We start from the raw sequence: 57,671 nt of genomic DNA, 5'->3' as shown, positions 1-57,671 counted from the left end.
AAAGTTACCGAGGACATCTCTCAATGAATCAGCCACCGCCGGCATCAGCTCGGCTTGTTCAGTCGTAAGGATCTGCTGCATCACGGGCTCGATTCGACCAAGAAGTCCCTCAGAAGGCAAGTGAAAATCCCACTGTTCGAGGATATGGTGGGCCAGTATCCCGACCAGCCGCCCGACCTCAGGGTCCGCTCCATCAGTTGAGGGGCGGAAAGGACCAGGCTGTCCCCCTTTTCCGATCGTGCTCGGAGTGAGATGCCGGGGCGTCTGGCAGGCGTGCTTCCAGCGATCTTCCCGGTCCCTCCATAATGCGGCGATGGCATCGGGGTCCAAAGCTCCGGCAACCGGTCCCACCGCGCCAGGTCGACTTGAACGTTTCCGGGACGGCGCAGTCGTGGTCCGGTGCGGTATGACAGAGGCCCCGATCGTCAGCGCCTCTGTTTCCGAGGCACCCACCACACCTTCGCCGATCGCTTGCAGCATCCCCAAGACGGTTTCCCCCGCGGCGCGACCGGTCATCCCTCCGGAGAGCACTAACATATCCTTGGCCCTGGTCATACCGACATAGAGCACCCGCCGCCGCTCGGCTTCCTCTCGAATCTTCTGCTTCTCTTGGACCAACACGGCGCCGAAATTGTGCACCGGACCAAGGGACAGGCCATAGGATCCGCTCGACCAGTCAAACGTCACGACGGGCAAGCCTCGCTCCCTCCCGCTCCCCTGATGCAGGCCGGGCAACACGACAATGGGAAACTCCAGGCCCTTGGCTTTGTGAATCGTCAAGACCTGGATAGCGTTGGACGATTCCTCAGATAGTGGACTCTCAGCCTCATCCGGCTGCTCCTCGAGCCTGGCGACCATCAAATCCACAAAACCGCTCAACGTCAGATGCGGACGGTCAGACAAGGCGGCGGCAGTGTGTTTCACCTTGAGAAGATTCGCCACCGCCTGTTCCCCATGCACGGAAGCGGCGGCTATTTCCAAAATCGGAAGACGGTCGAAGATCAGCTCCAGCACCTCAGCCAGCGGCAATGCTCCGACCTGTCGATGCAACCAGGCCAGGTGGCCATACAGAAGACGGACAGCGGATGCCTCCGGATGCGTCCACGCCGAGAGTGACTCGCTTCGAAGATAGTCAAAGCCCTTAACCTGGCGAAGGTCATAGAGGGCGCGGTCAGACAAGCCGCCTAACGGGCTGCGCAGCACACCGGCCAGCGCCACATTGTCATGGGGATGATCGAGCACCCGCAGGACATTCGTCAGGTCGATGACTTCCTGACGTCGATAAAAATGTTTTTCGCCTTCGATGACATAGGGAAGGCCGTACCGTCGCAACGCATCCACATAGGTGTCGGCCTGCGTCAGCTTTCGGAAGAGCAGCGCGATATGCCCGGGCTTGACCTGCGGACGGCTCAGCACCTCTTCGGCAAGCCAACGCGCCAGCGTCTCCCCTTCCGCCCTTGTCGCACCGGCGGCGTCGAACGCCCGCTCGTCCGGAACCGGGAGCGTCACGTGCACGCGCACACCGGCCTCGAAAGCTGAGGGGCGTCGTTGTGGTTGCACTTCCAGCCTGACATTGGCCGGTTGGACGAGGGCGCGCCGTTCGAACAGTCGATCGAACACATCGTTGACCGGGCCGAGAACCGCCGCATCGCTTCGAAAGTTTGTGGTGAGCGTTTGAATCACTCCCCCGTCCTCTTCAATTTTCTGAACGACGCGATCGAACGCTTCGATATCGGCCCGCCGAAAGGCATAGATCGATTGCTTGGGATCTCCCACGATAAAGAGCTTGCCCGGCTCTAAGACCATCTCCTGCCATGTCGAGGCCTGAGCCCCTACACATTCTGAAATCGCGAGCATGAGTTCATACTGAACAGGATCGGTGTCTTGAAATTCATCCACCAGCACCGCACGATAGTCCTGTTTAATACGCTCGCGAATGGCCAGATGATCCCGTAACAACGTGCGCGCCCTGGCGAGCAGCCCATCGAATGAGACCCACCCTTTCAGCCTGAACGAGAGACGGATTTCAGAGACCAGAGGCTCAAGAAGCGTCAATGCATACTTGAAGAACTGACTGTTAACCGATTGATATTGCTTGGCTGCATTGATGATCGACTCGGCTTCATCAAATTCATCTTTTTCCCATCCTGCAACGGGATTACCCAGATCCTTTCCCAGCGATTCGAGATCGGCAGTGGAGAGGGCCTGAATACCAGCTGCGCCCTGATCCAGGATCGCCTTCATCAGGTTCACCGCGGCAGCCAACATCTGCTCGATCTTCCGCCGCTTCGGCCGATCGTGCGCCTCGAGAAGCCTTTGCCCGCGTTGATACGCTTGGCGCACCCACTCGACGAGCGCAGGACTCAGCTTTTCTTCATGGACCTGAGCACGGACCACATCCATATCGACCAATTCGCTGCAGAGAGATCGAGCCAGGGAGCGCACATCGTCCAGCGTGACGAGCCCCAACACCTTCCGCCACAGCTGATGATGTGAGCCCAGCCGGCTCAGCTCCCGATCGATCCATATCTCCCAGGCCGCCGCAAAATGCTCTTCGAACCGGAGGCCGTCATCTTCCTGAAAGGTCGGATCCACACCACCCTCTAGGGGGTGGAGCCGCAACAGATGAGCCGCAAAGCTATGCAACGTGCCGATCTGCCCCTTCTCAAGATCGTGGAGGGCCGCCGCGGCTCGGCCGGCGATATCGTCGGTGGAGAGACCATAGCGTGCGCGCAAGTCGGCCATCGACACTGCCCCGCCATCAACCGCTCGTGCTGCTTCAGATTCCGGATGGGCCAAGACCATCAACCGTTCACGCAGCCGAACCTTCATCTCCGTGGCCGCCTTGTTCGTAAAGGTGAGCGCCACGATCTGAGTGACGGTCACCGGGCGGGGCTCCTTGATCAGGAGATGCACCAATCGATTCACCAGTAATGTCGTCTTGCCGGTTCCGGCACCGGCTACGACGACGACATTCCGGTCAAATGTCGTCTCCGCCAGAATCCGGGCCTGGCGATCAGGAATCAGTTCCACGCGGCTCCTCCGACAGACGTTGCAGACGAAGACTCTTGAGCGCTTTCACCTCGTCCGATCGATACGACCGCCACCACGACGGTTGGTGTTCGCGCCGGCAAATGACGCGGAACTCGCATTGCTCGCAATAGGTGTCGGGAAGAATGAAAAACCGCCCGGCCTGGAGGCCGGTGATGAGCAGACGCAGCGTCTGCTGGATCTGCCGACCGGATTCCCCAGACAGGGCCGCGACATCGAACGTCGAACGGGATATGGGCGATTCCCAGAGGGGCGCCAGAAACATGAATTGCACCTGACTTGGCGGAGGCATACCGGGCATGAGCAGGCGGGCATATAACGGAGGCTGGAGGCGATAGCCCCTCATGGCGGATTGCAGCAAGTTGCGATCCTCCGATTTCATCGATCCACCGGTCTTGAATTTATAGTCGATGATACGAAGGGCGCCGGTATCCCGATGCCGGTCGATCCGATCGACGCGCCCTCGAAGCTTGAGCGTCGCGGACGGATCGGGCAGCACCTCGGCAATCGTGCCCTCGACATCCAGTTCGAATGCGACAGGCATAAACGGCGTCTCGGCATATGCGGCCGTATCCCCATCGACCGCGGCTGTGATCAGCGTGATGACATGCTCCTTGGCCAACTCCCACAACAAATAATGACCGGTACGATGGCGCGCTTCACAGTCCTCCGCCGCCAGATCCACCGCCGAGCGAATACACCACTCCATCGTGTCATCGGTCACCGGCTCGGCCGGCCATCCGGTCGGCAGAAGCTGCTCGTAACAGCGTTTCAAGGCCGCATGACAGAGGGTGCCCAACAAGGCGGCATCCGGCTCCTGCGCGAGGGTCCATCGCACCGGCTCCAGCCGCAACACATCGGCGGCAAAATACTGGAAGGGGCAGCGCGCATACCGCTCCAGGGGCGTCGGGGCCAACCCGCGTTCGGACAGCCGTGACCAGTAGGCGTCAAGCGGGCCGGTCAAGCCGTCATACCCATTCAGCGCGGGCGCGTCGTCCTCCATCCCGACTAAGGCGCCGGCCGCATGCCGAAAGCCCTCGGCTTCCCGGCCGACCGCCTTCAGAAGGTCTGTCGGGTCCTGCCCGGTCAGCGCCATCCATTGGGCGAGTTCGGACGGCGGAATCAATCGTTGAATGGTGGAACGTTGCGCGACTCGATCGGTCAGCCGTCGTGGCACCGCTTCCGCCGATCGTCCGTCAAGGCCGGACCGCTCGAGCAATTCGTTCAGAAACGGAGAGACCGCCAAGACACGACCGGCCTCATCAGCCCGCTGATAGGAGAGCACTACGCGACGGCTCGCCCCTTGCGTGATCAGTTCAAACAGCAATGTTTCCTCTTCATACCCGCCGAGCTTCTCATCGATCTTGAACCCGAGCGTCGCGTCGAGCACCCGCCGATGCCGATCACGCAGAAAGGCGTCCTCGCGGATATACCGTGGAAAGAGCTTCTCGTTCAGGCCCAACACACAGATCGCTTTGAAACTCAGCCCCCGAGCGGCCATCGCGTCGACAACGGTGACCCCTCGATGAGCGGTCGCATCCAACGGAATCAACGTGCGTTCACATGTATGGGTCAGGAGTTCCACAAAGTCCGCCCAGGACATGTCTTCCCCAAGAAGATCTAATTCCTCCAGCCGGGTCCACACTCCATCGATGGCGCTCCATGTCGCCACCAACCGCGCCGTGAGCGGATCTCCTTCGGTCCCGCCGACGCCGACCGGGTCCACCAGATGCCGGCGGGCCAGTTGGCGAGAGGCCGTGATCAACTGCCCGATTGTCCCCCGTTGAGGGAGCGCCAAACAATCAGTCACCAGCTCCGACACCAGGCGCCACAGAAGCGTGATCACATCGGAGGCAATGTCCACCCCATCAACCGCTCGCCCCTGCTCTTCACCTTCCACTAATTCCAGCGCCGCTTGGGACGCCGACTCCAATCGCTTCCACTCTTCGACTCCACGAGTGATCTGCAAGCCCGCCACCGCCATCCTCCATTGTTCAGGACGGTAGCCGGCGGCATTACGGTCGAGTAGATCCGAGGCACAGAGCGGCGAGGTCACCACATCCAGCATGGTCGTGCGATAGAAATCGTTGAGTGGCAATGTCAGTACCTGCAACAAGACCTTGCAGAGAGGTTCTTGCATCAGCGGTCGACCGGCGGTCGTGACAAACGGGATGCGATATCGATCAAACATGCCCGCCAAGAGAGCCCGATAGGGATCCAAGGTGCGAGCCACCACGCCAATGTCGTCAAACCGATACCCGTTCGTCTCGACCAAATCCAGAATCTTCCGGCAAATCGCCGCCAGTTCCTCTTCCGCCCCGATGACGCTCTGCACGAAAATCGTCATCGGCTCATCGGAGCAGGGCTTATCCCGATCCGTCAGTTTCGTGATCATGTCGGAAGTTGTCGCACGGGGCTGAATACAGCGATCGAAGAAGCGCCGGGCAAATCCCCACCGCGGTCCCTGTTCAACGGGAAACAGCAGCGTCGTCGGAACGGCAGTGCTGACAGCCTCAAACACGGACAACTGCACCTGCGTCAGATCGTAGAAGCCATAATAGAATGCGTGCTGTAGGGAGGCCAGGAACGGTGAATGAGGAACCTCCGGGATGAGCGACTCGGCCAGGTCGTCCTGGGTGCCGACTCCCAAGGTCTTTCCCACGTCGCGAACGGCGGCGTGCAATGAAAACAGCGCCGTCAGCCAGGCGTGATCCTCCTGATCGAAGCAGCCCTCTTCGAGGCCGCGCAAGGCGATGGCAGGATCGACTCCGGCATCTTTCAAGTCACGTACGGTCGACCACAGGGCGCCCCACATGCCGGAGGACTGCCCAAGCTGTTGCAGCGGCGTCAAACTGAGAAGCCGGACCTGCACGATCTGCCGGACCAACTGTTCGAAGAAGATATCGTCGACGACATGCAAGGGAGATTGCGCAAGGCGACTACGCCGCTCATCCGCCAGACGGAGCACCAGCTGATGGAAGGTCATGAAGTGGATATTGAGCGTGGCCTGCAGCTCAGCGGCCAGCACCTGACGCACGCGGGCAAGGAGCGGCGCGGAGGGAACGAAAATCGCGAGCGGAGCGAACGGATCCGTCGCCTTCGCCTGACTCACTTGAGCGACCAGCGCGGATTCGAGCGACGGATGAAAACGGCCGGCAATGACGTGAAGCATCAGAAACCGTGGCGCATGAACCGTGATGCGTGACGAACGGACACCGGACGGAGGAGCAGGCGGCTCACATCAACTCTCGATCGCGCGTCCATCACCATTCACGTCGACTAGCCCGTCTCGGGCCCCAGCAGTTCGCCGTTGCAGTCGACACAGGCCCAATCGCCATCGATAAACTTCATCGGGTCGCCGCAAATCGGGCAATCCGGTGGCGGGCCTTTGTCGTAAATGGGCAAATCAGGCAATTCAAAGTTGTCATCGTCGTCATCAACCATTGAAGATATTCTCATTTCTCAGGATGCTCAAAATGAGGCATCCCGCAAGGCCGAAGGGGATGCAAGAACCGCAGGCGTACGCTCTTGGGTACGTTGAGGATTCTTGCAAGCCGTGAACGAAGCTGGTGGCCATTTTCAGTATCCTGCTCTTTATTCGCGCGGCTTCATTTTCAACAACAACGCCTTTTCGGCGCTTTCTCGACTCGGTACACCGACAAAGGTCAGTCGTCCATCGATGATCGTGGCAGGCACCGCCCGCACCGAATGGCGATTGGCCAACTCAGCGCCATCGGGAGTGGTGATGTCGACTTCCCGGTAGGAAAAACTATATTTCACCCGCAGCTGCTTCCAAAGGCTTTTGGCCGAGGGACAAGCTCCACAGCTGGGAGAAACTAATAACATGATGCTTGGCATAGTGTGTCTCCAGAAAGGTCGGTGGCGGATCTTAACACCCAGCGGAATGAGGGGGCAAGCCGCGCTCCCGATACGCTTGCTTCGGACAGAAGAGCCGGCCGATGCATCATCTGCCTGCGCTGGTTTGACTTCCCTCACCGGAAGGCGCAGCATACGCGAAGCTTATAGACAAAGAGGTGTTCTGTGACTCCTTGTTAGATACAACCAGTCGTCTCATGGAATACTCCCCCCGAACTTCTCCACGCCCTCTTGGTTTTCTTTGCCCTGAGGGCGTTGTTGTGTCCGCATCCACGCCCCTCCCCCATCCATTTCCTCTACCTTCACCATCCTCTGAAAGGAGTTTTCAATGAAACGACTAGCGACTCTCTCTGCCGCCGCAATCCTTGCCTCACCAAGCCTGGCGCTGGCAGTCGAGCACAATGCGAGCTACCAGGGTATCGCCCAGATCTACTTCGTGTTTATCGCCGCCGTCCTGATTTACGGTGTGTACGACTCCTTTGGAAAGACCGCGATGTATGTGGCGACGCCCGTGATTCTCGGCTGGTGCTATTGGATGCTCCCACCCGCCTAGTTCTCGCGCACAGACCGCTGCTGGCGGCATCGGAACCCTGCTGTTCAGGTGCCGTCAGCGACTCTCCTTCCGTCATCGCTTGCCGTCATACCCCTTTTCCTGCCATCGCTCCAACAGTTGAATGCGCTTTTGCAGCTGATCGGTCGTCGCCTGATCGACGCGCCCTCCGGTCCGCGCGATCAATTCGGCATTGAGCCGTCGGTGATCCACGCCGGTTTTTCTCGCCACAGACGCGACCAGGAGTCGATGCGTTTCTCGCAGATCGAGCTTCTGTTCGTGCAATGAGACGGCAATATCCCCCGCGATGGTGCCTCCACTCTCCCCTCGCGGGTCTTCTTCTCCGATGAGCGAGTCGAGCTTCGCCACCGCATTCAACGGCATGTATTCTTTGGTGCTGGACACAGTGATCCGGCCGAACAAGTCCCGTTGTCCGGCGGGCATGATGTCTTCCAGAACATGGTCGCGCTCCGCTCTGATTTGCCGAGCGTAATGAACCAGGATCGGATCTTTGGGCAAATAGAGCCAGGCCCGTTGCGGTGTAGGCATGCCGTCCTGCATGCGCACGAATCGCCCGACCACCTGCCGGAAGTACATCTCCGTCAACACGTTGGTCCCGTACACGCCCACCCGTAACCGGGGGATGTCCACCCCTTCGCTCACCATGTTCACCGCGACCAGCCAGGCTTGGGTCTTATGATCGGAAAAGGACGCGATGGTCCGTGATGCCCCCGGATCGTCCGACACCGCCACGACCGCCTTCGTTCCGGTGATTTTCCCGATCAACTCGGAGACCCAACGGGCGTGATCCTGGTCCATGGCGACGATCAATCCGCCGGCATCGGCCTGCTCTTCCTTGCGGAGTCGGGTCAATTGCTTGTGCGCGTCGGTAATGACCGGACCCAGCCAGGACTCTTGCAAGAGCGCTGTCTTCAACCGTTCACGTTGGAGATCGAACTTCAGTCCATCCTCGAAGGTGGCCGTGTGCTCACGACCGTCGGAGAGCCAGGTCAATTCGCCTTCATAGCTGGGGAAGACGATCGGACGGCACACGCTGTCTTTAATCGCCTCGGTATAGCCGTACGCGAAGTCCGCATGGCTCTCGCCCTGCTCGTAGCGGATAAACGGAATCGGGTTATTGTCGGAGCGAAACGGCGTGCCGGAAAGAATCAACCGAAATACCGCCGGATCGAAGGCCATGCGCAACGCCTTCCCCCAGTGCTTGCCATCTCCTGCATGGTGCAACTCATCCAGGATAAGGAGCGTCGGTTTACTCTTACATGTACGCTGAAAAATGTCCGGAGCAAGACTGACTTGCTGATAGGTTACGACCGCGCCGTGATAATCGGCAGCTTCGCTGGCTTGATCGTTCGTCAGCCCTGGATCGAGCTGAAGGCCTATTTTCCCGGCGGCTTCCGACCACTGGGTACGCAGATGGTTGGTCGGACAGACGACGAGGACACGACGGGCGGTCCCCTTGGCGAGAAACTCGTGTGCGACGCGCAGCGCAAAGCGGGTTTTCCCGGCGGCCGGAGTCGCCATAGCGAGAAAATCCGCCGTCTGATGGGTCTGGACGGCGACGAGCGCACGGCGCTGCCAATCGCGTAACGGAGCCGTCCAGGAAGGTAGGGTCTTCATCGTGTCTCTGAATCCGGGGCGGCACGAAGGCCGGCAGCCGCGGCGTAGGCGCGGGTTCCCTGATCTGCTGGTTCCTGATTGTCGTACGGTGGACCGGGGGCGATGACTAATCGATCCAATCTTTTTCTTTGAGCTTTCTCGGCAGATACTTTTTGGTCAGGTATTGAAAATCTTTATTGGCGAGCGAGTCCAGCTCGTACTTGAGCCCGCTGGCCAGCATGCGCTTGATCTCCGCTTGCCAGGCCGGCTTCTGGAACCATTGGTAGTTCATCAGCTCTTTCGCCCGCGCGATGTCCTTCTCGTTCAGCTTGATGCCCACATTCCGGGGCAGCTCGTACCGTTCCGGGTCGGCGCTCGACAGCCCGATGAACTTGGCTTTGGGAATGGCCATGCGCTGGCTTTCGAAGGCCAGATTGATCGAACCCTGTTTGATCACTGAATAGATGTAGTACCCCCAGGGATCGTTATCGACCAGCACGTACACCGGCAACTTATGCTCTTCGTGCAGCCGGCGCGCCAGCCGGCGGACTCCGCGCGGCGGCTGACCGTTGCCGGTCAGCAGGACGCAATTATACCGGCGCCAGAACTTATCTTCCGAGAGGCGATTCCACTGCGTTCCCTTTTCGACGAGCAGTAGAAAGTCGGCCGTGCAGCGGCGGATCTCCAGATACTCCGGCTCGACGATCGACGGGACCGAATACCCGCCTTTCCCGAGCTTGGCACAGTCCACACGATCGCCGTCATCGCCAAACACGACCGGCCCGACGATGCTCCCGCTGTTCTCCGCCCGCACATGCAGCTCTTCCCGTAACGCCGCAAGCGACACTTCAAGATCTTCGATGACCGGGTCCGATTCATCCTGGGTATCGAAGGTGTTCTCGTGGGAATCTTGAATCGTATGTTTTGTCCGGTAGTAGATTTCTCGAAGCGACGTGGTGAGGTCCGCCCGCTGGAGTTCGGAAAGGGCATCGGCAACGAGCACCGTCTGCATAAACTTCTTGGCCATCCCGACGTTGAAGAACGACCGGGTCTGCTTCTTACTCCCCATCTCAATGAGACCCTTGCGCTCATTGAAGGACACGTTGGACAGCGCCCGAATGGGAATCGCAAACGTCGGATCTTTCGACCGGTCAGCCGCCGCGATGACAATATCCGCCAAGCTGATGAGCTTCTTCTCAACGGCGGTCGTTTTTTTCTGTTTGGTCGCCATGTGGTTACTTCTTCCCTCGAGGCGCGGATTGCTTTCCAGGCTTCGCCGATGAGCCCTTCGATTTCTTATTCATGGACCCCGTATCGGCACGCACGGCCGTCTGTGACCCCTTACCCCTCTTGTGTTTCTTTGGCAACGGCTCGGCCGCATTCGGAACCGGGGTCGCTGCCGGTGCCGCCGGCGCAACAGACGCCTGCACCTGCGTAGCCAACTCGACCTCGCCTTCCACGCCTTCGGCAGTCACGATGATTGAATGGGGCAAGCCTTCCGGCCCGGCACCGGTTTTCCCCAATGCTTCATCCGTCTTGAGTCCTCCCGTGCGTGATGTGGCGATTTTCTGGAGCTGGGCTTTCAACTTCTCTTTGGCAAGCGTGCCGCCTTTGAGGCGATTGCAGGCTTCCACGACTTCTTCAATATAGAGTTCGAAAATATTGCGTCGCCGATACTCGCTGGCCGCGCGCTCACGCCGCCGCAAGAACAACCCCAACCGCCGACCGCACTCACGCAAGGCCAGCGTGATTTCCTTTTGTATCTCATCGTAGTCGGCGATGGCTTCTTTGGATTCGCTCGTGAACGGCACCCACACCGAGGCCATATGCACAAAAATCACCATCGGTCCGCCCGGCAATGCGCCGCGTGACTGCGTCACACCATAATTCTTCCAGGACGTGCTGAGGACGGCCTTGAAAGTCGAGCAGGCGGACTGCTGATAGAGGAGCGGCACCCGGTTGGCGTACCGAATTACGCGCGCAAGCTCCGAATCCCTCTCGTCATCCTCCCCTTCCGCTTTCGGCATGGTGGGTTGTTTCGGCTTGGTCTGATCCTCCGGCCGATGGCCGAAGGCCAACCCGGCTTCGATGATAAAGGGATTGCCCCGATAGACCGCCGGCGGCCGGCTCACCGCCGTGTAAAACTCGCCTTTGATCTGCTTATAGAGCCCCGAGAGAATGGCCCGCTCGCCGATCGGAGAGATACAATTCGTCGGCGGCGCCATGATCTTGGTGTCTTGAATGGTCCTATAGAGAATCTCCGCTGCCGGGCCCTTCAGATCTCGCGGCTTCATGTTGGGAGAGACCTTGGCAGCCTTGCAGATCTCGTCCGCCAATTGCGGCGAGACCCGGCAGAAATCGCCGGAGAGGAAACCGGAGACCGAGTGGCCTTTGGTATCCTGCAACATTTTCAGCAACATGCCGAATTCGATGCCGTACGGATGCGGCTTGATCTCCCGTGGAGACGGCGGTAATTCGTGGTACGTTCGGGGATAGTCTCTCGTCTCGCCTTCCGGCGGAGAGTAGATCAGCCGCACATGGGGATTGGCGATGGAAGTTTGCTCCAGCCATTCGTCGACGGAGGCTCGGCCCTTTTGATATTTCCCCTCGACCTCGATCGCGACTTGCGTCCCTTGCGGCTGATTCCATTCAATCTGCTTATTTTCATGAACGAGCGGCTCGTTCTTCTTCGTGTCGATCTGCACTTCAAAATAATGGGCCGTTGCCTTCGGGCCCGTACGGGAAATAATCTTCACCGGCTTTCCGGTCGTCAACTGCCCGTACATGCCAGCCGCCGAAATCCCGATGCCTTGCTGTCCCCGGCTCATCCGCATGCGATGAAACTTTGAGCCATAGAGCAGCTTCGCAAAAATCCTCGGAATATGCTGACGGACAATGCCCGGCCCGTTGTCCGTGACCGTGATGCGGAATCTGGACGCCTGGCTGGGAGCGACCGGCTCCCCGTTCGATACCACTTCCAGCCGAACGGTCACTTCCGGGAGAATCCCCGCTTCTTCACAGGCATCGAGCGCGTTATCGACCGCTTCCTTCACACAGGTCAATAACGCCTTACGCGGGTTATCGAACCCGAGCAGGTGCCGGTTCTTCGTAAAAAATTCGGAAACGGAAATTTCCCGCTGACGCGCTCCCATCTCAGCTGCGGTGACCTGTTGGACCGGCTTGGCGGCAGCCTTCTTCGGGCCGGCTGATTCAGAAACGGGTTGGGCAGCAGAAACGGACTTCGAAACGGAACGCGCGATGGCCATTCACCCTCTCACAGCATCATATTGGAAAAGTGGGCGGCATTGTACACAGATTGCCCCGCCGAGAAAACCCTCGTGCAGGGTCGAGCACGACCTGATGGCAAGGAGGAGATTCGCAGGAGGGCAACCATCCGCCAAAACAGTTTAGGGTGGGAGGAGCACGCACCTACCGAGGAGTTAGTAGGTACGGCGGAGATCTCGGGAGAGCATTAGGCTTCCCAGTACAAGCTGGTCCTGCACACCGCTCTCACACTCGACCCCCTTATGAACCATATTCCCCCGGGGCGTTAACTCCCCCCACGTGGTTAGAGTAGGCCCCCGGTATGAGCGAGTCAAGGGCTCTCTCGCTCCACGTAAAAAACATTGTGCCGAGGAATTTTGCCGAAACGAGACCGTCAGTCTATCTCGAAGCATGAGAAATCTCTGATCGCACGAACGATCCACCGTGAGCACGACAGAGATACCACCCAGAATCACATTTCATGAATAGCAAGAGCCGACAGAGGCACGGGTGATAAATTCATTCGAGCGTGGAAAATATTTTTCACTCCGAGAGAAAAAATATTTCACACGTTGCTGCTCTTCTTCTTGCGTGAGCATGAATCTGCCAGACCCCTCAAAAACCAAGCACTTCCACTACCGAAACCGTGATTCAGGCCGATGCTCTGCAGGGACTCCCCAGCTTCTGTGGATAACTCTGTGCATGAGTGAGATCCTGTCGTTGAAATGGCTGATCTCAACAGTCATGCGAGCAGATTGCCTAATAAATAGGCATTGTGCTCTCACCAGCCGACCCACTATATTTAGCGGCTTGACGGATGATTCTTTTTCTTTTCCACAATCCCTGGGCAGATCCTGATCCGGGAGTGACCCGCTGACCAAAACGATCTTGTCTAGAGCCAAATAGGCCCAACCAATACCGACTTATGCACAGCACAGCAGTCTCACTGTGGAGAAACCGGTCGCATTTCATGAATATTTGCATGTTTTTCGGCAGAAATTGTCGCCGATCGCCGAGAGGACTCTTCCTCTCCTTCGTTTTTCGTTCAGCTCAGACATCAACAACCAGCTATTTCTTGCGATAGACGTTCAGTCCGACCTTTTCTTCACGGCCCGGGATCGTCACGTTGCCCTCCGTAGAGGCTATGATCGTGGTCTTCCCTGATGCCGATGGACCAAACTCCTTCGACATGTCCACCTTGATAGTCAGGATCGTTCCTTCCATCACCATCTCAACATTCTTCATGATCAACTCCTCTGGTCAATAATCGGCCTACAGATCATCACGGCTCCCACATCCGCAAACACAATAAGCCATGACTCCTAGGCCCTTCATCAAGACATGACGGCCTGATACCGATAGGGTTATTATTGCGCGAACGACCTTTGAGTGCGAGAGGATATAGCTGATGGCTGAGTCAATGACGAATGGAGCGGTACGGGAAGCCTGGACGACGCTGGGACAAGAGGTGCGAACAGGTGTGCTCCTCACCATGAGACAGGGAAAGCCATTTGGCTCGCATGTGCCCTATGTGCTCGGCGAGAATTGGACGAGAGCGTATTTACACTTGAGCCAGCTTGCCCTGCACACCCAGCATCTGCTTCAGGACCCGCAGGTGTCGCTCTTCCTCTCCGAACCTGATCACCCTGGAAAAAACCCGTTGGCCTTGCGCAGAATCAATCTACAGGGCACGGCCGCAATCCTGGCACCGGACGCGCCCACCTATGCACAGATGAAAGCACGCTATCTCGCCCGATTTCCAAAATCCGCCATGACCTTTGGATTTGCAGATTTTTCGCTATGGGAACTGCAGCTACACGACGCCCATCTGGTCCTGGGGTTCGGCCAAGCCTACCAGGCAACAGCCCACTCCCCCGAACTCTGGATTCACCAACAACCTGAGCGGAATAAATAGCAGGCTGCTGAATAACTCTGCCAGCGGCGTTCTCGCTTCGTTCAGAGGCTCAACGTTCCACAAGGGTACGCCTTCGCCTCTTCACTCGCTGCAGCCATGCTGAACAGCCTTTTTGAGCAGCCTGATAAAGAGGAAGGCGGGCTCGGACTATGGCCGCGTCTTGCGCAGGAGTCTGGACGTGACGGTCCCCAAGGCCAGGCCACCCAAGAAGGTGAGGCCGAGAATCGTGAGGGCGAGGCCCGGTGTATTCCGTTCAGTCTGGCGGACATGCCGTCTGGCCTGAGTGCCCACTGAAGCTTCTCCGCCCATCCAAATGGCAGAGTCATCCACTGGCGCGACGGCCGGTTTTGTGAATGGTGTGATACGTATCCTGCGGGTTTGTTTCAACTCGTCCATAGATTCCCCTCGAATATGTTCTGTGTCTACTTGCTGTCAGCCGCCATCACGTCGGAGGGATCCTCGGATTCCCACGCATAGGTCGGTGTCAACAAGGGCTTATAGGTCGGCAACGGAACCGGGAAGGTCGCCGTTTCCACGGCACCGGCTACTGTGCGAGCGAAAAACATTCCGATTCCGTCGAAAGGACCTCGCAGCAAACCGCGCACCCAGCCCTCATGAGTCCCGACTTCATAAATCTGACGCGGGACCTCTATCCATCCGGTCGAAAGATTCACCATACCACGAATGAGCTTCCCTGAAATCCGGTCGCCAAGTGCATGAGACTCATCTGCGTGGGCCGGAGCATCCGCTGCCAGACTGGTAACAAGCACCGTTAGCAGAACCCACATCTGCACACCTCTCCGATTCAGCAACTTGCTCCTTCTATCGATTCCTTGCAAGTCGAAATCGCTTTCGTTATGGTACCGCACGATGGATCGAATGCGTGCGCGCCAGCTCATACTTGCCTGCATAAGTGGCCTCCTGCTTCCTCTGTGTTTCCCGAAATTTGATCTGGGTCTCCTCGCTTGGATCGCCATGATTCCTCTCCATGTCGCCCTAGACTCGTCTACGAGACGACGTGCCTTTTGGATTGGATGCCTGGCAGGGACCATTGGATTCACCGGAATTATGGCCTGGGTCGTCACCGCGATGACCACCTATGGGAAGGTCCCCCTTCCCGTGAGCTACGCCATCTTGCTCCTGCTCACTGCCTATCTCGGACTCTACGTCGGAATCTATAGTTGGAGCGTCGTCTGGCTACGTGAATTCTTACCACGGTACGGAATCTTTTTCTCCCCCTGTGTCTGGGTTTCACTCGAACTTCTCCGGACCTACGCCTTTTCCGGATTCCCCTGGAGCTTGTTGGGCTACTCACAGTATCGCGAGCTGGAACTCATCCAGGTCGCCGACCATCTCGGTGTCTATGGCCTCTCCTTCCTGATTATCCTCGTGAACCTGACGCTCGCCGAACTGTTCCTCTGGCTCATGCCCTTCTTTCGCGGATTTCATCCGAAGAAGCTCCCGTGGGAACTGACCACCATCACCACCCTGCTCATGGTGCTGACATACGGCTACGGAGATTCGCTCCTGACCGGACCCGGCCTCATGCCACCTAAGGGCACCATCACCGTGGGATTGGTGCAGCCCAACATTGAGCAGGCCGTGAAGTGGGACATCGCGTTTCGCGACGAGACTATGCAGCGATTCGATCGTCTGACCAACCAGATCGGCAGCATCGCCGATCTCATCATCTGGCCGGAGGCCGCCACGCCATTCATATTCGAACGGGAGAAAGACTATCAGCTCCAACTCATGGCCCTGGCCGACCGGGCCAAAGCCCCGATCCTGTTCGGCAGTCCGGCGCTCCGCTTTTATCCGGATCGCCGTCCCTACCTGTTAAACAGCGCCTATCTCCTGTCGGCCGACGGGACGATTCTCGGGCGATACGACAAACACCACTTAGTCCCGTTCGGAGAATACATTCCGCTGAAGTCATCGGTGCTATTTTTCCTCGACAAGCTGGTCGAAGGCATCGGCGACTTTGAGGCTGGTCCAGGCGGAACAACGTTGTCGCTGACTCCCAAAGCAACGATCCGAGAGGACGGGACGTCCGTTCCCTCCCGCCCCCTGAAGTTCGGCGTGGCCATCTGCTATGAGGTGATTTTTCCGGATCTGGTCCGGCAGCTCGCGGTCAACGGCGCTGAATTTCTGGTGACCATTACGAACGACGGATGGTTCGGAAACTCCTCGGCACCCGCGCAGCATTTTTCCATGGTCGTCTTCCGCTCGGTAGAAAACCATCTCGCCTTTGCCCGCTCCGCCAATACCGGAATCACCGGCGCCATCGATCCCTACGGGCGGATCCTGCACGCGACCGGACTCTTTTCAGAGGAATCGGTTCGGGCGACGATTCCGGTCTGGCAACCGCGGACATTCTACAGTCGGCACGGGGATGTGTTTGCCTACGGCTGTGTGGTAATCTGCGCGCTGTTGTGCCTGATCAGTCTTCTCCGGCCGAAAGAGCCGGTTCACGGCACGACCGCTATCACTCCGGTATAAGCAGGCCTGTGCTTGCCTGCTGCCGTGTGGTACGCTGTGCGCGTTTGTGCCTGATCAGTCTGCTCCGGCCTAACGAGTCAGCCTATGGCACGACCGCTATCACTCCAGTGTAATTCGAAAGGATACTTGCATGTTAGAAGAGGTGCGGAGTCGCGTGCAGACGGTCGGAGCCCAGGTCTCGGAACTACGGGGGCATCTTTGACCTCGCTCGCATGACCGCCGAGCTCGAAGAGCTCGAAGCCAAGATGGGCGTCCCGACGTTCTGGAACGACACCAAATCAGCCGCAGCGACCAGCAGGAAAAAAGTCACGCTGGAGCGCGAACTCATCCAATGGCGTGAGATCGAGACGAAACTTGGCGACCTTCAGGCCTTGCTCGAACTGGCGGAAGAAGGCCAGGATCCTTCCCTTGAACAGGAGCTGACGACGGAGCTTCACCGGCTTGAAACCACGCTGGCCACGCTTCGCGTGGAAATGCTCCTCTCAGGAGAACTGGATTCGAACAATGCGATCATGGCCATTCATCCCGGTGCCGGGGGCACGGAGTCGCAGGACTGGGCGCAGATGCTCCTGCGCATGTATGTCCGATGGGCTGAGACCAAAAAGTTCAAGGTGGAAACATTGGACCTGCTCCACGGCGACGAAGCGGGCATCAAGAGCGTGACCATCTCGGTGACGGGCCCCTATGCGTACGGGTACTTGAAGGCTGAAGCCGGCGTGCATCGCCTGGTCCGAATCTCCCCCTTCGACGCGAACAAGCGACGCCATACTTCCTTTGCCTCGGTCTTCGTCTATCCGGAACTCAACGAGGACATCGATGTCGTCATCGACGACAAAGAGCTCAGAATCGATACCTTTCGAGCCGGCGGCGCCGGCGGCCAGAATGTGAACAAAGTTGAAACGGCGATCCGGATCACGCACATCCCCACCAACATCGTGGTGCAATGCCAGAACGAGCGATCGCAGCTCCAGAACCGCAATGGCGCGATGAAGATTCTGAAAGCCCGTCTGTTCGAAGTGGAACAGAAAAAGAAAGAGGCGGAATTCAACGCCATCGTCGGCGAGAAGAAAGAGATCGGCTGGGGCAGTCAGATCCGGTCCTATGTGTTCCAGCCCTACCAAATGGTCAAAGACCACCGGACGGCCCATGAAACCGGAAACGTCGCGGCGGTCATGGACGGCGATCTGGACACGTTTATTGAAGCGTATCTGAAGAAGAAGATGGCCGGAGCGCTCCTCGCCCCGACCACGGCTGGAACGGATGAGGACTAACGGGACACGGAACGACCATGGATGAATTGAACGAACAACGACAGCAACGCATCAAGAAGCTCGATCAGCTGCGCGCAGGCGGCGTGGCTCCCTACGGCACTCGATTCGAAGTCAAAGACCGCGCCGAACAGCTCATCAAGCTGCATTCCGAAAAGTCAAAGGAAGGCCTGGAAGAGGAGAAAATCGGCTGCACCTTCGCCGGCCGCGTAGTCGCCTTGCGCCGGTTCGGGAAAGCCGGGTTTGCAGTCATACAGGACGGCGCAGACCGCTTACAGGTCTATCTCAAGAAAGATCTCCTCACCGAACAATCTTATATGGTGACGGAACAGCTCGACCTGGGCGATTGGATCGGCGTCAGCGGCATCCTCTTCCGCACCAAGACCAATGAATTCACCGTGGAGGTTCGAGAGCTGACCTTCTTGAGCAAGGCCCTGCGCCCGTTACCGGAAAAATGGCACGGACTCACCGACGTCGAAACGCGCTACCGGCAGCGCTACGTCGATCTGATCGCGAATCCCGACGTCCACGGCATTTTCGCCATCCGAAGCCGGATCATTGCGGGCATCAGGTCATACCTGATCGAACGCGGATTCCTGGAAGTCGAAACCCCGATGATGCACCCGATCCCCGGCGGCGCGGCCGCGAAGCCTTTTGTGACCCATCACAACGCCCTCGGTATCGACCTCTATTTGCGCATCGCACCGGAGTTGTACCTCAAGCGGCTCATCGTGGGGGGCTTTCCCCGCGTCTTTGAAATCAATCGCAATTTCCGCAACGAAGGCATTTCCACGATTCACAACCCCGAATTCACGATGCTGGAGTTCTACGTCTCCTATGCGGACTATCAGGATTTGATCATTCTGACAGAGGACATGGTCTCCAGCCTGGCCCAGCAGATGCTCGGAAAAACCGTGATCGACTATCAGGGCAAAGAGATCACCCTCACTCCACCCTGGCGGCGCTGGTCCTACCACCAGTCCATTCTGGAAGTGAACAAACTGGATGCATCGGTCCTGCAAGATCGCGACAAGGCCGCTGCAGCCGCGAAATCACTCGGCATCCAGGTCGATCCCAAGGCCACGCTCTTTAATATTGTGAACGAGATTTTTGAAGAAACGGTCGAGCCGAATCTGATTCAACCGACGTTCATCACCGACTACCCGATCGAAATTTCCCCCCTTGCGCGGCGGAAAGATTCCAATCCCGCGCTCACCGACCGCTTTGAGCTCTATATCGCCGGACGAGAAATCGCGAATGCCTTTTCCGAGTTGAACGATCCGCTCGATCAGCGGGAACGATTCGAAGGCCAAGCGGCCCAGCGCGAAGCCGGCGATGAAGAAGCGCATCTTGTCGATGAGGATTTCTTGCGTGCCCTGGAATACGGCATGCCGCCGACCGCCGGCGAAGGCATCGGCATCGATCGCTTGATTATGCTGTTCACGAATCAGGCCTCGATCCGGGATGTGGTCCTGTTTCCTCAACTCCGGCCGGAGAAATAACCACCCATGTCGATGCCCTATGAAATCTTTGTCGGCCTTCGATATCTGCGCGCGAAGCGGCGGAACCGTACGATCTCACTGAACACGTTCGTGTCGATCGCCGGGATTACGCTCGGCGTGGCCGCCCTGATCGGGACCGTCGGCATCATGACCGGCTTCAAAGAGGACATTCAGGCCAAGATTCTCGGGACCACGGCCCATATCATCGTGCAGGACCGTATGAAAGACGGCATGTCCGACTACGAACCGACCACGAAACAGATTGAAGCCGTCCAGGATGTCGTCGCCGCCACACCGTTTGTCCTGAAGCAGGTCCTGCTCACCACGCCGAACGGCGTCCAGGGTATCGTGCTTCGCGGGATCGACCCCCAGCGGGAAGGGCATGTCACCGAGCTCGCCAAGAATCTCGGTACCGGAGAACTGTCCGACTTGAGCAAACCCGTGAAGATCAAGCAACCGCCGGCCGACGACCCCACCGGTCCGGCCGTCGAAACGGAGAAACCGGGCATCATCCTCGGCAAAGAGCTGGCTATGCGCCTTGGAGCTTTCGTGGGTGACACGGTCAACGTGGTCTCGCCCGTCGGCCCGATCAGCGCCATGGGCATGGTGCCGAAGATTCGCACCTTTGCCGTCGTCGGCCTCTTTCATTCCGGCATGTACGAATACGATTCCTCGCTGGCCTATATCGACCTTGCCGAGGCCCAAAAGTTCTTCAATATGGGCTCGACCGTCTCCGGCATCGAAGTGAAAGTCACCGACGTCTTTCGAGCCAACGACATCGCTCACAACATCGAAGGCTCATTGGGATTTGTCTACGGCGCGAGAGATTGGATGCAGATGAACCGCAATCTCTTTTCAGCGCTGAAGCTGGAGAAGACGATGATGTTTCTCCTGCTGGTCCTGATCACCATCGTCGCCTCGTTCAATATCGTCAGTACCCTCACAATGATCGTGACGGAAAAGCAAAAAGAGATCGCAATTCTGAAAGCCATGGGGGCAACCAGGAAGAGCATCCGGCGCATCTTTATGCTGAACGGTCTCATCATCGGCTTCAGCGGCACGGCCATCGGGATTCCCCTTGGCTACGCCTTCCTCTGGCTGATCCAGACCTTTTGGGCGTTCGACCCGACCGTCTATTACATTTCCAGAATTCCCGTCCACGTCCAGGCGCTCGATGTGCTCCTTGTGGCCGGCTCCGCCATCCTCATCAGCTTTGCCGCGACCGTCTACCCATCTCTCCAGGCGGCCAAGCTTGAACCAGTCGCGGCCCTGCGATACGAATGAGTACGACTCCTACACCACTGACCGGCGAGAACTATCCGATGATCCGTATAACGGACCTCCACAAATCGTTCATCATGGGCTCACAGGAGCTCACCGTGCTAAAGGGAATCGATCTCGAAATTCCTCGCGGACAAATGGTCGCGATTGTCGGGGCATCGGGCGCCGGCAAGAGCACCATGCTCCATATCATGGGCATGCTCGACCGGCCGACAAAAGGAACCGTCTACTTCGACAATCAGGATCTCTTTCAGATGTCCGAAGCGCAGCAGGCCGAATTCCGCAACCGCCGCATCGGCTTTGTTTTTCAATTTCATCATCTGTTGCCTGAATTCACCGCGCTGGAAAACGCCTGTATGCCGGCGCTGATCCAGCGGCGTCCGATCGAGGAAGTCGAGCAGGAAGCTACGACTCTGCTTCAAGAAGTCGGACTTGGACAGCGGCTTCACCATAAACCAGGAGAACTCTCCGGGGGCGAACAACAGCGAGTCGCGGTTGCCCGGGCACTTCTGCAGAAACCCGATCTCGTCCTGGCCGATGAACCGACCGGAAACCTTGACACCCATACAGGCGAAGCCCTGTTTGGCCTGCTTCGTGATCTGAACCGAACCCGCAACACCACCTTCGTGATTGTGACCCACAACGACAAGCTCTCCGCCCAGTCTGACCGCATCATTTACATGCAAGACGGGATGATCGTCTAAGTCTTGACGGACGTAGTCGAGATCCCTAGACTGCAAAATGTTGCGGAGTCCTTTCGAGCTTCACCCGAGGTAAGGCTATGAAACACTTATTTATTGGCGCTCTTGGGTTGACGGCCCTCATGCTGATCCCGAATCACGTCCTGGCCGTGGAATTTGCCGTGGTCGGGCCTCGGGCAGCCGGCATGGGTGGCGCTGGTGTCGCGGTTACAACAGATGCCCTGGCCACCTATTGGAACCCGGCCGGCCTGGCCATGACACAGACTGTGGATATCCGAATACAGGCTACTGCGCAGGGTGTGGATCGCCACGGAGTCCGCCAGTCATTGCAGGACATTGAAGATTTGGATAAGAGCAATACCCCTGCTAATCTCAGCCGTGCACAAGACTTGGCAAACCGGTTAAACCGGCCCGGTGCGTCTCTATCGGCAAGTGGTGCAACGGGACTCTATTTCAAAGGACATTTTGGCGAGCATGCGTTTGGATTTAACCTGTCAGACGTGGCAACCGCCGGAAGCTTCTTGTCCAGACCAGTGACGGCCACCGGTGGAGCGGCGATCACAATTGACGGGCAAATGGCGCTGCGCGGTCTTGAAGCCAGACAAGCGGCATTTTCCTATGCCTACGCTTTCGCTGATAAGACATTTGCCGTTGGAATTACAGCAAAAGCCATTCAAGGTGCCGCCTATTCTGGTTCAGCCACGATTAATGGTCAGGATCTCACGCTATCCGAGAGCTTCGGCAAGTCGAAGCTCTCAACTGCCTTTGCCGTCGATGTCGGCGCCATCTATCGCCCCGCATCCTGGCTGCGGCTTGGAGTGGTCGCCAAAGATCTTACCCAGCCACAATTCGATGCGCCCGATGGCACCAAGCTCAAAATGCTGCCGCAAGTGCGAGGCGGCGTTGCCGTGAACCCCTACTCGTCCCTCACGTTGACGGCCGATATGGATGTCACCTCAAACAAGACCTTTGTCCCGGGGATAAAGAGCCAAGTACTGAGCGTCGGTGTAGAACAAACGATTTTGAACGAGTTTCTTTCTCTTCGAGCTGGTGCCTATAAGAATGTCCAGGACGCCGCCTCGACGATTACGCCCACTGCAGGGTTTGGACTACGGATATTTGCTCTCCGTATGGATTTCGGCGGAGGCTATGATTTCCGTGAACGCGGCATATTGGCTTCGGGCTCTGTCTCTTTGACATTCTAATGGTATACTGAGAATTATGATGTTGCTGAACAATCCCTTTCGACGTGTTCTCCTCGCCGGCGTAGCGGTCCTGACCCTGGCCGGTTGCGGTGGCCTTCAGGAAATGTGGGAAGGTCCAGGCGCGAAGGTATTTCGTCCCCAGTCGGTCGCGGTGTTGCCACCGATGGCCAGCCAATATGACAGTGCGCGTGAGGATATTCAGGAAGTCCTTGCGGGGTCGCTCAGCAAGACCGGGCGAATCGAGCGCGTCGTCCCGGCCGAGCAAGTCACCGATATCTTTCAGGGATCGAAGGAAGCGTTTGACTCGCTGGTGTTCTATTTCTCCAGGCTTGAAATGACGGGCCAATCAGACAAAGACTCGGCGATTAAACTGGGCAAGTCACTCAATGTCGAGTCTTTTCTCGTGATCCGGATCAATGCCTGGGAGTATTCGAGAAAAGAAGGCGACAATGTCGGCCGTGTCGGGTTGAGCATGCGTCTCATCGACGCCACGACCGGAACGACTGTCTGGAAGGCCAGGCATGAGAAGGCCAGCAGCTACATGTTCTTTAAGCCGAATTTGAAGGATGTGGCGGCCGAATTGACCGATGAGATGATCAAATATATGCCGCCGTCGACAAGTTCCGGCAAGCGGTAGTGCCCGCCCTATCCACCTGATCCATCCAAGACACTGCCCCGCATCTAGGCGCTCTGGTTCATCGCCGCTTTCAGAGAGGCGACGAACCGGCCGACTATGACCGGCATATCTGACGATTGCTGGTACGCCGCAATCTGCTTCACAATCGCACTCCCGACAATGACCCCATCCGCCATAGCCGAGACCTGCGCCGCGTCTGCCGGCGTGGACACGCCGAATCCGACCGCCACCGGCGTCTTCGTCACCTTCTTGATCTTTCCGACGTTCTTGCCGACTTCCGCCATATTTTGAATCTTGGCTCCGGTAATCCCCGTGAGCGAAACATAGTAGAGAAACCCCTGCGACTCCTTTGCCACGTAGGTCCGTCGATCGGACGTGCTGGTGGGTGCCAGGAGGAAAATAAGCCGTAACCCGGCTGCCGCAGCCGGACCTTTCAAAGGACCCGCTTCGTCAGGGGGCATATCGGGGACGATCAGTCCATCGACTCCTGCCGCCCCCGCTTCACGGCAGAACGTTTCCAACCCCATGGCATGGATCGAATTGTAATACACCATGAGCACGATCGGGACCTGCGTGCGCGTCCGCAGCGTCTTCATCATCGCCAGGATCTTCCTGAGGGACGTGCCGCTTCGCAGACCTCGCTCAGCCGCCAACTGGATGACCGGACCGTCGGCGATCGGATCCGAGAAAGGCACGCCAAGCTCAATGATGTCAGCGCCGGCCTGCTCGATCTCCACAACCAGCCGCTCGGTGTCCGCCAGACTAGGATCCCCGGCCATTAGATAGGCGATCAACGCCTTCTTGTTCCCCTGCCGCAATCGCTGAAAAATCGATTCAATCCGTCCGGTCATAGCGTCACCCCCCGCATCCGCGCCACTTGCTGAACATCTTTGTCTCCACGGCCGGAAAGATTAGCGATGATGACGTTGGACTTTTTGAGTTTCGGAGCCAGTTTCACAACTTCGGCGATGGCATGCGCACTTTCCAGCGCCGGCACAATCCCCTCCACTGTCGCAAGCAGATCGAAGGCCGCGAGCGCTTCATCGTCTGTCGCATAGGTGTATTGAATACGTTTCAAGTCGTGATAGAGGCTGTGTTCCGGCCCCACAGCCGCATAGTCCAAACCCGCCGAGACCGAATGGGTCAGATTAATCTGACCATCCTCGTCCTGCAGGAGATACGTCATCGTGCCTTGAAGCACGCCGGGCTTTCCCCCGAAGAATCGCGCGGCATGTTTTCCGCTTTCGATGCCGGTGCCTCCCGCTTCGACGCCGATCATCTTAACCTTCTTATCGCCGAGAAAGGCATGAAACAATCCGATGGAGTTGCTTCCCCCGCCGACACAGGCCACCAGATAGTCGGGCAGTTTTCCTTCCGCAGCCAGAATTTGCTTGCGGGCCTCCTGGCCGATGATCGCTTGAAAATCGCGGATCATCATCGGATAGGGATGCGCGCCCAGCACCGACCCAAGAATATAATGGGTCGTGCGCACGTTCGTCGTCCAGTCGCGCATGGCCTCGCTGATGGCGTCCTTGAGCGTCCGGCTCCCGGCATCGACTCCGGTGACTTTGGCGCCGAGCAAACGCATCCGGAACACATTCAGCGCCTGCCGCTGCATGTCTTCGGTGCCCATATAGATTTCGCATTCCAAGCCGAACATCGCTGCCGCCGTAGCCGTCGCGACGCCATGTTGTCCGGCGCCGGTCTCGGCGATAATCCGGGGTTTCTTCATCCGTATGGCCAGAAGCACCTGGCCGATGGCATTGTTAATTTTGTGCGCGCCGGTATGGCAGAGATCTTCGCGCTTCAGATAGATTTTGGCCCCACCGAGCTTCTTGGTCAGCCGCGAGGCAAGATACAGCGACGTCGGCCGCCCGACGTATTGCTTGAGATAGTAGGCCAGTTCCTGACGGAACCCGCGATCTTTCCGAGCCGTGGCGTACTCTTGCTCTAGTTCGAGCAACGCCGGCATCAGTGTTTCCGGCACATAGCGGCCGCCGTAGGGGCCGAATCGTCCATGGCTGTCAGGGACCTTCTTCATCGTGCACTTCAATCCTTTCAGATGATGACGGAGTATAATCGGGCCTCTCAGGCCGAGACAAGCCTGGCGGCCTCAATGAATGTCCGCACCTTGACGTGATCTTTCTGTCCTGGACGCACTTCGACACCGCTGCTGACATCGACTCCATAGGGCCGCACCTGTCGAATCGCCTCGGCCACATTATCCGGCGTCAGGCCACCGGCAAGAAGCACACGCGAGGCACGAGCCGCTTCGGCCGCCAAGGTCCAATCGACCGTCTGGCCGGTGCCACCGTAGGCCTGATCGGAAAAGGCATCCAACACGAACGCACGGACGTTCGCGCGTCCTTGAAATTCGGCCAGCGCCAAAAACGTTCCGCGGTTCTTGAGCCGCAGCGCCTTCATAGACGGACGCCCGAGCCCCTCGCAGTAGACCGCAGACTCGTCCCCATGCAACTGAGCCAGAGCAAGTCCGCACTCGTCCATGAGTCGTCGCACAGCGGCGGCTTCTTCGTTGACGAACACGCCGACCGCCGCCACAAACGGCGGTAAGTCATTGATGATCCGCTTGACCACGGCCGCTTCGACGAAACGCGGACTCTTCCGATACATGATAAAACCGAGGGCATCGGCCCCCGCCTCAACGGCGACCCGCGCATCGTCTTCGTTGGTGATACCGCAGATTTTGACTTTCACGCGAAATACCTTGCTCTCACGCGTTGTGGACCGACTTCGTTGTTCCACGCAATTCCGCGATTTTCTTCTCGATGCTCTCGGACTTGATCAGCGACTCCCCGACCAGCATGGCATGCACGCCGGCTTCGACCAGCTTCAGCACATCCTCGCGCGTATGAATGCCGCTCTCGCTGATAATGATCTTGTCTGAGGGAATGCGTTTGGCCAGTCGGAACGTCACGCCAAGATCCGTCGTGAACGTCTTGAGATCACGATTGTTGATGCCGATCATGCGGGCCGTCGGGATCCATTCCAGCACGGTATCCAACTCCCGTTCATGATGCGTTTCAAACAGGGTATCCATCTTCAATTCAGTCGCAAGCGCGTGAAAATCGATCAGCTGGCGCTTTTCCAACGCGGCCACGATCAGCAGCACCGCATCGGCCCCATGAGCCCGGGCTTCATAAAACTGGATATCCCCGACCATAAATTCTTTGTCCAGCGCCGGCATGGGAAGCGCCTGCTTGATCTCGGCCAGATATCGCAGGTCGCCCTGGAAGAAGTCTTTATCGGTCAAGACGGACAGGGCGGAGGCCCCATGTTCATGGTACGAGCGCGCAATTTTGAGATAGTCGAAATCCTGGGAAAACTCGGTGCGCAGCAGACCGAGGCTCGGCGAGGCTTTTTTCACCTCGGCAATCAGGGCCGGACTCGTCGCCGTCCTGGTCGCATCGAGCGTCACGGCAAAGCCGAGCGGCGGCGACGCGTCCCGAATGGCGGATTTGAGATCAGCCAGGTAGCCACGGCTCTGCTTGTGCCGAAGCTCGGCTTTCTTATGCTCAAGAATCTGATCCAGAATCATGCGTCAGGATACCTTCTTCGTCCAAGCCACCAACCGATCGAGTTTTTCTGCCGCGGCACCTGTATCGAGCGCCTGCCTGGCGATTCGCAGTCCGTCTTTTAGCGTCTTCGCCTGCTGACCCGCGACAATGGCAGCCGCGGCATTCAGACACACAATGTCGCGTTTCGGCCCCTTCTTCCCTTGGAGAATTTCCCTCGCGATCCGGGCATTCTCTTCCGGTGTGCCGCCGGCGATTTCCTTCTTGTGGACGCGGGGCAGATCAAATTCCTCAGGCGCCACAAAATAGTTGGACACGACACCGGCTTTCCCTTCGGAGACTTTCGTGCGGTCGCAGATGGTGAGCTCATCGAGCCCGTCCATCCCATGCAAGACAAAACAATGCTGCGACCCCAATTGCACCAGCACTTTGGCCATGACCTCGGTCAGCTTGGCGTCATAGACACCGAGCACCTGGTGCGTGGCCCCGGCAGGGTTGGTCAACGGACCGAGGACATTTAAGAGCGTTCGGATTCCCATCTCCTGTCGAGGCCCTGCACAATGTTTCATGGCGCCATGAAAGAGCGGCGCAAAGAGGAACCCGATACCCACCTCATTGATACAATCCGCCACGCGCTCCGGCGGCAGGTCGATCTGGACGCCGAGGGCGCTCAGTACGTCCGCGCTGCCCGACTTGGACGATACCGACCGGTTCCCGTGTTTCGCCACTGTGAGTCCGGCTCCGGCCACCACGAATGCCGCCGTCGTCGAAATATTGAACGTATGCCCGCCGTCTCCGCCCGTTCCGCAGGTGTCGATGACGATCGAGCTGCCCACTTGGATTCGCGTGGCCCGGGCGCGCATCGCGCGCGCCGAACCGACGATCTCGTCCACCGTTTCGCCTTTCTGGCGAAGGCCCATCAGATAGGCGGCGATTTGCGCCGGAGTCGCCGCGCCGTCCATGATTTCCGACAGCACGTCTTCCGCTTCTTTTTCAGAAAGGTTGGTGCGTTCGGCTAATTTGGCAATGGCGTCTTTGATCATGGAAGACGGGCAATCCGATGAGACTAGAGCTTTAAGAAGTTTCTGAGGAGGTCTTTTCCCGCCTTGGTCAAAATCGATTCCGGATGAAACTGCACACCTTCGACCGCGAGCGTCCGGTGGCGCAATCCCATAATTTCACCTTCGGCCGTCTTCGCTGAAACCTCCAGGCAATCGGGCAGATTCTTCGGATTGACCAGCAATGAGTGATAGCGGGTCGCCTCGAAGGGATTCGGCAGTCCGTGAAAGATCGTTTTTTCGTCGTGTGAAATCATCGACGTCTTCCCGTGCATCAACCGTTGCGCGCGGATCACTTCTCCGCCGAATGCCACACCCAGCGATTGGTGGCCTAAACACACGCCGAGGATCGGCATACGGCCGGCAAACTGGCGGATCGTTTCTACGGACACGCCGGCTTCTTTCGGCGTACAGGGGCCAGGAGAAATCACAATACGACTGGGCCCAAGCTCTTCGATCTGCTGCAAGGTGATCTTGTCGTTGCGATAGACGCGGACATCTTCGCCCAACTCACCGAGATACTGCACCAGGTTGTAGGTAAAGGAGTCGTAATTATCGATCATCAAGAGCATGACGCTACTCCAGACCCTGCTCGGCCAACTCGATGGCTTTCATCATGGCACGGGCTTTATTGCAGGTTTCTTCGTATTCGTATTCCGGATTCGAGTCCGCCACGATGCCGGCCCCGGCCTGAATGAAGGCGCGCCGCTTGGATACCACGACCGTGCGGATATTGATGCACATGTCCATGTTACCGGAAAAGCTGAAATAGCCCACGGCGCCGGCATAGGGACCGCGCCTGGTCGGCTCCAGCTCTTCGATGATTTCCATCGCGCGAATCTTCGGAGCGCCTGACACTGTCCCTGCCGGAAAGCAGGCCTGCAGCACATCGTACACGGTCTTCTCCGGAGCCAACCGGCCGCTCACATTGGACACAATGTGCATGACGTGCGAATAGCGCTCGACGTTCATCAGCGATTCGACTTTGACGGAGCCGCTCTCGGCCACCCGCCCGACGTCGTTTCGACCGAGGTCCACCAACATAATGTGCTCGGCCCGTTCCTTCTGATCGGCCAGCAGACGGCGCTCCAGTTGCTCATCCTCTTCGACGGTGGCGCCGCGACGACGGGTGCCGGCGATCGGACGAACGGATACCAACCCATCTTCGCACCGCACGAGGATCTCCGGCGACGACCCCACCAACTCGACGCCCGCTATCCTGAGGTAGTACATGTAGGGCGACGGATTGACGACTCGAAGCGCGCGATACAGCTGGAACGGTGTCGCATGCAGTTTCGTTTCCCATCGCTGAGACAACACACACTGAAAGATATCGCCGGCCTTGATGTATTCCTGCGTCTGACTGACCATCTTTTCGAAGTCAGCCTTGCTCATATTCGGGGTGAACGTAATCGGCGTACGTCGACGCTTGGGCGCAGTCCGGCGGAGCGGCCGGCGCAAACGGGCAATCATGCGTTCGATGCGAGCAGTGGCCTGACGATAGGCCTGGCGGATGGCCCGCTCCGATTGGGACGCGACATGGGCATTCGCGACGACCTTAATCTTCTGTGCCACGTTATCGAAAATAAGGAGCGTGTCGGTCAGCAGAAAGGCAAACTCCGGCAGGTTCAGACTCTCTTTCCGGCGAACCGAAATATTCTCAAACGTGCTCACCATGTCATAACCGAGATAGCCGACGGCCCCGCCGACAAACCGAGGCAGTCCCGGAACGGTGACCGGACGATAGGTCTCCATAAATTCCCGCAGACGATCCAGCGGTGCGCCGTGACAGGCGATACGACGAGTCCGTTTGCCCTGCTTGATCAGAAGGTCGCCGCGATCTTCCACCATGAGAATCGGTGATCCGCTTCCGAGAAACGAGTAGCGGGCCCACTTCTCCCCTCCCTGCACGCTTTCCAACAAATACGCCGACGGACCATGATCGATCTTTGCGAACGCAGAAACCGGCGTCTCATAGTCCGCCAGAATTTCCCGGTACAAAGGGATGAGGTTGCCCGACTGTGCGTACCGCCGGAATTCGTCCAAGCTGAGAGAATACGTTGGCGTTGCCATGCCTGCGGAATTACTCCATTCCAACGATGAGTTTCTGCCCCAATTCAATAATATCGTCTGAAAGTTTATTCCACTTTTTCAGCTTGTCGATGGGGACGCCGTACAGGCGGCTCACGCGAAACAACGTCTCCCCGGGCTTCACCACGTGAATGGTGGTTCCTGATTTAGCGCTGGGCTTGGCCGTTTCCGCAGGGGCGGCCAGGCCTGCCATCTCTTTCGTCGAATCCTGCAAGAGGGCATCGGTTTCACGCGTAAGCGCCGCCAGTTCATCGACCTTCTTGGGTTTGGCGGATGCGGACGGGGCCATTTTCCGCATGTCCTGCATGGCCTTCCGCTCCAGCATAGCCGACTCTTTAACCGCCTCCGACTCTTCCTGAAGCCGTCCCATTTGCTCTCGGGCCGACTGAACTTGCGCGGCCAATTCGCGGTTCCGCGCCTCGAATTCAGCCAGTTCTTTTTTCGTTCGCTTCGCTTCGCTGTCTAGCTCAGCCGTGCGCTTTTCTTCCTGAGCCAGCAACCGCTGGAAGTTCAGACTTCGCGCCTTCTCCGCATTGTATTTTTCCTCGAGCACCACACAGCCGCTGAGGAACATAGTGCCGCATAACACCAACACGCCGGACCCGACCACCTTACAAGTCTGATTCATCACTCGACGATCCTCCATCATCATTGTCCACCTCCGCCGCCGGATCATGACTGCATCCCAAATCGGCCATCCCGCCTCTCACAACGTCCGGTCATTCATCAGCTCACGAGTCACTAAGAATACGGTCCAACGCTGTGAAAGTCAAAGCGAATTGGGGCAAGACAGGGGTTTGACCCACTCCTGGTGCTGTGCTACCGTCCCCTTCATGAAAATAGTCGATTCGGACATCCGCAGCCATGGATAATCACTCATACCCGTCATCTGCCAGAACCATTTCTGTACAGGGCATTACGCTGCATCTGGCGCAACCGATTAGCACGCTACAGGAATGGATCGGGAGTCGGGAGCCGTTGCAACAACTCCTCGCCTGCTGGCTCAAGGTCGATCCCCGAGATCTCCCGCTGTCGCCGAGAATTACCGGTCCTCCAGGCATCGGAAAAACGACGTTGGCGATGTCGGGCGCCAAGGAACGCAAACAGGATCTGTACGTCTTTCAATGCACTGCCGATACCCGCCCGGAAGACCTGCTGATTACACCGGTCCTGGCTGAATCGGGCTCCATCGCCTACCACGCGTCGCCACTGGTGACCGCGGTGCTCACCGGAAGTATCTGCGTGCTGGATGAAGGCAACCGGATGAACGAGAAAAGCTGGGCCTCCCTGGCCTCCTTGCTCGATCATCGGCGCTGCGTCGAATCGATCATTGCAGGCATTCTGATCCAAGCGCACGAAGATTTTCGCTGTTGCGTCACCATGAACGAAGATGCGTCCACCTATGAAGTGCCGGACTACATGCTCTCCCGACTGCAACCGACCCTCGGCCTTGGATTTCCGTCGCGGCAGGATGAAATGGCGATTCTCCGCTACCATCTCCCCTTTGCGAAGGACGAGATCCTGAACATTGCCGTCGGTTTTCTGCAGGACGCCCACCAGCTGAATCTGGAATATTCGATCCGCGACGGCCTACATCTGATCCAATACGCCGTCAAACGGCTGGCCCAGGACTCATCCCATCCTGTTGCGCTCGACCGCATGTGGCAGGAATCGCTCTTGAAAGTCCTCGGCCCCGAGTCGCTGGATTTGGAAGAGCAGTCGAAACGGAGAACACGCGCGATGGGCGATCAAGCGCTACCCAAAGGCTTTGGCGATTTCTTTTTTGAGGAAGACGACCCTCTACACCCGGGACGCTGAATGTCTCGCTATACGCCGACCGACGCACAAATACTCCGCCTGTCACCGCGTATCGATCTCCTTCCTATCCTCCACGGCAGCGGAGACATCGCACAGGAAGTCCGCGAAACCCTCATCGGAAAAGGGTACGACTGCCTGGCCGTTCCCCTCCCGCCTTCCGTAGAAACCTGCATTGAGCAGGCCGTAGATCGCCTCCCGGACATCAGCCTGATCGTCTTGCCTGAACCGGCGCACGAGGAAAAGGCCCGCGTCAGCATGATTCCCGTTGACCCCTGTCAGGCCGTCATCATGGGCATCCGCGTGGCAATGGGCGAATCCATCCCTCGCGCTTATATTGACCGAGAGGTCGCCCGATTTGAACCGAGTCCTTTTGTCGGACCGGATCCCTACGCCGTCAAATCCGTCTCGCTTCCCATGCTGGCAGCTGCGATCTTGCCCGCTCTCACCATGCCGCCACCCGGATCCCAGCAGGACGTACGGATCAGATGGATGGCCCTTCGGCTACATGAACTGGAACTGGACCATGCCTCCATCTTGTGCCTCTGTCATATGACGGATTGGCCCTGGCTCCGTGCCGCCTATCAAACCAATGCCCCCTATGACCGGCCCGAGTCGACGGCCGGACAGCCGGTCCGGTGCAGCGTCAACCGCGACTCCCTCTACTTCGCCCTGGGGGAGCTTCCCTTTCTTACCGAACTCTACGAACAGCGCCGTGAAACGCTGTACTCCGATTGGAATCTCGCCCTCGATGGCGTAAAGGAACTCCTCATTGAAACACGAGCCAGGTGGATCGAGCATCACCGGTCAGAAGGCACCTCCATCCCCGACTGGGTGACCCCGCAGATCCTCCAAGTCATCTTACAGTACGTACGGAATCTCACGCTCCTTGAGCGCCGCCTCACCCCGTCACTCTACACACTCGTCCTCGCCGCCAAGCAAACGGCCGGAGACGACTTTGCCGTCACGCTGCTCAAAACGGCCAAGAGCTATGGCTATCAGGAGGATCTGACTCCGTCGAGGTCCGACGCGATCACCCTGGGGCTCCATGAAGTGGAGCTGCCTGACGGGACCATCGCCACCGCCACCAATCGCCTGCCGGGTCCGCCGCTCGTCTGGCGGGAGCTGGCGCTGAAACCGAAACCTGACCGGAAAACCAGCCGCCGCTGGTCCCATCTCTGGAATCCGCAACGGCAATGCTCCTGGCCTCCGGAAGATCAGAGAATTGAAAGTTTCAATACTCATGTGCGGGCTCAGGCATCCGCGCTCATCGGCGCGGATTTGGCCAAGACTGAAAAATTCACGACGTCGATGAAAGACGGGCTTGATCTCCGGGAAAGTCTTCGCCGGTGGCTGGGCGGAAAGCGATCGCGCGGCTCATCGTCCGGCAGCACACTGCCGCGGATGGATCTCTATGTGCGAGAGATCCCGCCCGCTCGAGGCAATGTAGAAGTCGTGATCTTCCTGTTTGATACTCCCGCCGACCCCCTGACCTATTCCTGGCAAGCTACCTGGTTTGCTGAACATCAAGAAGAGTCCACCCTCTGTTTTTACGCCACCCCGTTCGCCGAAGACATGGTGGGGCCCGGCATCGCACAGTCGCGTTACGGCGGAGCGTTCTTCCTGTTTCCTCCCCGTCCGATTCCGGATATCTGGAGCGATCCCCTCCTTGCCTTTACGACCACGCTGGAAGAACGGCTGATCGCCGCTGCCGCCGTACACACCCGCGAGACCCATATCGCGCTCGTGACGCCGATTCCGCCGCGCGCCAGCTGGCGAAGGATCGCCAAACAATTCGGACGGACCCTCGTGCCGATTCCACTGTCGAGATTCTCGAGCCAGACGCTTGATCGGCTCCGTCGCTTTCACGTGCTCAATGGCCATGAGATCAGAAGTTATGCCACCAGATTTATTCGATAGCCTCTCGCCCTCCCGGCGACCTGATTGCACTGCGCCGGCCTCGGAACAGCTCGCCTGGCTTCGCCAGGAGATCCGAAGACATGACTACTTGTACTACGTCAAAGACCGCCCCGAGATTTCCGACGGTGAATACGATCGGCTGTTCAAAGACCTGAGCGATCTCGAAGCCGCTCATCCGGAATTGGTGACGGATGATTCGCCGACTCAACGAGTCGGGGCCCCGCCTCTGGCGGAATTGGGCAAGGTCAAGCATGAACGGCCGATGCTTAGCCTCGATTCGATCGTCGATGTGGCCGACGTCCTGGCATTCGATCAACGGATGAAGCGGGAATTGGAGACAGAACAGGTGGAGTACACCGTCGAGCCGAAGTTCGACGGCCTCTCCATTGAGCTGGTCTATGAGCAGGGCCGATTGGTGCGCGGTTCCACCAGAGGCGACGGAACAACCGGCGAGGATGTGACCGTCAACCTCCGGACGATCCGCTCCCTTCCCTTGCATCTTCGCACCGAGTCCTCTCCACCCGACCATCTCGCCGTGCGCGGCGAAGTGTATATGAAGCTCGACGATTTCCATGGATTGAACCGAACGATCACGGAACGGGGAGACGAAGCGTTTGCCAATCCCCGCAACGCCGCCGCCGGCTCTCTTCGGCAGCTCGACTCGAACATCACCGCAGCCCGTCCTTTGGTGGTGACCTGCTACGAAGCCATGGCGCTATCTACGACACCGCCGAATTCTCACTCGGAGGAACTGGACGCCTTAGCTGAGTGGGGACTTCCCGTTCCGAGCCATCGACGCCGGTGTCACACCATTGAGGAGGTCATCGCAGTCCACCGCGAGACCGAACAGATTCGCGACAATCTCCCCTATGAAATCGATGGGCTGGTGGTGAAAGTGAACCGCCGGGCCTGGCAGGAACAGTTGGGATTCAAATCCCGCAGCCCCCGCTGGGCGATCGCCTTCAAATTCGCTCCGCGCAAGGAAATCACGATCGTGCAGAATATCGTCGTCTCGGTCGGACGTACCGGCACACTCACTCCCGTCGCACTCCTACGGCCGGTTGAAGTCGGTGGCGTGACGATCAGTCGGGCGACGCTGCACAATGCCGATGAGGTGGCGCGAAAAGATATCCGTGTGGGCGATACGGTCAAAGTTGAACGGGCCGGCGATGTGATTCCGGCCATTGCCGAACGCATCCCGATTCCCGGGGAGTCCCGGTCCGAACCGTTTACGATGCCGGGACACTGTCCGGTATGCGGATCGGCGGTGGGACGAGAGGGAGCCTATTTTTACTGTACCGGCCAATCCGGGTGTGCTGCGCAATTGAAAGGCGCCATCGAACACTTCGCCTCCAAGCAAGCGCTCAATATCGAGGGGCTTGGGAAAAAGACCGTCGCGCAACTTGTGGATCACAAGCTGGTCGGAAGTTTGGCCGATCTCTATCGTTTGACCCGCGATCAACTGCTACCGCTCGAGGGGTTTGCGGAGAAGTCGACGTCACTTCTCCTCGAAGCCATCGAACAGAGCAAGACCGTGTCGTTGGCCCGCTTCCTGATGGGGCTTGGCATCCGCCAGGTCGGCCAGCATATCGCCAAGGTACTCGCTAAGGAACTTGGAACCTTGGACGCCATCATGGATGCGGATGAAGCTCGCTTCTTAGAAGTTAAAGAAATCGGCCCTGAGATCTCCTCCAGCCTGGCGTCCTATTTCCGCGAAGAATCCAATCGTCGGGTCATTGCCCAGCTGCGCGAGCTCGGCGTGATGATTACAGAGCAGGCTCGTTCGGCTTCACCCCAATCGCTCCCGTTTTCCGGGATGACGTTTGTCTTCACCGGTGGACTTGACCGCTTCAGCCGCGATGAGGCTAAAGCTCTGGTCGAGCGATTGGGAGGGACCGTCTCTTCAAGCGTGAGCAAACGCACGTCGTTTGTCGTCGCGGGCCATGAGCCCGGCTCGAAGCTTGACCAGGCACAGAAGCTGGGAGTAGCAGTGCTAGACGAACAGCGTTTCGCCGATCTGCTGAAAGAAGACTCGGCTAGCTGACGGGATTCAGTGAAGGCGTTTCCACAGGGGCGGGAGTCTTTTCTTCTTTATAAATGTTCACACTGCGGATCGATCGGGGATCTGCTTCGTGCACCACTAAACGGCAATGGGCGATATGGAGTTCTTCCCCCGCTTTGGGGATACGGCCGAGTTCTCCCTGAATGAGTCCGCCGATGGTTAGGGCCTCGTCGCCGAGGTCGACCTTCAAGAAATCGTTGACCTTGCGCACTTCGGTCCTGCCGTGGACGAGAATCTGGTTCTTCCCGATTCGCTTGATCAACTCCTCGGTGATATCGGTCTCATCGACGATCTCACCGACCACTTCCTCCAGAAGGTCTTCGAGGGTAACCAGACCCATCACGCCGCCGTACTCGTTGACGACGATCCCCATGTGACGCTTTTCCTGTTGGAATTGCTTCATTAAATCATCAGCCGTTTTACCTGCCGGCACAAACAGAGCCGGATGGGCGATATCCCTGAGTCGAACATCTGATCGGCCCTTCGCCAGTTCGGTCAATGCTTTGGTCTTATAGAGCACCCCGGTAATGTTATCCAGCGTCCCGTCATAGACCGGAATACGGGAATACTTCGAGTTATACAGCAGCTCCTGCGCTTCCTTGAGACGCAAATTCCCGTCCAGCGAGAAGACGTAGATGCGCGGAGTCATAGCATCTTCCGCGGTAATATCTTTCAACTGAAAGACATTCTTGATCATCTTTACTTCTTCCGATTCCAACTCGCCGGCCTTCCCTCCCTCATCCAGCATGATCTTGAGTTCTTCCTCAGTGACTAAGGGGAGAGTGAGGCCCTTGCCGCCGGTCAGCTTTTGAATGAGCGGCACCATGAGAAACAAGAGCGGCTTAAGGAAAATCTGGACGCCGTAAACGGGATAAGCCATGTTCAGGGTGACCGGCACGGCAAATTTGGCAGCCAACGTCTTTGGAATAACGTCCACCGACACCAGCAGGACGAACGTCAGGACGCCCACCATCACGGCGATAGCCTCCTCAAATACGGTTTTCCCGCCGTAGGCATTCAGGGTAATGAAGGTGGCATACATTGGGATGGCGGTTCCTACCAGCCGGTCTCCGACAAGAATGGTCGAAAGTAGCCTTTGTGGGTCACTTCGGAGCGTCAGCGCCATGGATGCCCGTTTGTTACCATTCTTGGCAAGGGCGCGAAGACGGGTCTCATTGACCGAAAAGAATCCGATCTCAGCCGTCGAAATGACGGCAGATAACCCTATCAATGCTAGTAGGATCAGAATATCCATGAGGGCTCTTGATTAGGGACGACTAGCCACGAAGGCTAGCCTGAAAGGGCGAACAGTGTGGATTCTGCAGCAGAGAGAGAGCAGCGCTGCCCCTGGCTGACCAGATTCAAAGGACCATGTGGGAGTTATGATGATCATCGGATGATAGATCTATCACACCAACCGGGAAGGGGCAAGAGATTCAAAGAAAGTGACAGGAATATCAATCAGTTCGAATATGCCAGATCGAAGATGGACTCGCCGACTCTTGAAAGGGATCTACGCTTCGCTACGTATGATCTACCCGTCGTCCCGCACCACAAAGGATTGAAGATGATACTGGGCGTCCAGCCTTGTTGAGGCGATCTGAGCCTCTGCTTCGGTCAAGAACTGCCCCACCTGCACCCGATACCTTCTGCCCTCAGATAACTCCACCTGCACGATGCGACCACCCGGGTACTGGGCCCCGACCTGCTCGAACAACCCTCGAGCGTTCAGAGGATCTGCGAAAGCCCCCACCTGAACCCGCAAAACCCCCATCCCTTCAGGTCTGGCCTGATATCCAACCACCTGAAGCTCAATCTGATCGGTTCCATTTCCGGTCATTCCTATCGCTTCAGCCCCGGCCAGCGACAGATCAAGTACCCGCCCCTTGGCAAATGGACCACGATCGTTGATGCGTACTGTGACCTGTCTTCCCGTGGAAACTGATCGCACAACGGCAATAGAGCCAAGCGGCAACGTCCGGTGCGCTGCCGTCAGTTTGTGCATATCGTACCGTTCTCCGTTCGCGGTCTTGTTTCCGTGGAATCCAGGACCATACCAGGACGCGACCCCTCGCTCATTAAACCCGACAGGATATCCAGGGAATCGGTGAATGGGAGGCGGTTGGGATTGGCAAGCGGTGAAAACCGTGCAGACCAAGAGTGCGGCGGCGAAAGTAAGAGAAGGACGGACTGAAACGGGCCTTGAGCCCTTCATGCTCTAGAACTCATCTAGCGATTGGTCTTGGAGTAGCGCCAACGCCTTGTTCGTATTCGAGACGGTCAGTACGACAATCGCACGCTTCCCCTCCCGCGAGGGTGTGCAATAGCCGCATTTGATATTGATGCGATTTTGCGTCAGCAGGTCGGCCACATCCATGAGCGCACCTGGTTGGTTTTTCAAGCTCAACAGAAGTGCGGTTTCTTCCTTGAACTTAATCTTCGCAGTCTTCAACGCCACTCGAGCCCCGTCAAGATCCGCGACAAGTAAGCGCAGCTTTCCGGTCCCCGTTACCTCGGGCGCCGAGAACGCCTTGATATTGACCCCCGCCTCTCCTAAAACAGCCGCCACCTGGGCCATCACGCCTGGCTTGCTCTGTCCGCTAATGACTAACTGTGTTGTTGTTGGCATTGGGGATACTCCTCGTTGCGGTCGAAATCAAAGATAGAGGCCATTCAGTAGCACCTGGGATCTCGGGAGAATTCAACTTTCGTGCTCATCCAACCCGGAGTCTTTCAAGGGAGACCAAGACTTGTAGAGATGTTTGCTGCGCGAGCAGAGGGTAGCCTTACCCTGAGTCCTTCTCCCACAGTCGTACCGTACTGAGCGCCGGAGGCTCCTCATCGATTGCCTCAACGCCCCCCGCATTCCAGGACAGCAGACACGCCATGGCTTCCAACTGTTCATCATCAGCCAGCTCCTTTTGCCGCTCCTCAATCCGCGCGTTCAACTGGCCCACAGAGCACTAGGCCGACCTGAAATCATCTTTCCCGACAAGACTCATCGATGAAATGCTGACGTACAGCATCAGAATCGAGGCATCTCATGGAAGCACAAAGAAGCCGTTAGAGAATTTGCACCACACCATTCACAAAGCCATACTCATAGATGCTACTGAACCTGAGATCGACTGACGCAGCGATCTTTTCCGCCTGCGCCCGATTTCCTCGCGGGATCAGCAGATACATCGGCACGCCGGCAATGGCGGAGCGCTTCCACTTATACTGGGTATCGGGATTCTGGAGCGAATCCTCGGTTTCGACTTCGGCCATCCACTGCATACTATTGCCGCGCGGGCTAAATGACCATCCGGCAATGTCCGATTGCTGGCCAGGATCCGCCCAAGGATTATGATCCGACATTGTCCTAATTGTGACCTTGCAGTGAAACGCCCTGGCCCATCGCTGGGCCGCCTCACTAACGACCTGGTCGTGAATCGTCTCAATACCCTGTTCTTTAATCATAATGCTCATATGATTCCTCTCAGGATATCCAAACTGAGATCACTAAGTTTTCCGTTTTTCCACATACAACGGGTTATATGCATTGGACGGGCATTTGGGATTTTGACACTTCCCAGCCCCACCCACATATGAAGCAAGCGTAGAAACCTTTGCGAAATATTCTTGTTTGCAATGGATGCATCGTACGAGTCGATTCTTGATTGTCATTAGAACCTCCTCTCTACGAACATCCATTCGTTGCGCCGCAGCTCACGCACTTCAGACAAGTGCCGTTTCGTACCATCGTAAATTGTTTGCACTCCGGACAGGGATCCCCTTCATACCCCTTGACCTTGGCACTCTGCACCTCAGTCAACGTCAGAGTCTCGCGGATCAGCTCGACTTTACGCGCGGCCATGGTATGACCGTTTCCGTTTCCATGCTCTTTTGTTCCATTCCGGCGAATCGGCAGATGCTCCATGTCCACCGATGATTTCGCCAGCGCAGCGAGGTCCGCTTCTTCGTCCACACATTCCGGATCTTGCTCATCCATTTTCATCGAATCCATCCGAAGATCGTCCTCTTTGACCTGCGCCAAATCGTACCGGTCCAGATAGGTCACGGCCAGCTCACGGAAGATGTAGTCGATGATCGATGTCGACATCTTAATGCGATCATTCAGCTTGACCGGCCCATTCGGCTCGAAGCGGGTAAACACAAAGGCTTCGACAAATTCCTCCAACGGGACTCCATGCTGCAAGCCCAAAGAGATCGCGATGGCAAAACAGTTCATCAAGCTCCGGAACGCGGCGCCTTCCTTGTGCATATCCAGGAAAATCTCGCCGACCGTGCCGTCTTCATACTCACCGGTTCGCAAATACAGCTTGTGCCCGCCGACAACGGCTTTTTGGGTATACCCGTTTCGCCGTCCCGGCAACGGTCGCCGCTTGGCCAGATAGCGGACCAGCACACGCTCGGTGATCTTCTCTGCGGCAACCGAAATCGTATCGACGGACGCCTCGACAGTCTTCTCCCCATCGCTCGATGAACTCAGCGGCTGGCTCAACTTCGAGCCGTCCCGATAGAGTGCGACGGCCTTCACCATGCTCTTCCATGCAAACTGATAGGCTGACTTGACCTCGTCAAGCGTGGCCTCTGCCGGCATGTTGATGGTCTTGCTGATGGCGCCGCTGATAAACGGCTGCGCTGCAGCCATCATCCGGATATGGGCATCGACGTGGATGAACCGCTGGCCGATCCGCCCGCAACGGTTGGCGCAATCGAAGACCGGCAGATGCTCGGCTTTCAAATGCGGCGCCCCTTCGACGGTCATCGTGCCGCAGCAATACTCGTTGGCCGCGGCAATTTCTTCCTGGGTGAATCCCAGCGCCTTGAGCATGTTGAAGTTCGTTTCGGCCAACTGTGCATGAGTCAAGCCGAGCTTCTCGATGCAAAACGTTTCCCCCAAGGTAAACTTGTTAAACATAAAGGCGATTTCAAACGCCTGGACCAGGTTGCTTTCAAGCCGTTCCAGCGCGGCATCGTCAAACCCTTTATTGCGCAGGGTCTCATGATTGATGAACGGTGCGCCCTTGAGCGTCTGCGCACCGACGCAATAACGGATGATGTCTTGAATCTGGCTCTCGGAATACCCCATGGTCGTGAGGGCCTGGGGAATACTCTGGTTGATGATCTTGAAGTACCCGCCGCCGGCCAGTTTCTTGAACTTCACTAAGGCAAAGTCCGGCTCGATCCCGGTGGTATCACAATCCATCACCAACCCAATGGTGCCGGTTGGCGCAATCACCGTCACCTGTGCATTGCGATACCCATAGGCCGTTCCGAGTTCCAAGGCCCGATCCCAGGCCCGGCGGGCGGCGATGAGCAGATCCGGCGGGCAATGCTCCGGCTGAATGCCCAACGGAACGATCGACAACCCCTCATATTCATCCGCCGCGGTGTTATAGGCCGCCCGACGGTGGTTGCGGATAACGCGCAACATCTGGTCGCGATTTTTCGTATATCCCGGGAATGGCCAAAGCTCCGCGGCCATTTCCGCCGAAGTGCTATACGACTCTCCGGTCATGATCGAGGTAATCGCTCCGCAGATTGCCATGGCCTTGGGAGAGTCATATGGAATCCCCTGCCGCATTAACACCGTTCCGAGATTGGCATAGCCCAACCCCAGCGTACGGAACTGATAGCTTCGCTCCGCAATCGATTTACTCGGGAACGAGGCCATCAATACGCTGATCTCCAGCACGATCGTCCAGAGGCGCACGGCATGACGGAAATTCTCGAGTTCAAACTGTCCGTCCGCCGTATAAAACAACGCCAGATTGAGCGAGGCCAGGTTGCAGGCCGTATCGTCCAGAAACATGTATTCGGAACAGGGATTGGAGGCGTTGATCCGACCATCCTCCGGACAGGTATGCCATTCATTGATCGTGGTGTCGTACTGCGTACCGGGATCGGCACAGATCCACGCGGCCCAGGCAATCCGGTCCCAAAGATCGCTGGCCTTCACGGTCTTGCAGACCTTGCCGTCGATCCGACGTTTCAGCTGCCAATCGCTGTCGTTCTCGAGCGCTTTGAAAAACTCATTCGGGATTCTGACGCTGTTATTGGAGTTCTGCCCGGAGACCGTCTGATAGGCTCTCCCGTCCCAGTTCGTGTCGTACTCATGAAACACAAAATGGGTAAACCCCTGTTGGGCATAGGCATACATGCGATGCACATAGGCTTCCGGCACCATATCCCGGCGAGCCGCGGCCAGCGCTTCCCGCAGGACAGGATTTTTCTTTGGATCGATCTCTGCCTTTGGCTGGCCCATGCTGTCGACGACATGGCAGGCCTTCAACACCGCATTCAACCGCTGCGCGCAGATCTTCGATCCTGTGACCATCGCGGCCACTTTTTGCTCTTCGATGACTTTCCAATCGATGAATTCTTCGATGTCGGGATGATCGAGGTCCAGACACACCATCTTGGCCGCACGCCTGGTGGTGCCGCCGGACTTGATGGCACCGGCCGCACGGTCTCCGATCTTGAGGAAGGACATCAGGCCGGACGACCGCCCGCCGCCGGATAAGCCTTCACCGTCTCCCCGCAAACGGGAAAAATTAGTTCCGGTTCCCGACCCATACTTAAACAGCCGGGCTTCCCGCACCCACAAATCCATGATCCCGTTTTCGTTGACGAGGTCATCATCGACGGACTGGATAAAACAGGCATGAGGCTGGGGATGCTCAAAGGCGTTGGTCGACTTCACCACCTCACGGCTCTTGGGATCGACGTAATAATGTCCCTGCGCCGGACCTGAAAGCCCATAGGCGTAATGCAACCCGGTATTGAACCATTGCGGTGAATTGGGCGCGGCCATCTGTCTGGCCAACATATAGCCGACCTCGTCCTGAAAGGCCTCGCTATCCTCCGGCGTCTTAAAGTAGCCGTACTCTTTGCCCCAATGTGTCCAACAACCAGCAAGCCGCTCGAACACCTGGCGGGCATCACGCTCACTACCCAATACCGGCTTCCCATCGGCACCCACCAGAGGATTGCCCGCTGCATCCTTCTGAGGCACACCCGCTTTCCGAAAATACTTCTGGGCGAGAATATCAATGGCCAATTGAGACCACTGTTCCGGCACATCAATGTTCTCAAGCTTGAACACCGTTGATCCGTCTGGATTACGAATCTCCGACGACCGCTTGACGAACGTGAGACCCTCGTAGGGGCCCTGGCCGCGACGGGTAAATCTCCGCTCAATTCTCACAATAGTCCTCCTTCAAGAGGGTTCTGTAGCTGTGTACGAATGGGGTCATAATTGAGGATCTTTCCTCTGATACGGGACGACCGTGATGTGAGGTACCCATCGCGGATGGACTACATATAGCTATTCAGAGTTTTTGTCAACACCAAGTATAGTGGTCAGGGTGGGATAGGGGTGGAAAACCTGGGGACAGTCAATGTGCGTGTCTGATCGCTAGCTTGCGGAGAATTTGAGACACTTATCCACAGAAACAGGGCTCCAAAATGGCAGGAAATTGATCGCCAGGGACCGCCTAAAAAGCCAATCGTCCAATTTTAATGGTGGCCTCCTCAACTCCTTCGAGAGGAATGAAGTGACCAGCCACACCGATCACAACAATCTTCGTACTTACCGCCTGTGTGACATACCGACTTGCGATCCCCCAATTCTGCCGCTTCGTATGGGGGCGAACCACCTCTTGGAGAATCTTCTTGCTCTGACTTTGGAAGACCTGCCGGATAAATTGCTGCTCACGGCTGGGAGCACTCCGATCCATTCGATCAATCGCCTTACCTAATTCCCTTTCCACAAACTGCAGATAGTCGTCCGTGGTTGGATTGGACAAGGCCAGCCCCACCGCCAGACCCAGCACGAACACGATGATCACGAGACGACGAAGACTCATACCACCCCCAATGCGATCAGCTGGTCGTCCACGGCACCGAAATCCGGAAGTTTGACAAACCGAAACCGGCTGATTAGCCTAGCCCCGCACCACCGCTCCCTATCGCGATAGAGCGGCCACATGTCATAGGAGGATCTCATGTTTGTTTGGAGTAAACGCCTGGTTGCCGCGCTGCTGGGAAGCTTCATGCTCTTGCTCATGGTTTTCCTTCTTCAAGGATCACCGGATAGCGGAAGCGGCCTGAAGATACACACCACTCGATGGATCGCCCTCAACTATGCGGGCCTCATGATCTGGGTCTTCGTCTGGATGATCGACCAGGCCCGCGTCCGGGGGAAAAATGTCTGGCTCTGGCTCGTGCCGTTTCTCTTTGCCCCACTGGCAACCCTCATGCTGTTCGTACTGTTTCTCCAGCGCAAGTTGTCGTCTTAGCGGCTCCCAGCCGACTGAACCGGTACGACGGCTGGGACAACCGGCCCACCATGACTGGCCGGGCCAAAAGATATCCGTTCACGTACCCGCCAGACCGCCCAGAGACCAGGCAGCGCCACCACAAACGTCAGCAGAAAAAATTGGCCCCACCCGACCGCCGCAACGACATCGGCGGACGGGCGACCGGCAAAGACGCGGCCGAGGGCTTCGAGCGAGGATAACAGTGCAAACTGCGTAGCCGTATACCGCGGATCACAGAGCGACATCACCAGCGCCACGAACGCTGCCGTGCCCATCCCCCCGGTGATGTTTTCAACCATGACCACGGCGGCAAGCAGCGCCGCGCTCTTCCCCGCCCAGGCCAGCACGACAAATCCAAGATTCGACACAGCCTGCAACAGACCGAATAGCAAGAGCGACTGTACGAGCCCCATCCTTGCCATTAAGAGCCCGCCGAATAAAGCACCCAGCAGCGTCGCTAGAATCCCGATGCCCTTCACGTACCCGACTTCCCCGGCGGTGAACCCAACTCCACCGATGAGAAACGCAGTTTGGAGCGAAGAGGCAAAGGCATCGCCAAGCTTGTAAAGTACAATCACCGCCAGAAATCCGACTGCATGGGGACGCGTAAAGAACTCGGCGAGCGGCGCACCAATCGCTTCCCCCATCGTCTTCGGAGCATCGGCTACGCGGCCCGGCTCGGGACTTAGGAAGATAATGGCTGTCCCGACCACCATGAGCGCGGCCATCAGGAGATAGGTCGTTTGCCACCCCACCAGATCCGCAATGACCAGCGCCCCAGCCCCGGCCACTAACAATGCGATCCGGTAGCCGTTCACCCATACGGCTGCGCCGAATCCCCGCTCTTGGGATTCCAAGGTCTCGGTCCGATAGGCGTCGAAGACAATGTCGAGTGAGGCCGCGAGAAAGGCCACGAGCAGGGCAAAGACCGCAAGCAGCTCCGGATGATGCCGCGGACTCGTCACCGCCATCAGGACCACGCCGAGTGCGACACAGAGCTGCGTCAGCACCATCCAGCCGCGCCGGCGCCCTAGCCAGGGAGGAACCAACCGATCGATCACCGGCGCCCAGAGAAACTTGAGCGTATAGGGCAATCCCACCAGCGTGAAAATGCCAATGGTTTTCAGATCCACCCCTTCGACCGTGAGCCAGGCTTGCAGCGTCCCTGCCGTGAGCGCCAGCGGAAGCCCTGACAGAAACCCAAGGGGGAACATGACCGCCAAACGGCGATTCAACAAGGCCAAGGGGATGAACTTAGAAAAATTCATTCGATTCGTCATTCATTGACCATGCTCAAGACGCAAATTGCGCCTGCACATCGCTTTGAAGGCAGAATAACACTCAACGAGAACACTTCTGCAGCAGAATCTCAAATCACGCGCAGACCGGCGCCAAGAATTAGGCCGACACCGTTCGAACGCCGGGATGATGTGACGGAAACTAACAGGGTTGGCCGTTAAACGTACAGGGTTTGTACCGCAAGATATCGAAGTCAATGTGTTCCTGATACACGCGCTCGTTCCCGTTCACTCCGTCTTGCTCGGGATCATTCCACATCGTATGATCCCACCAATAGAAGAGCGGGTACTCATCCGTCTTATAGATAGGATTGCCATAGTTGCTCCGGGCATACTCCTGCACGGACCTGCCCGTCACATAATCCACCTGACCGTCCCCTTTTAAGGAATACAGCATCAGAAAAAGACGGGCTTCATGGTCGTAGAGCTCGTCGAGCCGCGTGGTCAGCTCCGGTTCAACCGGCAAGACTCCGTGGGACGCAGTGCGGGCAGGCACCATTAAGAGGGAGGCAATCAGCAGTGTGAGCATCCAGGTCGCTCGTGAGACCATCCCGACACCTCCCGGCAAGTCCGGACACTGTATCGATCTAAAAAATCCGTGTCAATTCGACGCCGTACAGCATCTCACCTTGCCCCTCTTGCGACCCCTCCCCTATAATGTCGCGGGATGACCACGAACACTGCACAACCACGCGCCTCACTGCATACGCTGGGCTGTCGGCTCAACCAGGCGGAAACCGCCGTACTCGGCGAACGATTGCGGCAGGACGGCTATCGCCTGGTCGCGTTCGGTGAGCCAACAGATCTTCTCGTCCTCAATACCTGCTCTGTCACGGAAGACGCTGAACGGACTTCCCGCTATCTCATTCGCAAGACGCTCAAGCATTCGCCCAAGGCTTTCATCGCGGTCACAGGCTGCTACGCGCAGACGGGACCGGAAGGGTTGAAGAAGCAGGCCGGCATCGACCTGATCGTCGGCAATCAATATAAGCTCGATCTCCCGACTTTTCTTCCGCCAAGCGATCGGCTGCAGAAGCACGCGGCGCCGGTCGTGCATCGCACCAAGACCATCGCCCCGGAAGACTTTGAACTTCCCGAGTATGGCGCACCGGATTCCACGCGTGCGCCGCTCAAGATTCAAGACGGCTGCAATACCATGTGCAGTTTCTGCCTGATCCCCTTTGCACGAGGCCGGGAACGAAGCCGCCTGCTCGACGATCTGTTGCGCGAGGCCAAACTCCTGGCCGACCAGGGTGTTCGGGAAATCGTGTTAACTGGCGTGAACATCGGACAATACCACCAGGCCGGTGCGGATCTCTGTACCGTGATCACTCGGCTGGAGACTATCCCCGGTCTGGAGCGCATCCGGATTTCTTCCATCGAGCCGACCACGGTCACCGATCAGTTGCTGGAACTGATGGCCTCGTCAGCCAAACTCTGTCCCTATCTCCACATCCCTCTCCAAAGTGGAGATGACAAGATCTTGGCCGCGATGAACCGCTCGTACTCGGCCCAGGATTATGTGCAGCTGATTACGCGCGCCTTACGCAGAATTCCCAACTTAGGACTCGGCACGGACATCATGGTCGGCTTTCCCGGGGAAGATGAGACGGCTTTCGGCAATACATTGAAGCTCGCTACCGAACTTCCCTTCGCCTATTTCCACGTGTTTCCATTTTCACCAAGACCGGGAACCGCGGCGGTAAAACTGGCCAACCCCGTCAGCCCCACGCAAATGAAACGGCGGACGGCTATCTTAACGGGTCTCTCGCAAGCCAAACGCCTCGCTGTCCACGATAGGCATATTGGAGCGACGATCCCCGTCTTGTTCGAAGCCGGTTACCATGACGGTTTCGCAGTAGGCACGACGTCCACTTTCCTGAAAGTCGCTGTCCCTTCGCAATCTGAACTGACGAACCAAATGCATTCCGTCACCATCACTGCCGCCAGTGAACGTTGGGCTGTCGGCCACCTGGCAGGTCGCCCGGCCACCACGACCATGTTGCCGATGCTATGACGAACAAGCCTACGCCGCATCTTGTCCATATTGAAACATTCGGCTGTCAGATGAACGAGTCTGACAGTGAGCTCGTCCGCTCATTGCTCAAACAGGACGGGTTTGCCTTCACGGAAGACCGTGAGCGGGCCGACGTAATGCTGATGAACACCTGCGCCATTCGGGAGAACGCGCACAACAAGGTCTACGGCCATCTCGGAGAGTTGCAGGCGGTCAAGAAAGAACGCCCGCTCGTCGTTGGCGTGTTGGGTTGCATGGCGCAAAGCCTCAAAGATGAGTTGACGAAGAAAGTGCCGCTGATCGACGTCCTCGCCGGTCCCGATGCCTACCGCCAACTCCCGATGTTGATTACGAATGCACTGCAGGCGCAAGAGCAGGGTTTTGCCAAGAAGGCTTTTGCCCTGGACCTGTCCGAATACGAAACCTACGAGGGGGTGCTACCGGATCGCGAAGGCGGGGTCAATGCCTGGATCACTGTCATGCGCGGCTGCGACAATTTCTGCAGTTTTTGCGTCGTCCCGTACACCCGCGGACGTGAGCGTTCACGCGATCCCCAGAGCGTCCTGGCCGAAGCGCAGCAAGCCGCGTCCCTCGGATACAAACAAATTACGCTGCTCGGGCAGAATGTGAACTCCTATCGTTCCGGCGATTGGGACTTTGCCAAACTCATCTCAGCCGTAGCCGACACTGCCGGGATCGAACGGGTCCGCTTTACCTCGCCGCACCCCAAGGACTACCCGCGTTCGCTGCTCGACGCCATTGCTTCACACCCGAAGATCTGCAAGCACATTCATCTGCCGCTCCAATCCGGGAGCGATCGCATGCTCGACCTGATGGGACGCGAGTACACCGCCGCCGAATACTCCGGGTTGGTCAACCAGATCAAGGGAATGATACCGGACATCGTCCTGACCACTGACATCATCTGCGGGTTTAGTACAGAAACCGAGCAAGACTTCGAGAGCACATGCCGCCTCGTCGAGCAAACCCGGTTCCATTCAGCCTTCGTCTTTGCCTACTCCGAACGGAAGAACACCATCGCCGCCAGAAAATTTCAGGACGACATACCTGAAGCGGTGAAGGGCGACCGCGTGAAGCGGCTTGTAGAGCTTCAGCGCGAGATCGGCGGGGCAAGAAATCGTGAATACGTTGGCCAAACTCTCTCAGTGCTCGTCGAGCGGGAAGCCACCCGTTCACCGGACCGCTGGATGGGCAAAACCGACGGAAACATCGCGGTCATCTGGGATAAAGCCCGTGAACCTCTCCAGCCTGGCAGATTAACGCATCGTCGGATCACCGACTCATCGGTGGCCGCGCTGTTCGCCGAATAACCTCGTGGGAAGCACCCTACTCGTAATCACGTTTGCCGAAATATTCACCATTTTCTTTGCCAGTAAACCCTAGTCAGCTCAGGAACATTCTTGCACGCCTACACAAGACACTGAACATTTTCTGACACGCTTCCGTCAGGAAACACCCATCAATCCAAAAGCTTCCTTTAGCGTTCGCCTCTCTTCCCTTTCATTTTCGTATCCAAAGACTCCGCCCATCCACCCACAACATCTCTCTATAATCATCTACGTAACCAGCTGATTTATTTAACTAATTGACTCATTGCATCATCTCTCTGTCTGGTTATTTAATGCGAAGAGAAGACTCCCATCGCCCAAGAGACATCATTTTCTTACTCAATCCATGAATACTTTTCTCCTTACTTCTCAATGGCATGTCATTTGCTTACCAAAAGGAACGAGAGCGACCAAAAAGAGTCAACCAAAACATTCATCATTAAACCAAGCGGACTGGCGCATGACACTCGAGACAATTATTTCACTGGGCGTTTTTGGATGGATGGCTGTTGGTATGGTCCTCATGGGCCTCGGCATCTGGTAATCCCCCGAACGCCAGTTACGCATCTAGACAGTACCCTTACACACGCCGATATTTTTCTATCCACAGGAGAAGGAGCAGCCATGCATTCAATTCGCAACAATCAGACTCGATACAGGACAACAGGATGGCTTCTGGCAGCCGTGCTCTTTAGCGGCTGTTCCATGGTCTCAGGATCCCAGTCCATGCATCAGAGCGCCAAAGGCTCTGTCTATCTCGAGGAAGTGTCTGAATGGTCTTTCGAGGCCAATCACCCGACGATCATTGATCAGAATACGATGCTGAAAATTGTGAAAGGTGTCATGACCGAGGAGGCCGCCTCGGCCTCCAGCAGAATGCCCGCGAGTGGCAGTAAGCCGATGAGAGTATTCAGCGATGGAGATGCCGAGTTTCTCGCTCCCCTGCTAGCCCAAGGATTGTCGCGAGCGAAACCGGAGCAGATTGTCGGTTTCCGTGTATCTTCATCGGCAGGGTCAGGCGCTGCACCCACCGCGGGCACCCTTTACGTGCAACATGGAGCGGCTTATTTCACCATCTCCTCCCCCAAGGGGATGAAAGCCGCCTGGTTCATGCCGAAATCGGCTGCCCACATCGAGTCGGCCCCCTCGTTTGCGGCCAACGGTGCCGCCGGGGCCATGTCGATGGTGATCGACTACACCGCGCTGGCCAGAGCGTCTATGCCCGCTGCCATGCCCGTAGCAGCGATGGCAACTCCGGCACCCGCCGCACAGCCTGCATTGTCGGCTCCTGTGAAAGTGGCCGCCAGACAAGAGTCTTCAGCACCGGTCCAAGCTGTCGCGATCAGCGACATGTCCGCATCCGCGGACAAACCAACGAGCGACCTGACGACTGAAGACATCCTCAATAAGAAGCTGGACGAACTGCGCCAAGCGAGAGAAGCCAACGCTCTCAAGGAATCGGAAATCAAAATCCTTCGCAAGGAAACAGAGTGGATGAAGAAGGAGCTGAAGGAACGCACCGCCGAACGCGATGCGATGAAAGCCAAGAATGTCTCATCGAAGCCGGCACCCAAGAAGAAGCCCGCCGAACTTCAGCCGACTCGATAGGGCGAAACCATAGCTACAAAAGCTCCAGCAACTCCGGCTGGAGCAAGACAACATCACTGGACAGGGGCTGCCGGAAATTCATTCGGCAAAAACAGGCATACGTGACATACGTATCTTGCAGGCAATACCGAGCCAGCTCCTGTCCCTGGCCCTTCTCCCACATCTCTGCCACCTGCGATCCGCTCCCCGACTTGGTTTCCACATTCAGCGCGCGTGCCAGCACATCCAGCTTGACCCACCCGCGCGTATCCCAATTACTCCAGATCGCCATCGTGTCATAAACCGGTTCGGCTCGAAACTTCGCCAGATTGATGTCGTAACTCGGTTTGACCTGGTGAATAATCGATCGTTTTTTAATAAACGGGAGATCGAATCCCAGGCCGTTATGCGTAATGAACAAGGTGGGCCGGTCTTGCGCAATCCTGGCCCAGAACTGACGGAGTAGCTCCTTCTCATTGCTCCCATACCAGGCCACCGCGCTACGGGCTTCCAACTGATCGGAGAATTCGAGCAGGCCGATGCAGACAATCTTGCTGAACGTCCCATCGAACGCTGATTTGGCGTACTGCTCATCTTCAGCATGGCGCGCTTCCTCAGCGGCACCGGCTTCAAAGAGGTCCAGTCCTCCGGGCCTGGCCAAAGCGTCCTCCGGCGGGTGCTCTTTTCCGACAAGGTGTGCCCATTCCGCACGCGGCGCTTGAACCGTCTCAATATCCAATACGACTTTCATGGCGACTCCATGACCCTATCGCGCTGCAGAGACTCGAGAATCACTCCGTCAGCAGGTGGAAAGGTGAACTGATCGAATTCTTCCGGCAACACCCACCGCAGCTCTGCGCAATCCAACGCCTCAGCTTCGCCGCTTTCAATGGCGCAACGAAAGAAATGTAGCTCCACGATCTTCTCCGGATACTCATGCCGCACTATTCGATACGGCAGAGGAATGCCGACCAGCACGTTTAACTCTTCGCGCAATTCTCGCCGTAGGCATTCCTCCAGCGATTCGCCATGCTCACGCTTTCCCCCGGGGAATTCCCAATAGCCGGCGAGATGCACTCCGGCCTTTCGCCGGGCAATCAGGTACCGCCCGTCGCGCTGAATCAAACCGGCGGCAACTTCGATGATTGTCATACCCCCTATTTCCTGGTCGACGCGCCATCGAACGGATACGTCTTGCAGATCGACTTCATCGGGCAAAGCAGACAATAGGGATCGCGCGCGGTGCAGACCATCGCGCCAAAATCCATGATTGCTTGATTGAAGTCATAACCCTTGCCGCGCGGGATCAAGGCCTCGGACAACTCCCACAGCTGCGCCTTTTGCATTTTGGGATCGCCCTCGGCAATGAATACGCGATGCAGCACGCGAATCACGTTCGTATCGAGAATGGGGGCATCTTCGTTGAAGGCAAAGGAACGAATCGCCCCGGCCGTATACCGCCCGATCCCTTTAAAGGACAGCAATTCCTCCGCATCATTGGGCAACTGCCCGCCGTATCGCTCCACCGTTTCACACGCGATGCTGTGGAGCCGCTCCGGGCGGATGTTATAGCCGAGCGGATACCAGGTCTTCTTCACATCGGCAACGGGCGCCTCCGCCAAATGCTCAAAACTCGGATAGCGATCCAGAAACTCATGGTATTTGGGAATGACCCGGTCGACCTGCGTCTGCTGCAGCATCACTTCCGACACGAGGATATGGTACGGATCGGATGTCTTGCGCCAGGGCAGATCGCGCCCGTGTTCGCCGTACCACTTAAGCAAACGCTGCTGGAACCGGCGCTTCAGGGATGGCGTGAGCATGGCATTCTTAGGTTTGGACCTGGTCTTCCGCCGCGGCGGCTTGGATGAAGGAGATCGCATGCGCTTCTCGTGTGAATGATGGTGCATTCTAGGGGGGCCGCTCCCTCAAAATCAAACCACCACCCGCGCCTGCACACAGCGGAACAGATCCCTGTTCGTCAACCGTGAAAGCGCTCGTGCGTTGAGTGAAACATGCAGGGCTATTCAAACCTGATCTCACATGGTAGCGTGTACGCAGATACACGTCACACGAGGAGGAACACTATGGCCCGTCAGGCAACCGTGATGGCGCCCTCCCACACTCAGCGCTTTGCGCAATCCATCCTCATCGTCGGAGCCGCAGCGGCAGCCATACTCCTGGCAACCGGGTTGGCGCATGCTCAGAATCAACCAGTACCCTGGGAATGTTCGACGTACGAAGGTGAGGCGCAAACCCGCTGTCTCAATACCTTTATCGAATTGCAGCGGGAAGAGATCGGAAAGCTGAAAGGGCAGCTGCAAGCTCAACAAGGCGCCGTCGAACAGCTTAAACAGCAGAGCGACCGGCAGGCCGCCGCCACAGCAGACATGCAAAGGCAACTGGCAGCCCCGCCCACTATCGTTCCCTCTGTCCCCTACAGCGCCTACACCTACGTGTACCCGCCGGCCGTGGGACTGGGCCTCTATCTGGGGCGCCCGGGATTTTATGGGTACCCGTATTACTATGGCCCGCACATCTATTGGGGTCCGCGGCACTACCGGCATTGGGGCCGTCGCTGAACGAAGCTGCGATGCTGATTCGTTACGGCTCGTTTTTCGCTGACACTGAGTACAGTCGCACCAGCACCAGGCCCGCGCCTACGGCAATGAGCAATCCCGCCCCCAGCCTGACCTCCATCGAAATCGGAGCGACCATCAGATGATAGAGCTGAGGAAGCGCTCCCGGACAAACCACCGCCAACCCCAGCGCCAGCACATGACGCCCTAAGTAGATCGGCTCTCCCGATTTTCGCTTCATGGCCATAATTCCTCAACCGTGAACATGAGAGACTCTCGCACAGATCAGCGTTTTAATTGACATTCCCGTCCTTGCCACATAGCCTTCAGAGAGAATTACACCACGGTAGCGAACAGGAAATATTTGCCCACTATGCGGCCCCTTGCCACTCAATCCAAACGTGAACGGGAAAAGGCTGAGTTACGCCAACAAACCCGCTATCGTGTCGAATTCCCCATCTCGTGCACCGGCGACTGCGTTACCACAGGTACCGTGTACAACCTCGGCCTGGGTGGATGCAAGATCATGAGCGCCGCACATGTCACCGTAGAAATCGGCGCTATCCTCAAACTCGAACTCCACCCACCCACGATTGGACCGATCCATGTCCATGCGGCCACTGTCCGATGGACCATGGAAGATGATTTCGGCGTCGACTTTCTCGGCATGCAGGAGTCAGAGCGAGATCGGTTGGCGCAATTGATTGAGCAGCTATCAGAGGAGTCCTGACAATGGTGACACGGAAGTTTCCCCGATTCCCGGCCTCCATCTCGAGCACGCTCGTCCAGCGGGATCGATTGAAGTATAACGCCGCGCTCCGCGATGTCTCCCTCAAAGGGTGCCGGGTCGAAAGCGTCATCAGACCGTTTACGGGCATGCAATTGGAGGTCTCACTGCAACTCCCCGGAGAAGCCTCCCCGATCATCATTTCCAATGCCGCGGTCCGCTGGACCGGCTCGCACGGTATCGGCATCGAATTCCTCACGATTGCGCCCCCGCAACTCGAACGCCTCAATCAACTGATCACCAAACTCTCGTCCGCCACGCACGCCGCCTAAGCCTTCCTCGCCTCTCGCAACAGGAATGTTGCAATTCTCCCGAGCAACTCCGTATCCTCTCAAACCATGGATCTCTCCCAGCTTACACCCCAACAGTTAAAAGAACTCGTCCAGGGCCTCGTCGACGATCGCCTACGCGAACTCATTGGCGATCCGGACCTCGGGTTGGCATTGGGGGACGCCCTGCAGGCGCGCTTGAAAGAGTCCCTCACCAGCAGCGAACGACTCTCGGGCGATGACGTGGCCGACCGACTCGGGCTGCGCTGGTAACCGACCATGGCCTGGTTTCGCCTCGCCTTCCGACCGACCGTCATCCAGGACCTGACGCAGGTTGATCCCGCTATGGCCCAACGGCTCTTCGACAAAACCAAATGGATCGCGTCAAACGTGGACAACCTGCGCCATGAGCCGGTCGCGCCGAATCTGCCGGGCCTGTCGAAATACGCTGTCGGGGATTGGCGGATTTTTTACACGATCGATCGCACCGACTCGCTCGTAGACATCCACGCCATTGTGCCGCGCGCCCGCCTTCGGTAGCGGCCGGTCACAAATCAGGAACCGGCTCAGGCGGCATCCGATCATCGACGCTCGCCAGATGCAGAGGGAATTGCCCCACAGCGGCATCCTTCACAAACCGACGAAGCGCTTCAGCAACCACCGGAAAGGCCATGCCATCCCAGGGAATCGCGTGGCGGGGAAACAAACGCACCTCCAGGCTTTCAGCGCCGGCTCCAAACTCAGGGGTCAGCATGCGCCCGCGGAACACCATGTACACCTGCCCGATATGCGGCATACTGAGCACCGCGTACAACGCCGTAATCTCCACATCCGCCAGCGCCTCTTCCTTCGTCTCCCGGGCCGCCGCCTCTTCCGTCGTCTCCCCGATCTCCATAAATCCGGCCGGAAACGTCCAGAGCCCCAGCCGCGGCTCGATCGCACGCCGACACAACAGGATCTGCCCCTCCCATTCGGGAATACAGCCAGCGACAATCTTGGGATTGTGGTAATGAATAGCCTGACAATGGTCGCACACATAGCGCAGCACATTGTCGCCGGCTGGGATCTTTTGGCTGACCGGGGCCCCGCAGGTACTGCAGAATTTCACGGCAGGCTCTTTCTCATTAGGTGATCAGGATGGATAACACAAACTACCGCTGCTTTGCACCCTGTCCGCGCGGCCTCGAAGCGTTGCTGCAACAGGAACTGGCCGCCCTCGGCGCCACCGACCTGCGCCCAGCCGAGGGAGGCGTCGGATTTTCCGGCGGTCTCGCCACCATCTACCGGGCCAATCTGGAAAGTCGCATGGCCAGCCGTATACTGCTGGAAGTCGCGCACGTCCCGTATCGCACCGAACAAGATATCTACGTCGCAGCCTCCGCTCTCCCCTGGCCACAATGGTTCACCCCCGCGCGCACCATCAAAGTCAAAACCAGCGCACAGCACTGTCCGCTTAAAAGTATCGACTTCGTCACACTGCGCATTAAGGATGCCGTCTGTGACACCTTCACCAAGCTGAAAGGCGCTCGTCCCAGCGTACACTCCAACCGCCCGGACATCCGGATCGACGCCTTTCTCGATGCCACCCATCTCACGCTTTATCTCGGAACCACGGGGGACTCGCTCTTCAAGCGCGGCTTCCGCGAATCCACCGTCGAAGCCCCCTTGCGCGAGAATCTGGCCGCCGGCATCGTCCAGCTCACCGGCTGGAACGGAACCACCCCACTCCTCGATCCCCTCTGCGGCGGGGGGACCATTCCGCTCGAAGCGGCCATGCTTGCCAGGAGAATAGCCCCCGGACTGGGTCGGCGCTTCGCCTTTGAACTCTTCTCGAATTTCGACCAGGCACTCTGGAAAACGGTCCAGGCTCAGGCCCAAGCCAAACAATTGCCAGCGGCTCCGGCCTCCATCTATGCATCAGATCGAGACGCGCGCGCCGTGCAAACCGCCAAGGATCAGTTCACCCGCGCCGGAGTCGCCAATGACATCGCACTTACCCAAATAGATTTGTTCGATCTCACTCCTCCGCAAGAGCCCGGCACCATCGTCATGAATCCCCCCTATGGCGTCCGACTCGGCACTCAAGCCGATCTGGATGTGTTTTATCCCAAACTGGGCTCCTGGCTGAAAACCCGGTGCGTCGGCTGGCGCGTGTATCTCTTCACCGGAGACCTCCGGGCTCCGAAGCTCATCGGCCTGGCTCCCACCAAACGCACGCCCCTCTTCAACGGCGCCATCGAATGCCGCCTCTACGAATTCCTCATCGTCCAAGGTGGAGCACGAAGACGGCTCACAGCACCAACCTGAAACTGGACTGACTTTTGCCCCCCCCTGCCATTTGATACGATTGATTCGGTATAGCAATCCATAGCCTGATCCACCTTCTGCCTCGCGAGAAAATCCCCCGATACGAACCTGCAGCTACAGTTTGGCGCCTTATCAACCGATGAAGCACAGCGACACCTTGTGCTACGCCTGAGGACAATCCTTGATGGAAGGCTGCCGTACTAGCCCTCATGAAATCTTCATAACCGGCAAAAGCTTGTCCGTACCGTGAGTCGAACTTGGCTAACACCCCTGCAGCAATGGATTCCGCCAGCTCTACCGAGCACTCGAGGAGACCTTCTCGGCAACGTCTGAGTCCATGAGATCCATCCCATGACGAAGTCGGCACAAACCTGGCACAGTATTCGGCGCGATGACGCCCTGTCATCGTGGCGCCTAGTAATGGTGACTATTATCACCTTCGTCGTTATGGTCCTCTTAGCGGGCCTATCCCTGCAGTATCTCCAAACCAAATTGATCGGACACGCCGGCAGGACTCTGGCGATGGCTGCGGTCGATATCGCAGGGACTATCAATAATCTCTTGGTCGAACGCCGCGGGGACATTCGGGTGTTGACACAACACAAACTCTTCCGGGAACACAACCCGGTGGCCATAACCAGGCATTTGGAATGGGTCCTAGGGGCCTATCGCGTGTACCAGTGGATTGGATTCACGGATGCGACCGGGCACATTATCGCAGCCACTAGCCCGGAGAGCATCGGAAATGATCTGAGCGGAGCAACATGGTTTGAGCCCGTCCGAAGCCTCACCCCCACCGACACCCTGGAGGCCTCGCTTTCCATAGCCGATCTTCACGACAGCCACACCCTGCAATTTACGGCGCCGATCAGAGGGGACCGGAACGAATTCATCGGGGCCCTGATACTTCGCATCGCGTTGCCGACTCTGGAAACCTACTTTACCCACACCCTGGATTCGTTGCATGCACTCTGGGGAATGCAGGCGGGATTGGAATATCAGATTGTGAATCAAAGTGGAGATCTGCTCATTGATACAGGTTTAAGAGAAGAAGGAAAAGTGAATCTTGCTTCCCTGGGCCTTCTCTCAACAAAGCTGGCCGAGTCCTCCCCTCTCGGGTATGTCGAAGAGCAGCACTGGCGTCGCCATGTAGAGGTAATTACAGGGCGGTTTCAAGTTCCAAGTGCAACGGGTGAATGATGGCGCAATTGCGCATAGACTTCCAGGGGCGTGGCAAAGTCGAGACATTTCCTCGGGCGCGTGTTCAACCGATGGGCGATGGCGTTCAACTCGCGCTGGGTGT

At 57.5% G+C, this 57,671-nt stretch carries 55 protein-coding genes (1 of these 55 running past the window's edge); 23 read left to right on the top strand and 32 right to left on the bottom strand.

The genetic code is table 11. The features are described 5' to 3' along the window. The 4 genes from Q7U39_07040 to Q7U39_07025 all read right to left on the bottom strand — a co-directional run. Positions 1-3,033, bottom strand: partial view of a UvrD-helicase domain-containing protein gene (locus tag Q7U39_07040; GenBank protein ID MDO9117694.1) — the 5' portion only. It extends 309 nt beyond the left edge of the window; the window shows 3,033 of its 3,342 coding nt (coding positions 1-3,033); it begins with the start codon at positions 3,031-3,033; the stop codon falls past the left edge of the window. After that, the gene (locus Q7U39_07035; GenBank protein MDO9117693.1) at positions 3,017-6,223 is read right to left on the bottom strand and encodes a PD-(D/E)XK nuclease family protein; all 3,207 of its coding nucleotides are present in this window, start codon (positions 6,221-6,223) and stop codon (positions 3,017-3,019) included. The genes Q7U39_07040 and Q7U39_07035 overlap by 17 nt, the downstream gene beginning before the upstream one ends. A gap of 107 nt (positions 6,224-6,330) precedes the next feature. Further along, positions 6,331-6,495 (bottom strand): hypothetical protein, encoded by a 165-nt coding sequence (locus Q7U39_07030; protein MDO9117692.1) that lies wholly within the window; start codon positions 6,493-6,495, stop codon positions 6,331-6,333. Positions 6,496-6,645: 150 nt separating this feature from the next. Beyond that, the gene (locus Q7U39_07025) at positions 6,646-6,909 is read right to left on the bottom strand and encodes a thioredoxin family protein (GenBank protein ID MDO9117691.1); all 264 of its coding nucleotides are present in this window, start codon (positions 6,907-6,909) and stop codon (positions 6,646-6,648) included. 346 nt (positions 6,910-7,255) lie between these two features. On the opposite strand from Q7U39_07025, the gene Q7U39_07020 reads away from it, so the two are divergent. After that, a complete protein-coding gene (locus tag Q7U39_07020; GenBank protein ID MDO9117690.1) occupies positions 7,256-7,480 on the top strand; it encodes a hypothetical protein in 225 nt (74 codons plus the stop codon). 72 nt (positions 7,481-7,552) lie between these two features. Here Q7U39_07020 and Q7U39_07015 read toward each other — a convergent pair whose 3' ends face one another. The 4 genes from Q7U39_07015 to Q7U39_07000 all read right to left on the bottom strand — a co-directional run bounded on the left by Q7U39_07015 (position 7,553) and on the right by Q7U39_07000 (position 13,603). Next, entirely contained in the window at positions 7,553-9,115 is a 1,563-nt protein-coding gene (locus tag Q7U39_07015) for a DEAD/DEAH box helicase family protein (protein MDO9117689.1), read from the bottom strand. A gap of 106 nt (positions 9,116-9,221) precedes the next feature. Further along, on the bottom strand, positions 9,222-10,325 hold the full coding sequence (locus Q7U39_07010; GenBank protein ID MDO9117688.1) for a DNA topoisomerase IV subunit A: 1,104 nt from the start codon (positions 10,323-10,325) through the stop codon (positions 9,222-9,224). Positions 10,326-10,329: 4 nt separating this feature from the next. Then, positions 10,330-12,360 (bottom strand): DNA topoisomerase VI subunit B, encoded by a 2,031-nt coding sequence (locus Q7U39_07005; protein MDO9117687.1) that lies wholly within the window; start codon positions 12,358-12,360, stop codon positions 10,330-10,332. A gap of 1,066 nt (positions 12,361-13,426) precedes the next feature. Then, on the bottom strand, positions 13,427-13,603 hold the full coding sequence (locus tag Q7U39_07000; protein MDO9117686.1) for a hypothetical protein: 177 nt from the start codon (positions 13,601-13,603) through the stop codon (positions 13,427-13,429). Positions 13,604-13,766: 163 nt separating this feature from the next. On the opposite strand from Q7U39_07000, the gene Q7U39_06995 reads away from it, so the two are divergent. After that, the gene (locus Q7U39_06995; GenBank protein ID MDO9117685.1) at positions 13,767-14,273 is read left to right on the top strand and encodes a pyridoxamine 5'-phosphate oxidase family protein; all 507 of its coding nucleotides are present in this window, start codon (positions 13,767-13,769) and stop codon (positions 14,271-14,273) included. Between the two features lie 147 nt (positions 14,274-14,420). On the opposite strand, the gene Q7U39_06990 is transcribed toward Q7U39_06995, so the two are convergent. Both Q7U39_06990 and Q7U39_06985 read right to left on the bottom strand, forming a co-directional pair. Next, positions 14,421-14,669 (bottom strand): hypothetical protein, encoded by a 249-nt coding sequence (locus tag Q7U39_06990; GenBank protein MDO9117684.1) that lies wholly within the window; start codon positions 14,667-14,669, stop codon positions 14,421-14,423. 26 nt (positions 14,670-14,695) lie between these two features. Further along, entirely contained in the window at positions 14,696-15,061 is a 366-nt protein-coding gene (locus Q7U39_06985) for an exosortase system-associated protein, TIGR04073 family (protein MDO9117683.1), read from the bottom strand. Between the two features lie 91 nt (positions 15,062-15,152). Here Q7U39_06985 and lnt point away from each other — a divergent pair, with 91 nt between their 5' ends. From lnt to Q7U39_06950, 7 genes are all read left to right on the top strand, one after another. Continuing rightward, positions 15,153-16,772, top strand: coding sequence for an apolipoprotein N-acyltransferase (gene lnt / locus Q7U39_06980; GenBank protein MDO9117682.1), 1,620 nt, complete (start codon positions 15,153-15,155; stop codon positions 16,770-16,772). A 130-nt stretch (positions 16,773-16,902) separates the two neighbouring features. Next, positions 16,903-18,043, top strand: a protein-coding gene (gene prfB / locus Q7U39_06975; protein ID MDO9117681.1) for a peptide chain release factor 2 whose coding sequence is annotated in 2 segments (ribosomal slippage) — positions 16,903-16,971 and positions 16,973-18,043 — 1,140 coding nt in all. Because the reading frame shifts where the segments join, the coding sequence is not laid out codon by codon here. Between the two features lie 17 nt (positions 18,044-18,060). Continuing rightward, a complete protein-coding gene (gene lysS / locus Q7U39_06970; protein MDO9117680.1) occupies positions 18,061-19,542 on the top strand; it encodes a lysine--tRNA ligase in 1,482 nt (493 codons plus the stop codon). A gap of 6 nt (positions 19,543-19,548) precedes the next feature. Then, complete coding sequence (locus tag Q7U39_06965; protein MDO9117679.1) at positions 19,549-20,826, top strand: lipoprotein-releasing ABC transporter permease subunit; 1,278 nt, start codon at positions 19,549-19,551, stop codon at positions 20,824-20,826. 95 nt (positions 20,827-20,921) lie between these two features. Continuing rightward, positions 20,922-21,527: an ABC transporter ATP-binding protein gene (locus tag Q7U39_06960; protein ID MDO9117678.1), complete on the top strand. Its 606-nt coding sequence runs from the start codon at positions 20,922-20,924 to the stop codon at positions 21,525-21,527. 77 nt (positions 21,528-21,604) lie between these two features. After that, the gene (traF, locus tag Q7U39_06955) at positions 21,605-22,729 is read left to right on the top strand and encodes a conjugal transfer protein TraF (protein MDO9117677.1); all 1,125 of its coding nucleotides are present in this window, start codon (positions 21,605-21,607) and stop codon (positions 22,727-22,729) included. A gap of 16 nt (positions 22,730-22,745) precedes the next feature. Beyond that, positions 22,746-23,366, top strand: a complete 621-nt coding sequence (locus Q7U39_06950) for a hypothetical protein (GenBank protein MDO9117676.1) — start codon at positions 22,746-22,748, stop codon at positions 23,364-23,366. A gap of 44 nt (positions 23,367-23,410) precedes the next feature. On the opposite strand, the gene trpA is transcribed toward Q7U39_06950, so the two are convergent. The 8 genes from trpA to Q7U39_06910 are packed head-to-tail and all read right to left on the bottom strand — an operon-like array spanning position 23,411 to position 30,676. After that, the gene (trpA, locus tag Q7U39_06945) at positions 23,411-24,217 is read right to left on the bottom strand and encodes a tryptophan synthase subunit alpha (GenBank protein ID MDO9117675.1); all 807 of its coding nucleotides are present in this window, start codon (positions 24,215-24,217) and stop codon (positions 23,411-23,413) included. Then, entirely contained in the window at positions 24,214-25,407 is a 1,194-nt protein-coding gene (gene trpB, locus Q7U39_06940) for a tryptophan synthase subunit beta (GenBank protein MDO9117674.1), read from the bottom strand. The genes trpA and trpB overlap by 4 nt, the downstream gene beginning before the upstream one ends. Positions 25,408-25,454: 47 nt before the next feature. Then, the gene (locus Q7U39_06935; GenBank protein ID MDO9117673.1) at positions 25,455-26,081 is read right to left on the bottom strand and encodes a phosphoribosylanthranilate isomerase; all 627 of its coding nucleotides are present in this window, start codon (positions 26,079-26,081) and stop codon (positions 25,455-25,457) included. A 16-nt stretch (positions 26,082-26,097) separates the two neighbouring features. Further along, on the bottom strand, positions 26,098-26,922 hold the full coding sequence (gene trpC, locus Q7U39_06930; protein MDO9117672.1) for an indole-3-glycerol phosphate synthase TrpC: 825 nt from the start codon (positions 26,920-26,922) through the stop codon (positions 26,098-26,100). Between the two features lie 3 nt (positions 26,923-26,925). Further along, positions 26,926-27,942: an anthranilate phosphoribosyltransferase gene (gene trpD, locus Q7U39_06925; GenBank protein ID MDO9117671.1), complete on the bottom strand. Its 1,017-nt coding sequence runs from the start codon at positions 27,940-27,942 to the stop codon at positions 26,926-26,928. A gap of 23 nt (positions 27,943-27,965) precedes the next feature. Continuing rightward, positions 27,966-28,529, bottom strand: a complete 564-nt coding sequence (locus Q7U39_06920) for an aminodeoxychorismate/anthranilate synthase component II (GenBank protein MDO9117670.1) — start codon at positions 28,527-28,529, stop codon at positions 27,966-27,968. Between the two features lie 4 nt (positions 28,530-28,533). Beyond that, positions 28,534-30,030: an anthranilate synthase component I gene (gene trpE, locus Q7U39_06915; GenBank protein ID MDO9117669.1), complete on the bottom strand. Its 1,497-nt coding sequence runs from the start codon at positions 30,028-30,030 to the stop codon at positions 28,534-28,536. A gap of 10 nt (positions 30,031-30,040) precedes the next feature. Then, complete coding sequence (locus tag Q7U39_06910; GenBank protein MDO9117668.1) at positions 30,041-30,676, bottom strand: LysM peptidoglycan-binding domain-containing protein; 636 nt, start codon at positions 30,674-30,676, stop codon at positions 30,041-30,043. Positions 30,677-30,912: 236 nt separating this feature from the next. Between Q7U39_06910 and Q7U39_06905 the strand changes: the two genes are divergently transcribed. The 3 genes from Q7U39_06905 to ligA are packed head-to-tail and all read left to right on the top strand — an operon-like array spanning position 30,913 to position 35,827. Then, positions 30,913-31,866 (top strand): AAA family ATPase, encoded by a 954-nt coding sequence (locus Q7U39_06905; protein ID MDO9117667.1) that lies wholly within the window; start codon positions 30,913-30,915, stop codon positions 31,864-31,866. Next, a complete protein-coding gene (locus Q7U39_06900; GenBank protein ID MDO9117666.1) occupies positions 31,867-33,783 on the top strand; it encodes a hypothetical protein in 1,917 nt (638 codons plus the stop codon). Next, complete coding sequence (gene ligA, locus Q7U39_06895) at positions 33,761-35,827, top strand: NAD-dependent DNA ligase LigA (GenBank protein MDO9117665.1); 2,067 nt, start codon at positions 33,761-33,763, stop codon at positions 35,825-35,827. Before Q7U39_06900 ends, ligA begins: the two co-directional genes overlap by 23 nt. Here ligA and Q7U39_06890 read toward each other — a convergent pair. The 6 genes from Q7U39_06890 to Q7U39_06865 form a co-directional block, all read right to left on the bottom strand. Beyond that, entirely contained in the window at positions 35,820-37,100 is a 1,281-nt protein-coding gene (locus Q7U39_06890; GenBank protein ID MDO9117664.1) for a hemolysin family protein, read from the bottom strand. The genes ligA and Q7U39_06890 overlap by 8 nt on opposite strands. 279 nt (positions 37,101-37,379) lie before the next feature. After that, entirely contained in the window at positions 37,380-38,060 is a 681-nt protein-coding gene (locus tag Q7U39_06885; protein ID MDO9117663.1) for a septal ring lytic transglycosylase RlpA family protein, read from the bottom strand. 3 nt (positions 38,061-38,063) lie between these two features. After that, entirely contained in the window at positions 38,064-38,474 is a 411-nt protein-coding gene (locus tag Q7U39_06880) for a hypothetical protein (GenBank protein ID MDO9117662.1), read from the bottom strand. 434 nt (positions 38,475-38,908) lie between these two features. Then, positions 38,909-39,316 (bottom strand): hypothetical protein, encoded by a 408-nt coding sequence (locus tag Q7U39_06875; GenBank protein MDO9117661.1) that lies wholly within the window; start codon positions 39,314-39,316, stop codon positions 38,909-38,911. Between the two features lie 211 nt (positions 39,317-39,527). Next, a complete protein-coding gene (locus tag Q7U39_06870) occupies positions 39,528-43,061 on the bottom strand; it encodes a vitamin B12-dependent ribonucleotide reductase (GenBank protein ID MDO9117660.1) in 3,534 nt (1,177 codons plus the stop codon). A gap of 289 nt (positions 43,062-43,350) precedes the next feature. Continuing rightward, positions 43,351-43,722 carry a DUF4359 domain-containing protein gene (locus tag Q7U39_06865; GenBank protein ID MDO9117659.1) on the bottom strand — a complete coding sequence of 124 codons (372 nt, stop codon included), beginning with the start codon at positions 43,720-43,722 and terminating at the stop codon, positions 43,351-43,353. Between the two features lie 138 nt (positions 43,723-43,860). On the opposite strand from Q7U39_06865, the gene Q7U39_06860 reads away from it, so the two are divergent. Next, a complete protein-coding gene (locus Q7U39_06860; protein MDO9117658.1) occupies positions 43,861-44,154 on the top strand; it encodes a hypothetical protein in 294 nt (97 codons plus the stop codon). Here Q7U39_06860 and Q7U39_06855 read toward each other — a convergent pair. Both Q7U39_06855 and Q7U39_06850 read right to left on the bottom strand, forming a co-directional pair. After that, positions 44,151-45,443 carry an MFS transporter gene (locus Q7U39_06855; protein ID MDO9117657.1) on the bottom strand — a complete coding sequence of 431 codons (1,293 nt, stop codon included), beginning with the start codon at positions 45,441-45,443 and terminating at the stop codon, positions 44,151-44,153. The genes Q7U39_06860 and Q7U39_06855 overlap by 4 nt on opposite strands. Before the next feature lie 172 nt (positions 45,444-45,615). Continuing rightward, positions 45,616-46,023, bottom strand: coding sequence for a hypothetical protein (locus Q7U39_06850; protein ID MDO9117656.1), 408 nt, complete (start codon positions 46,021-46,023; stop codon positions 45,616-45,618). A gap of 117 nt (positions 46,024-46,140) precedes the next feature. Between Q7U39_06850 and mtaB the strand changes: the two genes are divergently transcribed. From mtaB to Q7U39_06835, 3 genes are all read left to right on the top strand, one after another. Then, a complete protein-coding gene (mtaB, locus tag Q7U39_06845; GenBank protein MDO9117655.1) occupies positions 46,141-47,490 on the top strand; it encodes a tRNA (N(6)-L-threonylcarbamoyladenosine(37)-C(2))-methylthiotransferase MtaB in 1,350 nt (449 codons plus the stop codon). Continuing rightward, positions 47,487-48,821, top strand: coding sequence for a tRNA (N6-isopentenyl adenosine(37)-C2)-methylthiotransferase MiaB (miaB, locus tag Q7U39_06840; GenBank protein MDO9117654.1), 1,335 nt, complete (start codon positions 47,487-47,489; stop codon positions 48,819-48,821). The genes mtaB and miaB overlap by 4 nt, the downstream gene beginning before the upstream one ends. A 642-nt stretch (positions 48,822-49,463) precedes the next feature. Beyond that, complete coding sequence (locus Q7U39_06835; protein ID MDO9117653.1) at positions 49,464-50,447, top strand: hypothetical protein; 984 nt, start codon at positions 49,464-49,466, stop codon at positions 50,445-50,447. 13 nt (positions 50,448-50,460) lie between these two features. Here the strand turns inward: Q7U39_06835 and Q7U39_06830 are convergent, their stop codons facing one another. Genes Q7U39_06830 through Q7U39_06820 form a run of 3 tightly spaced genes read right to left on the bottom strand, consistent with a single transcriptional unit; the run spans position 50,461 to position 52,309 of the window. Next, positions 50,461-51,177: a ribonuclease H-like domain-containing protein gene (locus Q7U39_06830; protein MDO9117652.1), complete on the bottom strand. Its 717-nt coding sequence runs from the start codon at positions 51,175-51,177 to the stop codon at positions 50,461-50,463. After that, positions 51,174-51,578 (bottom strand): (deoxy)nucleoside triphosphate pyrophosphohydrolase, encoded by a 405-nt coding sequence (locus Q7U39_06825; GenBank protein ID MDO9117651.1) that lies wholly within the window; start codon positions 51,576-51,578, stop codon positions 51,174-51,176. The genes Q7U39_06830 and Q7U39_06825 overlap by 4 nt, the downstream gene beginning before the upstream one ends. Positions 51,579-51,583: 5 nt before the next feature. Further along, entirely contained in the window at positions 51,584-52,309 is a 726-nt protein-coding gene (locus Q7U39_06820) for an A/G-specific adenine glycosylase (protein MDO9117650.1), read from the bottom strand. Between the two features lie 204 nt (positions 52,310-52,513). Here Q7U39_06820 and Q7U39_06815 point away from each other — a divergent pair, with 204 nt between their 5' ends. Continuing rightward, positions 52,514-53,008, top strand: a complete 495-nt coding sequence (locus Q7U39_06815; GenBank protein ID MDO9117649.1) for a hypothetical protein — start codon at positions 52,514-52,516, stop codon at positions 53,006-53,008. A gap of 22 nt (positions 53,009-53,030) precedes the next feature. On the opposite strand, the gene Q7U39_06810 is transcribed toward Q7U39_06815, so the two are convergent. After that, on the bottom strand, positions 53,031-53,246 hold the full coding sequence (locus Q7U39_06810; GenBank protein ID MDO9117648.1) for a hypothetical protein: 216 nt from the start codon (positions 53,244-53,246) through the stop codon (positions 53,031-53,033). A gap of 132 nt (positions 53,247-53,378) precedes the next feature. On the opposite strand from Q7U39_06810, the gene Q7U39_06805 reads away from it, so the two are divergent. The 4 genes from Q7U39_06805 to Q7U39_06790 all read left to right on the top strand — a co-directional run bounded on the left by Q7U39_06805 (position 53,379) and on the right by Q7U39_06790 (position 54,601). Continuing rightward, on the top strand, positions 53,379-53,735 hold the full coding sequence (locus Q7U39_06805; protein MDO9117647.1) for a PilZ domain-containing protein: 357 nt from the start codon (positions 53,379-53,381) through the stop codon (positions 53,733-53,735). A gap of 2 nt (positions 53,736-53,737) precedes the next feature. Next, positions 53,738-54,064, top strand: coding sequence for a PilZ domain-containing protein (locus Q7U39_06800; protein MDO9117646.1), 327 nt, complete (start codon positions 53,738-53,740; stop codon positions 54,062-54,064). A gap of 66 nt (positions 54,065-54,130) precedes the next feature. Further along, positions 54,131-54,334 (top strand): hypothetical protein, encoded by a 204-nt coding sequence (locus tag Q7U39_06795; protein ID MDO9117645.1) that lies wholly within the window; start codon positions 54,131-54,133, stop codon positions 54,332-54,334. Between the two features lie 6 nt (positions 54,335-54,340). Continuing rightward, a complete protein-coding gene (locus Q7U39_06790; GenBank protein MDO9117644.1) occupies positions 54,341-54,601 on the top strand; it encodes a type II toxin-antitoxin system RelE/ParE family toxin in 261 nt (86 codons plus the stop codon). Positions 54,602-54,608: 7 nt separating this feature from the next. Here Q7U39_06790 and Q7U39_06785 read toward each other — a convergent pair whose 3' ends face one another. Further along, complete coding sequence (locus Q7U39_06785; protein ID MDO9117643.1) at positions 54,609-55,169, bottom strand: NUDIX hydrolase; 561 nt, start codon at positions 55,167-55,169, stop codon at positions 54,609-54,611. A gap of 29 nt (positions 55,170-55,198) precedes the next feature. Between Q7U39_06785 and Q7U39_06780 the strand changes: the two genes are divergently transcribed. Next, positions 55,199-56,368 (top strand): THUMP domain-containing protein, encoded by a 1,170-nt coding sequence (locus Q7U39_06780; protein ID MDO9117642.1) that lies wholly within the window; start codon positions 55,199-55,201, stop codon positions 56,366-56,368. 351 nt (positions 56,369-56,719) lie between these two features. Further along, positions 56,720-57,568 carry a cache domain-containing protein gene (locus tag Q7U39_06775; protein MDO9117641.1) on the top strand — a complete coding sequence of 283 codons (849 nt, stop codon included), beginning with the start codon at positions 56,720-56,722 and terminating at the stop codon, positions 57,566-57,568. Here the strand turns inward: Q7U39_06775 and Q7U39_06770 are convergent. Then, positions 57,541-57,671: IS30 family transposase (locus Q7U39_06770; protein ID MDO9117640.1), on the bottom strand; the 131-nt coding region annotated here is incomplete at its 5' end. The genes Q7U39_06775 and Q7U39_06770 overlap by 28 nt on opposite strands.

This window comes from Nitrospira sp. (assembly GCA_030653545.1).
In the GTDB taxonomy this organism is placed as follows: Bacteria; Nitrospirota; Nitrospiria; order Nitrospirales; family Nitrospiraceae; genus Nitrospira_D.
The sequence above is the reverse complement of the archived record's forward strand: the minus strand, read 5'-3'. Positions and strand labels throughout refer to the sequence as shown.

What these genes read in the sequence shown, in the direction of transcription:
- Q7U39_06950 (MDO9117676.1), top strand. Translation starts at nt 22,746, where the DNA reads ATGATGTTGCTGAACAATCCCTTTCGACGTGTTCTCCTCGCCGGCGTA.
- trpA (MDO9117675.1), bottom strand. Translation starts at nt 24,217, where the DNA reads ATGACCGGACGGATTGAATCGATTTTTCAGCGATTGCGGCAGGGGAAC.
- ligA (MDO9117665.1), top strand. Translation starts at nt 33,761, where the DNA reads ATGCCACCAGATTTATTCGATAGCCTCTCGCCCTCCCGGCGACCTGAT.
- mtaB (MDO9117655.1), top strand. Translation starts at nt 46,141, where the DNA reads ATGACCACGAACACTGCACAACCACGCGCCTCACTGCATACGCTGGGC.
- Q7U39_06890 (MDO9117664.1), bottom strand. Translation starts at nt 37,100, where the DNA reads ATGGATATTCTGATCCTACTAGCATTGATAGGGTTATCTGCCGTCATT.
- Q7U39_07030 (MDO9117692.1), bottom strand. Translation starts at nt 6,495, where the DNA reads ATGGTTGATGACGACGATGACAACTTTGAATTGCCTGATTTGCCCATT.
- Q7U39_06990 (MDO9117684.1), bottom strand. Translation starts at nt 14,669, where the DNA reads ATGGACGAGTTGAAACAAACCCGCAGGATACGTATCACACCATTCACA.
- Q7U39_06995 (MDO9117685.1), top strand. Translation starts at nt 13,767, where the DNA reads ATGGCTGAGTCAATGACGAATGGAGCGGTACGGGAAGCCTGGACGACG.
- Q7U39_06885 (MDO9117663.1), bottom strand. Translation starts at nt 38,060, where the DNA reads ATGAAGGGCTCAAGGCCCGTTTCAGTCCGTCCTTCTCTTACTTTCGCC.
- Q7U39_06905 (MDO9117667.1), top strand. Translation starts at nt 30,913, where the DNA reads ATGGATAATCACTCATACCCGTCATCTGCCAGAACCATTTCTGTACAG.
- trpE (MDO9117669.1), bottom strand. Translation starts at nt 30,030, where the DNA reads ATGGCAACGCCAACGTATTCTCTCAGCTTGGACGAATTCCGGCGGTAC.
- Q7U39_06835 (MDO9117653.1), top strand. Translation starts at nt 49,464, where the DNA reads ATGCATTCAATTCGCAACAATCAGACTCGATACAGGACAACAGGATGG.
- Q7U39_06985 (MDO9117683.1), bottom strand. Translation starts at nt 15,061, where the DNA reads ATGTGGGTTCTGCTAACGGTGCTTGTTACCAGTCTGGCAGCGGATGCT.
- Q7U39_07035 (MDO9117693.1), bottom strand. Translation starts at nt 6,223, where the DNA reads ATGCTTCACGTCATTGCCGGCCGTTTTCATCCGTCGCTCGAATCCGCG.
- lysS (MDO9117680.1), top strand. Translation starts at nt 18,061, where the DNA reads ATGGATGAATTGAACGAACAACGACAGCAACGCATCAAGAAGCTCGAT.
- Q7U39_06860 (MDO9117658.1), top strand. Translation starts at nt 43,861, where the DNA reads ATGTTTGTTTGGAGTAAACGCCTGGTTGCCGCGCTGCTGGGAAGCTTC.
- Q7U39_06790 (MDO9117644.1), top strand. Translation starts at nt 54,341, where the DNA reads ATGGCCTGGTTTCGCCTCGCCTTCCGACCGACCGTCATCCAGGACCTG.
- miaB (MDO9117654.1), top strand. Translation starts at nt 47,487, where the DNA reads ATGACGAACAAGCCTACGCCGCATCTTGTCCATATTGAAACATTCGGC.
- Q7U39_06795 (MDO9117645.1), top strand. Translation starts at nt 54,131, where the DNA reads ATGGATCTCTCCCAGCTTACACCCCAACAGTTAAAAGAACTCGTCCAG.
- Q7U39_07025 (MDO9117691.1), bottom strand. Translation starts at nt 6,909, where the DNA reads ATGCCAAGCATCATGTTATTAGTTTCTCCCAGCTGTGGAGCTTGTCCC.
- Q7U39_06900 (MDO9117666.1), top strand. Translation starts at nt 31,867, where the DNA reads ATGTCTCGCTATACGCCGACCGACGCACAAATACTCCGCCTGTCACCG.
- trpB (MDO9117674.1), bottom strand. Translation starts at nt 25,407, where the DNA reads ATGAAGAAGGTCCCTGACAGCCATGGACGATTCGGCCCCTACGGCGGC.
- traF (MDO9117677.1), top strand. Translation starts at nt 21,605, where the DNA reads ATGAAACACTTATTTATTGGCGCTCTTGGGTTGACGGCCCTCATGCTG.
- Q7U39_06825 (MDO9117651.1), bottom strand. Translation starts at nt 51,578, where the DNA reads ATGACAATCATCGAAGTTGCCGCCGGTTTGATTCAGCGCGACGGGCGG.
- Q7U39_06780 (MDO9117642.1), top strand. Translation starts at nt 55,199, where the DNA reads ATGGATAACACAAACTACCGCTGCTTTGCACCCTGTCCGCGCGGCCTC.
- trpC (MDO9117672.1), bottom strand. Translation starts at nt 26,922, where the DNA reads ATGATTCTGGATCAGATTCTTGAGCATAAGAAAGCCGAGCTTCGGCAC.
- Q7U39_07015 (MDO9117689.1), bottom strand. Translation starts at nt 9,115, where the DNA reads ATGAAGACCCTACCTTCCTGGACGGCTCCGTTACGCGATTGGCAGCGC.
- Q7U39_06850 (MDO9117656.1), bottom strand. Translation starts at nt 46,023, where the DNA reads ATGGTCTCACGAGCGACCTGGATGCTCACACTGCTGATTGCCTCCCTC.
- trpD (MDO9117671.1), bottom strand. Translation starts at nt 27,942, where the DNA reads ATGATCAAAGACGCCATTGCCAAATTAGCCGAACGCACCAACCTTTCT.
- Q7U39_06805 (MDO9117647.1), top strand. Translation starts at nt 53,379, where the DNA reads ATGCGGCCCCTTGCCACTCAATCCAAACGTGAACGGGAAAAGGCTGAG.
- Q7U39_06910 (MDO9117668.1), bottom strand. Translation starts at nt 30,676, where the DNA reads ATGAATCAGACTTGTAAGGTGGTCGGGTCCGGCGTGTTGGTGTTATGC.
- Q7U39_06855 (MDO9117657.1), bottom strand. Translation starts at nt 45,443, where the DNA reads ATGAATTTTTCTAAGTTCATCCCCTTGGCCTTGTTGAATCGCCGTTTG.
- Q7U39_06920 (MDO9117670.1), bottom strand. Translation starts at nt 28,529, where the DNA reads ATGCTCTTGATGATCGATAATTACGACTCCTTTACCTACAACCTGGTG.
- Q7U39_06875 (MDO9117661.1), bottom strand. Translation starts at nt 39,316, where the DNA reads ATGAGCATTATGATTAAAGAACAGGGTATTGAGACGATTCACGACCAG.
- Q7U39_06775 (MDO9117641.1), top strand. Translation starts at nt 56,720, where the DNA reads ATGACGAAGTCGGCACAAACCTGGCACAGTATTCGGCGCGATGACGCC.
- Q7U39_07020 (MDO9117690.1), top strand. Translation starts at nt 7,256, where the DNA reads ATGAAACGACTAGCGACTCTCTCTGCCGCCGCAATCCTTGCCTCACCA.
- Q7U39_07005 (MDO9117687.1), bottom strand. Translation starts at nt 12,360, where the DNA reads ATGGCCATCGCGCGTTCCGTTTCGAAGTCCGTTTCTGCTGCCCAACCC.
- Q7U39_07010 (MDO9117688.1), bottom strand. Translation starts at nt 10,325, where the DNA reads ATGGCGACCAAACAGAAAAAAACGACCGCCGTTGAGAAGAAGCTCATC.
- Q7U39_06820 (MDO9117650.1), bottom strand. Translation starts at nt 52,309, where the DNA reads ATGCGATCTCCTTCATCCAAGCCGCCGCGGCGGAAGACCAGGTCCAAA.
- Q7U39_06880 (MDO9117662.1), bottom strand. Translation starts at nt 38,474, where the DNA reads ATGCCAACAACAACACAGTTAGTCATTAGCGGACAGAGCAAGCCAGGC.
- Q7U39_07000 (MDO9117686.1), bottom strand. Translation starts at nt 13,603, where the DNA reads ATGAAGAATGTTGAGATGGTGATGGAAGGAACGATCCTGACTATCAAG.
- Q7U39_06800 (MDO9117646.1), top strand. Translation starts at nt 53,738, where the DNA reads ATGGTGACACGGAAGTTTCCCCGATTCCCGGCCTCCATCTCGAGCACG.
- Q7U39_06830 (MDO9117652.1), bottom strand. Translation starts at nt 51,177, where the DNA reads ATGAAAGTCGTATTGGATATTGAGACGGTTCAAGCGCCGCGTGCGGAA.
- Q7U39_06965 (MDO9117679.1), top strand. Translation starts at nt 19,549, where the DNA reads ATGTCGATGCCCTATGAAATCTTTGTCGGCCTTCGATATCTGCGCGCG.
- Q7U39_06865 (MDO9117659.1), bottom strand. Translation starts at nt 43,722, where the DNA reads ATGAGTCTTCGTCGTCTCGTGATCATCGTGTTCGTGCTGGGTCTGGCG.
- Q7U39_06810 (MDO9117648.1), bottom strand. Translation starts at nt 53,246, where the DNA reads ATGAAGCGAAAATCGGGAGAGCCGATCTACTTAGGGCGTCATGTGCTG.
- Q7U39_06815 (MDO9117649.1), top strand. Translation starts at nt 52,514, where the DNA reads ATGGCCCGTCAGGCAACCGTGATGGCGCCCTCCCACACTCAGCGCTTT.
- lnt (MDO9117682.1), top strand. Translation starts at nt 15,153, where the DNA reads ATGCGTGCGCGCCAGCTCATACTTGCCTGCATAAGTGGCCTCCTGCTT.